At 45.0% G+C, this 57,671-nt stretch carries 63 protein-coding genes and 1 other annotated feature (2 of these 64 only partly in view); of the genes, 47 read left to right on the top strand and 16 right to left on the bottom strand.

Features of this window, described 5'->3' with window-relative positions:
- On the bottom strand, nt 1-89 hold the beginning of the coding sequence (locus BUA78_RS09795; RefSeq protein WP_072913827.1) for a hypothetical protein. The gene continues 457 nt to the left of window position 1, outside the view; 89 of the gene's 546 nt are visible here — the first part of the coding sequence; its start codon is at nt 87-89; its stop codon lies beyond the left edge, outside the window.
- Nucleotides 90-600: 511 nt separating this feature from the next.
- Nucleotides 601-804: a hypothetical protein gene (locus tag BUA78_RS09790; protein ID WP_072913826.1), complete on the bottom strand. Its 204-nt coding sequence runs from the start codon at nt 802-804 to the stop codon at nt 601-603.
- Between the two features lie 127 nt (nt 805-931).
- On the opposite strand from BUA78_RS09790, the gene BUA78_RS09785 reads away from it, so the two are divergent.
- From BUA78_RS09785 to aroH, 12 genes are all read left to right on the top strand, one after another.
- Nucleotides 932-1,810 (top strand): Gmad2 immunoglobulin-like domain-containing protein, encoded by an 879-nt coding sequence (locus BUA78_RS09785; protein ID WP_072913824.1) that lies wholly within the window; start codon nt 932-934, stop codon nt 1,808-1,810.
- Nucleotides 1,811-2,123: 313 nt separating this feature from the next.
- Nucleotides 2,124-2,633, top strand: a complete 510-nt coding sequence (locus BUA78_RS09780) for a DUF2953 domain-containing protein (RefSeq protein ID WP_238456787.1) — start codon at nt 2,124-2,126, stop codon at nt 2,631-2,633.
- 80 nt (nt 2,634-2,713) lie between these two features.
- Complete coding sequence (gene ytfJ / locus BUA78_RS09775) at nt 2,714-3,145, top strand: GerW family sporulation protein (protein WP_072913823.1); 432 nt, start codon at nt 2,714-2,716, stop codon at nt 3,143-3,145.
- A gap of 119 nt (nt 3,146-3,264) precedes the next feature.
- Nucleotides 3,265-4,998 carry an ATP-binding protein gene (locus tag BUA78_RS09770; RefSeq protein WP_072913821.1) on the top strand — a complete coding sequence of 578 codons (1,734 nt, stop codon included), beginning with the start codon at nt 3,265-3,267 and terminating at the stop codon, nt 4,996-4,998.
- A gap of 51 nt (nt 4,999-5,049) precedes the next feature.
- The gene (locus tag BUA78_RS09765) at nt 5,050-5,637 is read left to right on the top strand and encodes a nucleoside recognition domain-containing protein (protein ID WP_072913820.1); all 588 of its coding nucleotides are present in this window, start codon (nt 5,050-5,052) and stop codon (nt 5,635-5,637) included.
- Nucleotides 5,638-5,644: 7 nt separating this feature from the next.
- Entirely contained in the window at nt 5,645-6,175 is a 531-nt protein-coding gene (locus BUA78_RS09760) for a spore maturation protein (RefSeq protein ID WP_072913818.1), read from the top strand.
- Nucleotides 6,176-6,236: 61 nt separating this feature from the next.
- Entirely contained in the window at nt 6,237-7,220 is a 984-nt protein-coding gene (locus tag BUA78_RS09755; protein ID WP_084082369.1) for a pseudouridine synthase, read from the top strand.
- Nucleotides 7,221-7,306: 86 nt separating this feature from the next.
- Nucleotides 7,307-7,546, top strand: a complete 240-nt coding sequence (locus BUA78_RS09750; RefSeq protein WP_072913817.1) for a hypothetical protein — start codon at nt 7,307-7,309, stop codon at nt 7,544-7,546.
- 70 nt (nt 7,547-7,616) lie between these two features.
- Nucleotides 7,617-8,075, top strand: a complete 459-nt coding sequence (locus BUA78_RS09745) for a hypothetical protein (protein ID WP_072913815.1) — start codon at nt 7,617-7,619, stop codon at nt 8,073-8,075.
- Between the two features lie 55 nt (nt 8,076-8,130).
- Nucleotides 8,131-8,589: a hypothetical protein gene (locus BUA78_RS09740; RefSeq protein ID WP_072913814.1), complete on the top strand. Its 459-nt coding sequence runs from the start codon at nt 8,131-8,133 to the stop codon at nt 8,587-8,589.
- A gap of 128 nt (nt 8,590-8,717) precedes the next feature.
- On the top strand, nt 8,718-9,140 hold the full coding sequence (locus BUA78_RS09735; RefSeq protein ID WP_072913811.1) for a HutP family protein: 423 nt from the start codon (nt 8,718-8,720) through the stop codon (nt 9,138-9,140).
- 19 nt (nt 9,141-9,159) lie between these two features.
- Nucleotides 9,160-9,525, top strand: a complete 366-nt coding sequence (gene aroH / locus BUA78_RS09730) for a chorismate mutase (RefSeq protein ID WP_072913809.1) — start codon at nt 9,160-9,162, stop codon at nt 9,523-9,525.
- Nucleotides 9,526-9,614: 89 nt separating this feature from the next.
- On the opposite strand, the gene BUA78_RS09725 is transcribed toward aroH, so the two are convergent.
- The gene (locus tag BUA78_RS09725; RefSeq protein ID WP_072913806.1) at nt 9,615-10,805 is read right to left on the bottom strand and encodes a pyridoxal phosphate-dependent aminotransferase; all 1,191 of its coding nucleotides are present in this window, start codon (nt 10,803-10,805) and stop codon (nt 9,615-9,617) included.
- A gap of 263 nt (nt 10,806-11,068) precedes the next feature.
- Here BUA78_RS09725 and aroF point away from each other — a divergent pair, with 263 nt between their 5' ends.
- From aroF to BUA78_RS09695, 6 genes are all read left to right on the top strand, one after another.
- Nucleotides 11,069-12,085, top strand: coding sequence for a 3-deoxy-7-phosphoheptulonate synthase (gene aroF, locus BUA78_RS09720; RefSeq protein WP_072913804.1), 1,017 nt, complete (start codon nt 11,069-11,071; stop codon nt 12,083-12,085).
- Nucleotides 12,086-12,961, top strand: a complete 876-nt coding sequence (locus BUA78_RS09715; protein ID WP_072913801.1) for a prephenate dehydrogenase — start codon at nt 12,086-12,088, stop codon at nt 12,959-12,961. It abuts the gene before it with no gap.
- Nucleotides 12,962-13,042: 81 nt separating this feature from the next.
- Nucleotides 13,043-14,332: a 3-phosphoshikimate 1-carboxyvinyltransferase gene (gene aroA, locus BUA78_RS09710; RefSeq protein ID WP_072913799.1), complete on the top strand. Its 1,290-nt coding sequence runs from the start codon at nt 13,043-13,045 to the stop codon at nt 14,330-14,332.
- Between the two features lie 112 nt (nt 14,333-14,444).
- A complete protein-coding gene (cmk, locus tag BUA78_RS09705) occupies nt 14,445-15,113 on the top strand; it encodes a (d)CMP kinase (protein ID WP_072913797.1) in 669 nt (222 codons plus the stop codon).
- A gap of 9 nt (nt 15,114-15,122) precedes the next feature.
- Nucleotides 15,123-15,701 (top strand): lysophospholipid acyltransferase family protein, encoded by a 579-nt coding sequence (locus BUA78_RS09700; protein WP_072913795.1) that lies wholly within the window; start codon nt 15,123-15,125, stop codon nt 15,699-15,701.
- 14 nt (nt 15,702-15,715) lie between these two features.
- Entirely contained in the window at nt 15,716-17,737 is a 2,022-nt protein-coding gene (locus BUA78_RS09695; protein ID WP_072913793.1) for a bifunctional 4-hydroxy-3-methylbut-2-enyl diphosphate reductase/30S ribosomal protein S1, read from the top strand.
- A gap of 251 nt (nt 17,738-17,988) precedes the next feature.
- On the opposite strand, the gene BUA78_RS09690 is transcribed toward BUA78_RS09695, so the two are convergent.
- Nucleotides 17,989-18,432 carry a MerR family transcriptional regulator gene (locus BUA78_RS09690; protein WP_139257315.1) on the bottom strand — a complete coding sequence of 148 codons (444 nt, stop codon included), beginning with the start codon at nt 18,430-18,432 and terminating at the stop codon, nt 17,989-17,991.
- 174 nt (nt 18,433-18,606) lie between these two features.
- On the opposite strand from BUA78_RS09690, the gene BUA78_RS09685 reads away from it, so the two are divergent.
- From BUA78_RS09685 to BUA78_RS09625, 12 genes are all read left to right on the top strand, one after another.
- A complete protein-coding gene (locus tag BUA78_RS09685) occupies nt 18,607-19,779 on the top strand; it encodes an iron-containing alcohol dehydrogenase (RefSeq protein WP_072913789.1) in 1,173 nt (390 codons plus the stop codon).
- Nucleotides 19,780-19,799: 20 nt separating this feature from the next.
- A complete protein-coding gene (locus BUA78_RS09680) occupies nt 19,800-20,384 on the top strand; it encodes a sugar O-acetyltransferase (RefSeq protein ID WP_072913787.1) in 585 nt (194 codons plus the stop codon).
- Nucleotides 20,384-20,923, top strand: a complete 540-nt coding sequence (locus BUA78_RS09675) for a flavodoxin family protein (protein ID WP_072913784.1) — start codon at nt 20,384-20,386, stop codon at nt 20,921-20,923. Before BUA78_RS09680 ends, BUA78_RS09675 begins: the two co-directional genes overlap by 1 nt.
- Nucleotides 20,923-21,525, top strand: coding sequence for a cyclophilin-like fold protein (locus tag BUA78_RS20640; protein ID WP_238456786.1), 603 nt, complete (start codon nt 20,923-20,925; stop codon nt 21,523-21,525). The genes BUA78_RS09675 and BUA78_RS20640 overlap by 1 nt, the downstream gene beginning before the upstream one ends.
- A 279-nt stretch (nt 21,526-21,804) precedes the next feature.
- Nucleotides 21,805-22,593 carry a DUF1614 domain-containing protein gene (locus BUA78_RS09660; protein ID WP_072913780.1) on the top strand — a complete coding sequence of 263 codons (789 nt, stop codon included), beginning with the start codon at nt 21,805-21,807 and terminating at the stop codon, nt 22,591-22,593.
- Complete coding sequence (spoIIP, locus tag BUA78_RS09655; RefSeq protein WP_072913777.1) at nt 22,574-23,860, top strand: stage II sporulation protein P; 1,287 nt, start codon at nt 22,574-22,576, stop codon at nt 23,858-23,860. The genes BUA78_RS09660 and spoIIP overlap by 20 nt, the downstream gene beginning before the upstream one ends.
- Nucleotides 23,861-23,937: 77 nt before the next feature.
- Complete coding sequence (locus BUA78_RS09650) at nt 23,938-24,828, top strand: YIEGIA family protein (protein ID WP_072913774.1); 891 nt, start codon at nt 23,938-23,940, stop codon at nt 24,826-24,828.
- A 22-nt stretch (nt 24,829-24,850) separates the two neighbouring features.
- Complete coding sequence (locus BUA78_RS09645) at nt 24,851-25,033, top strand: capping complex subunit for YIEGIA (RefSeq protein ID WP_072913771.1); 183 nt, start codon at nt 24,851-24,853, stop codon at nt 25,031-25,033.
- 62 nt (nt 25,034-25,095) lie between these two features.
- Nucleotides 25,096-26,412, top strand: coding sequence for a DUF512 domain-containing protein (locus BUA78_RS09640; RefSeq protein WP_072913769.1), 1,317 nt, complete (start codon nt 25,096-25,098; stop codon nt 26,410-26,412).
- Between the two features lie 61 nt (nt 26,413-26,473).
- Nucleotides 26,474-27,793: a ribosome biogenesis GTPase Der gene (gene der / locus BUA78_RS09635; protein ID WP_072913767.1), complete on the top strand. Its 1,320-nt coding sequence runs from the start codon at nt 26,474-26,476 to the stop codon at nt 27,791-27,793.
- A 53-nt stretch (nt 27,794-27,846) separates the two neighbouring features.
- Complete coding sequence (gene plsY, locus BUA78_RS09630; protein WP_072913887.1) at nt 27,847-28,437, top strand: glycerol-3-phosphate 1-O-acyltransferase PlsY; 591 nt, start codon at nt 27,847-27,849, stop codon at nt 28,435-28,437.
- Between the two features lie 16 nt (nt 28,438-28,453).
- A complete protein-coding gene (locus BUA78_RS09625) occupies nt 28,454-29,470 on the top strand; it encodes an NAD(P)H-dependent glycerol-3-phosphate dehydrogenase (protein WP_072913766.1) in 1,017 nt (338 codons plus the stop codon).
- A 103-nt stretch (nt 29,471-29,573) separates the two neighbouring features.
- Here the strand turns inward: BUA78_RS09625 and BUA78_RS09620 are convergent, their stop codons facing one another.
- Both BUA78_RS09620 and BUA78_RS09615 read right to left on the bottom strand, forming a co-directional pair.
- Nucleotides 29,574-29,966: a HEPN domain-containing protein gene (locus tag BUA78_RS09620; RefSeq protein ID WP_072913765.1), complete on the bottom strand. Its 393-nt coding sequence runs from the start codon at nt 29,964-29,966 to the stop codon at nt 29,574-29,576.
- The gene (locus BUA78_RS09615; protein ID WP_072913762.1) at nt 29,963-30,295 is read right to left on the bottom strand and encodes a nucleotidyltransferase domain-containing protein; all 333 of its coding nucleotides are present in this window, start codon (nt 30,293-30,295) and stop codon (nt 29,963-29,965) included. Before BUA78_RS09615 ends, BUA78_RS09620 begins: the two co-directional genes overlap by 4 nt.
- Nucleotides 30,296-30,909: 614 nt before the next feature.
- Here BUA78_RS09615 and BUA78_RS09610 point away from each other — a divergent pair.
- The 4 genes from BUA78_RS09610 to BUA78_RS09595 are packed head-to-tail and all read left to right on the top strand — an operon-like array spanning nt 30,910 to nt 36,678.
- Nucleotides 30,910-31,098 (top strand): helix-turn-helix domain-containing protein, encoded by a 189-nt coding sequence (locus BUA78_RS09610; RefSeq protein WP_072913759.1) that lies wholly within the window; start codon nt 30,910-30,912, stop codon nt 31,096-31,098.
- A 33-nt stretch (nt 31,099-31,131) separates the two neighbouring features.
- On the top strand, nt 31,132-33,123 hold the full coding sequence (locus tag BUA78_RS09605; protein ID WP_072913757.1) for a TerB N-terminal domain-containing protein: 1,992 nt from the start codon (nt 31,132-31,134) through the stop codon (nt 33,121-33,123).
- Between the two features lie 13 nt (nt 33,124-33,136).
- Entirely contained in the window at nt 33,137-34,474 is a 1,338-nt protein-coding gene (locus tag BUA78_RS09600; RefSeq protein WP_072913754.1) for an ATP-binding protein, read from the top strand.
- Entirely contained in the window at nt 34,471-36,678 is a 2,208-nt protein-coding gene (locus tag BUA78_RS09595) for a DEAD/DEAH box helicase (protein ID WP_072913751.1), read from the top strand. The genes BUA78_RS09600 and BUA78_RS09595 overlap by 4 nt, the downstream gene beginning before the upstream one ends.
- 250 nt (nt 36,679-36,928) lie before the next feature.
- Here BUA78_RS09595 and BUA78_RS09590 read toward each other — a convergent pair whose 3' ends face one another.
- The 3 genes from BUA78_RS09590 to BUA78_RS09580 are packed head-to-tail and all read right to left on the bottom strand — an operon-like array spanning nt 36,929 to nt 40,098.
- Nucleotides 36,929-38,116, bottom strand: coding sequence for an ABC transporter permease (locus BUA78_RS09590; RefSeq protein ID WP_072913749.1), 1,188 nt, complete (start codon nt 38,114-38,116; stop codon nt 36,929-36,931).
- Nucleotides 38,106-38,825: an ABC transporter ATP-binding protein gene (locus BUA78_RS09585; protein WP_072913746.1), complete on the bottom strand. Its 720-nt coding sequence runs from the start codon at nt 38,823-38,825 to the stop codon at nt 38,106-38,108. The genes BUA78_RS09590 and BUA78_RS09585 overlap by 11 nt, the downstream gene beginning before the upstream one ends.
- Complete coding sequence (locus BUA78_RS09580; protein ID WP_238456785.1) at nt 38,809-40,098, bottom strand: efflux RND transporter periplasmic adaptor subunit; 1,290 nt, start codon at nt 40,096-40,098, stop codon at nt 38,809-38,811. The genes BUA78_RS09585 and BUA78_RS09580 overlap by 17 nt, the downstream gene beginning before the upstream one ends.
- 203 nt (nt 40,099-40,301) lie before the next feature.
- On the opposite strand from BUA78_RS09580, the gene BUA78_RS09575 reads away from it, so the two are divergent.
- Nucleotides 40,302-40,550 (top strand): DUF1540 domain-containing protein, encoded by a 249-nt coding sequence (locus BUA78_RS09575; protein ID WP_072913744.1) that lies wholly within the window; start codon nt 40,302-40,304, stop codon nt 40,548-40,550.
- A 633-nt stretch (nt 40,551-41,183) separates the two neighbouring features.
- Here the strand turns inward: BUA78_RS09575 and BUA78_RS20225 are convergent.
- Entirely contained in the window at nt 41,184-41,357 is a 174-nt protein-coding gene (locus BUA78_RS20225; protein ID WP_175548998.1) for a hypothetical protein, read from the bottom strand.
- Nucleotides 41,358-41,707: 350 nt separating this feature from the next.
- Between BUA78_RS20225 and spoIVA the strand changes: the two genes are divergently transcribed.
- The 5 genes from spoIVA to BUA78_RS09550 all read left to right on the top strand — a co-directional run bounded on the left by spoIVA (nt 41,708) and on the right by BUA78_RS09550 (nt 47,403).
- Nucleotides 41,708-43,186: a stage IV sporulation protein A gene (gene spoIVA, locus BUA78_RS09570; RefSeq protein ID WP_072913741.1), complete on the top strand. Its 1,479-nt coding sequence runs from the start codon at nt 41,708-41,710 to the stop codon at nt 43,184-43,186.
- A gap of 257 nt (nt 43,187-43,443) precedes the next feature.
- Entirely contained in the window at nt 43,444-43,890 is a 447-nt protein-coding gene (locus BUA78_RS09565; protein ID WP_072913740.1) for an ACT domain-containing protein, read from the top strand.
- Between the two features lie 21 nt (nt 43,891-43,911).
- A complete protein-coding gene (locus BUA78_RS09560; protein WP_072913737.1) occupies nt 43,912-45,204 on the top strand; it encodes a homoserine dehydrogenase in 1,293 nt (430 codons plus the stop codon).
- 1 nt (nt 45,205) lies between these two features.
- Entirely contained in the window at nt 45,206-46,111 is a 906-nt protein-coding gene (gene thrB / locus BUA78_RS09555) for a homoserine kinase (protein ID WP_072913735.1), read from the top strand.
- A 53-nt stretch (nt 46,112-46,164) separates the two neighbouring features.
- Nucleotides 46,165-47,403: an aspartate kinase gene (locus tag BUA78_RS09550; RefSeq protein WP_072913732.1), complete on the top strand. Its 1,239-nt coding sequence runs from the start codon at nt 46,165-46,167 to the stop codon at nt 47,401-47,403.
- 43 nt (nt 47,404-47,446) lie between these two features.
- On the opposite strand, the gene BUA78_RS20865 is transcribed toward BUA78_RS09550, so the two are convergent.
- The 4 genes from BUA78_RS20865 to proB all read right to left on the bottom strand — a co-directional run bounded on the left by BUA78_RS20865 (nt 47,447) and on the right by proB (nt 50,943).
- Entirely contained in the window at nt 47,447-47,575 is a 129-nt protein-coding gene (locus BUA78_RS20865; protein WP_274377389.1) for a hypothetical protein, read from the bottom strand.
- Nucleotides 47,576-47,637: 62 nt separating this feature from the next.
- Nucleotides 47,638-48,486 carry a pyrroline-5-carboxylate reductase gene (gene proC, locus BUA78_RS09545; RefSeq protein ID WP_072913730.1) on the bottom strand — a complete coding sequence of 283 codons (849 nt, stop codon included), beginning with the start codon at nt 48,484-48,486 and terminating at the stop codon, nt 47,638-47,640.
- A gap of 121 nt (nt 48,487-48,607) precedes the next feature.
- Nucleotides 48,608-49,855 carry a glutamate-5-semialdehyde dehydrogenase gene (locus tag BUA78_RS09540; protein ID WP_072913728.1) on the bottom strand — a complete coding sequence of 416 codons (1,248 nt, stop codon included), beginning with the start codon at nt 49,853-49,855 and terminating at the stop codon, nt 48,608-48,610.
- Entirely contained in the window at nt 49,846-50,943 is a 1,098-nt protein-coding gene (proB, locus tag BUA78_RS09535) for a glutamate 5-kinase (RefSeq protein ID WP_072913725.1), read from the bottom strand. The genes BUA78_RS09540 and proB overlap by 10 nt, the downstream gene beginning before the upstream one ends.
- 39 nt (nt 50,944-50,982) lie before the next feature.
- Nucleotides 50,983-51,202: a binding site (T-box leader), on the bottom strand.
- 124 nt (nt 51,203-51,326) lie between these two features.
- On the opposite strand from proB, the gene BUA78_RS09530 reads away from it, so the two are divergent.
- The 7 genes from BUA78_RS09530 to BUA78_RS20220 all read left to right on the top strand — a co-directional run bounded on the left by BUA78_RS09530 (nt 51,327) and on the right by BUA78_RS20220 (nt 56,647).
- Nucleotides 51,327-52,418: a GNAT family N-acetyltransferase gene (locus BUA78_RS09530; protein ID WP_072913721.1), complete on the top strand. Its 1,092-nt coding sequence runs from the start codon at nt 51,327-51,329 to the stop codon at nt 52,416-52,418.
- 81 nt (nt 52,419-52,499) lie between these two features.
- Nucleotides 52,500-52,955 (top strand): hypothetical protein, encoded by a 456-nt coding sequence (locus tag BUA78_RS09525; RefSeq protein ID WP_072913715.1) that lies wholly within the window; start codon nt 52,500-52,502, stop codon nt 52,953-52,955.
- Between the two features lie 156 nt (nt 52,956-53,111).
- A complete protein-coding gene (locus BUA78_RS09520) occupies nt 53,112-53,330 on the top strand; it encodes an FmdB family zinc ribbon protein (RefSeq protein ID WP_072913713.1) in 219 nt (72 codons plus the stop codon).
- A 148-nt stretch (nt 53,331-53,478) separates the two neighbouring features.
- Entirely contained in the window at nt 53,479-54,381 is a 903-nt protein-coding gene (locus tag BUA78_RS09515; protein WP_238456784.1) for a potassium channel family protein, read from the top strand.
- A gap of 66 nt (nt 54,382-54,447) precedes the next feature.
- Nucleotides 54,448-56,070: a bacillithiol biosynthesis cysteine-adding enzyme BshC gene (gene bshC, locus BUA78_RS09510; protein WP_072913709.1), complete on the top strand. Its 1,623-nt coding sequence runs from the start codon at nt 54,448-54,450 to the stop codon at nt 56,068-56,070.
- Nucleotides 56,071-56,137: 67 nt separating this feature from the next.
- Nucleotides 56,138-56,356 (top strand): NEDD8-activating enzyme E1 regulatory subunit, encoded by a 219-nt coding sequence (locus BUA78_RS09505; protein ID WP_072913707.1) that lies wholly within the window; start codon nt 56,138-56,140, stop codon nt 56,354-56,356.
- Nucleotides 56,357-56,470: 114 nt separating this feature from the next.
- On the top strand, nt 56,471-56,647 hold the full coding sequence (locus tag BUA78_RS20220; protein WP_175548997.1) for a hypothetical protein: 177 nt from the start codon (nt 56,471-56,473) through the stop codon (nt 56,645-56,647).
- Here BUA78_RS20220 and BUA78_RS09500 read toward each other — a convergent pair.
- Together BUA78_RS09500 and BUA78_RS20860 are read right to left on the bottom strand one after the other, a co-directional pair.
- Entirely contained in the window at nt 56,644-57,213 is a 570-nt protein-coding gene (locus BUA78_RS09500; RefSeq protein ID WP_238456783.1) for an LCP family protein, read from the bottom strand. The genes BUA78_RS20220 and BUA78_RS09500 overlap by 4 nt on opposite strands.
- Nucleotides 57,214-57,441: 228 nt before the next feature.
- Nucleotides 57,442-57,671: the end of a methyl-accepting chemotaxis protein gene (locus tag BUA78_RS20860; RefSeq protein ID WP_072913703.1), read on the bottom strand. Its footprint extends 622 nt past the window's final position; only the last 230 of its 852 coding nucleotides appear in the window; the start codon falls outside the window, past its right edge; it ends in the stop codon at nt 57,442-57,444.

The following is a 57,671-nucleotide window of genomic DNA, read 5'->3' as shown; positions in this document are numbered from 1 at the left end:
CTCGGCGCGGTGCTGTTTGAACAAGCCGCGAGGGTCAACATCCCAAACACCATGACGAGCGTGCGTATTCTTGTTTTCGTGAGTTTCATTTTCAATCCTCTCAACTATATATCCTAAATTTGCACTTAATTAATCCCAAACACCAGAAAGCCTTATGATTACTGGAATTAAGACAAATTAGTCAAAAAGTTGAAATGGAAAAAGGATTTCTGACCTCTGATCACAGATTGGTTTAGTACGCACAAACCCATTAATAACCAGAGGAGGGAATCTTAATATTATGGTATCATTTCCTCGGCTAAATTCAACCTAGTAATATGTCAATTTCAAAGGTTACTTTACAAACGAACCACTTATTGCCTATGGCCGGTTTATCATTATTCAAAATCTTTCGATTTTGAAACAAAATCCCTGTCCCGCAGTTTTGGGAGGTGACCGAATGGATAAGTTATTATTTCATCCCAATCTAGATATCCCTCTTTGGGATTTTTGCCAAGTTTTGATGGTTCAATTATATAAGGAATGCAATTAGTAAAAATTCGCTTGCGCCAACTAAAAAAGAAGTGTTGCAAAATTTTTTTGCGACACTTCTTTTTTAGTTTACTTTTCTTCCACCTTGGCGAGGGGAACCCCGCAGGACGGGCAGCAATACTCCCCAGGCTGGGTAGGAATTTCCAGGGAATGGCCGCACTTTTTACATTGGATAGGGTAGCTGGCAGACATCGACCGGATAGCCAACAGGAGCATAACGAAGGCACCGACTAAACCAAGCAGTAATAGAAAAATGCCAAGGATAGTTATCATAGGCAATCGCAACCTTTGTTAATAGTTTCTATTAATTTTACCACAAGAATAGATAATTTGACGAATAGTGCATATTTCCCCAAAAATTGCTAACAATAGTAACTAAAAACACTTGGAGGGAACTTTTATGCGTAAGTTAACTGGGCTTTTGTGTTTGGGTCTGGCAGTACTACTCTTAGTTTCTTTCGGCTGTACAGCAGCCAAGAAACCGGAGCCGGAACCGAAGCCTCAAACCATTGTGGTACCGGATGTTTCCAGTATAACCTTTGAGACTATCGATTTTGATAAGGCACCGGAAATTGTGCAAAGCTTAGCTAAGACTTTAAAGGACAGTCACTTTGCTACCTGGACTACGGTGGATAATCGTAACTACGTGGTGGTAAGCCAGAGAAATCTACCCGTTGGCAGAGGTATCCAAGTTGCCGAGATTGAACGACGGATACCAGCCAATGATTTTGACTGGGTTAATGTGAAACTACGATATTTGGCGGCGGCAGCTAACCTTCCCACAGAGAAAAAGGTTGATACAGAAAAGCCTTTGGTGGTGGCCTTTACCATTGATCGCCCTGTTAAGGCCCTTGGCTTTGAGATTGAAAAAGAAAAAGCCCCTGCCCCGATCACGGCACCCGTAACCCCTGCAAAACCGGCACCCCCTCAGGGAGGCACTAGCCAACCGGCAGAGAAAGGTTTAAAGCTGGATAGCCCTAAACCGGGTCAGCAGGTAAAAGGGCCGCTACAGGTATCCGGTACCGCCAATGGAATTGAAGGAACAGTAAGGGTTCGCCTAAAGGATGCCACTGGTTCAACCCTAGCGGAGAAACCCGTGTCGATACAAAATGGTAAATTTAACACTACCGTTAGCTTTAGTTCACCAGTAAAAGAGGAAAAGGCCTCTGTTGAAGCTTTTGTTGTTGGTGAAGGCGGCGTAGAAAAGGACATGATTTCGGTACCGGTGACTCTACTACCCAGTTCCAGCACTGAGCCAGAAACTGTCGGAGCACCGTAGGTAACCTTGGGTTGTAGGTTAGGGGTCAAACTATTGGCCTTTGAGCCTTTAGCTCTTTGAGTATTGATGTTGAAGAGGTAGGCCCGATACTTGGGCTAAGGGCCAATGGCTAACCCCTAAGAAGTGCCCCAAGAAAGGAGTTGACCAAAGTCTGTTAACAATTATTACACTGACATCTATCGTGTTGTTACTGGCTTTGGTCTTCTGTTCTTGGCTTAAGATTCATTTTAAATATTTACGTTCTCAGGATGACGACACGATCAGTCTAGAATTTTTTTTCTGGGGATTTATCAATTATAAGATAGAGGTTCCGGTGCTTGTCCTGGAGCAAAAACTTACCCAAATATCACTAACCACTCGAACAGAGTTGGAAACAGGTGGAGATAGTTCCCAAGAATTGATGGGACGTTCGAGTAAATTTAGTATTGATAGTATTCAGGATGCTCTGCGGATGATTGAAGAGTGGTGGCCCTATCTAAAAAGAATTAGAACCCATATAAATAACTTTTTACGGCATTTACGACTGGAACGATTTGTTTGGCGAACTGGCATTGGCACTTCCGATGCAGCAGCTACAGGGCTTTTAACTGGCATCGCCTGGGCATTCATGGGTGGTGCTACCTCGTTTTTTTATCGAAAAATTGCCTCTGGCTGGTCGCCACCGGAACTTAGGGTGGAACCTAACTTTAAAAAAGAAGGCTTTACGACCTATTTAGATTGCATATTTAAAATTCGAGTTGGTCATATTATGGTTACAGGTTTCAAGTTATTGTTAGAAAAACCTGGCTTGCGCCAAGTCTTTAGACGCCAGTGGAAGCTTTAGTTTTTCTTGTACTTTCATCAATAGAAATTTTATAATTGCTGAAAGTGAAAAAAAGGCATTTAGACGGGGGGTGAATTACCTTGGCAGAGCATCCAATAGAAGGTTTAATGAAAACTGCCATGGAGAGTATCAAGGAAATGGTTGATGTAAATACAGTAGTGGGTGATCCCGTAGAAACCCCTGATGGCAGTGTAATTATTCCTATTTCCCGGGTGGCATGTGGTTTTGCTGCCGGCGGTGGGGAGTATGGTATGGGTGGTAGTAAAGATGGTGAGTCCTCTAACGGGCCCTTTGGTGGTGGCAGTGGTGCAGGTGTTTCGGTGCAACCTATGGGCTTTTTAGTAGTTGGCAATGGACAAATACGTCTGCTACCAGTGGATGACAACCATGCTTTGTATGATCGATTGATTGATGCAGCACCTCAGATGTTGAATCAGATCCAAAGCATGTTTAACCGATGTGGTCATAATTCAGCGACTACGGAAACTCCAGGAACACAACCAATTGTGTAGAGGTAAAAAGTGGGGAAACCCACTTTTTTTGTTACCAAAAAAGGGATAACTGGTGTGTTTGTCGAAGCAACTTGAAATTCCAAGTTATGTAAGAATAATTTGGTAATGGAGGTTTTCCCGTGATCGATAGATTAATCTCAATCCCTCGTTTAAACCAACCACTTTTGTTTCATAAGTGGGAAAAATTTGTTAATGGTGAACCCATTAATGAAGATAGCGTTTTTGTAGAAACCATGAGGGGATGGCAACGATCGAAAGAGTATGGTATTGCCCCCCATAAATTGTCATTTAATATACTATCAGAGTCGGAGCTAGCGGGTAGAAGAGCTAGGATTCAGGAGCTATTTACTCTCTATGAGCCTCACTTGGAGACGATTAAAAAGACCGTATGTACTCACAGTTCCTCCTATTACATTTTATTGGCAGACCATGAAGGCTATGTCCTCCATGTAGATAGCGATCAAGACTCTGCTCAAAAGATGCATTTCATACCGGGTACTTGTTTTGCCGAAAGGTTTGTCGGTAATAATGCAATCGGTTCGGTATTAGCCACCGGCGTCCCTCTGACGGTCATTGGTGCGGAACACTATGTACAAGCACTTCAACAATGGACCTCAGTGGGTGCCCCCATATTGGATGGGCAGGGTAATATGCTCGCTGTGATCCAGGTTAGTGTTCCTTGTGGTATGGAAGGTCCCTACACTTTCAGCATCACTGTGGCAGCGGCCAAAGCGGTGGAGGCTAGATATATCCAAAGACAAATGGCCAGTCAACTGCAAGAAATCAGCAATAATTTAAGTCAGCTTATACAGCAACGAGAAATCATTTTTAATGCCATGTCCCAGGGGGTACTTATTATAAATAAAGATTGTGTGGTCACCTTCTTTAATAAAGCAGCTGAAAAAATATGGGATGCCCCGGCCAGTGAGGCAGTAGGTAAGAAATTTCACTGTCTTAGGTCTCCTAAATGTTCCCGTGACGAATCCTTTCTGGTTCGTACTATACGCGAAGAAAGACCCTTCACGAACCTTGAGTGTAACTGTACAAATGGCCATCATGATATCAATCTTTTAGTGAATACCAGCCTTTTTCGGGACGAGAATAATGCTGTAGCAGGAGCTATCGGTATTTATACTGATGTAACCTTAATGCGTCGGCAGGAAGCGCGGATACGAGAACAGGAAAAATTAGCGGTAATTGGCCAGATGGCCGCGGGAGTGGCACACGAAATTCGCAACCCCCTTACCTCGGTACGGGGATTTGCCCAACTAATTCGTGAAAGGATGGATTGCAAAAATAGTTCCTTAAAAGAATATATGGAGATTATGATTCAAGAAATTGATCAAGCAGACAGTTTCATTAACAATTTTCTTCAATTAGCCAGACCAAAACCTCCCCAAATGCAGCAGTGTTCTTTGAATGACTTAGTCATTCAGTTTATCCGCATCTTTGAATCACAGGCATTTTTGCGCGGGGTTAAGATAATCACTAAATTGCAAGAGTTACCGCTCATTGTTATTGATATAGGTCAAATTAAACAAGTGTTATTAAACTTATGCCAAAATGCTCTACAAGCCTCTACGGTTTCCGGTACCATCACCATAGTTACAGAATATCTATACAAAGATAAAGAAGCATGCCTACGTGTAATTGATGATGGTCCAGGCATTTCCCAGGAAGATTTAGATAAACTGGGTACGCCCTTTTATACTACCAAGGACACAGGTACGGGTCTTGGGTTGTCTATCTCCTACGCCATTATTGATCGGCATCACGGTCGCATGGAGGTTAAAAGTCGACTGGGAGAAGGTACCTCCTTTTGCATTTACCTGCCGGTGGACATCCAGTTCTAATTGGCCAACCCCCCTCATAATACTGGAGTAAGAGGACAAGGGGGGGATATTTTGGTAAACTATGTTTGGTTATTTATGATGGTTTTTGGTATACTGGTAGCTGGCGCCCAGGGGAACATCGAAGTAGTGACCAAGGCTGCCTTAGATGGGGCACAGGTGGCTGTAAAAACATCCCTCAGCTTGATTGCCATTATTACCTTTTGGCTTGGCATTATGAAATTGGCAGAGGCCGCCGGATTGGTGCAGGCATTGGCTAAACTGGTAAGGCCGGTTACCGCCTTTTTGTTTCCCAGTGTTCCCAAAGAGCACCCAGCTATGGGAGCTATCGTGATGAATCTTAGTGCCAATATTCTTGGCCTTGGTAATGCAGCCACACCAATGGGTTTGATTGCTATGCAGGAATTACAAAAGTTAAATAAACAATCAGATACAGCTTCTGATGCTATGTGTACTTTTTTGGCTATTAATACCGGCTGTATTACCTTAATACCCACCACCATTATCGGTATCCGTGTGTTGTATGGTAGCCAGAATCCTACCGAAATTGTGGGAACCACCGTATTTGCTACTTGCTGTGGGATGTTGGTAGCTATTTTGGCGGATAGGCTGCTGCGTGGCCTGTACCGGAATAGGTGGTGATGGCACTGTGTATGAATTAATTAACCAGATTTCCCGTTGGGCCATACCGGTGATGCTTTTGGTCATTCCTCTGCTAGCCTTTATAAGAAAGGTACCGGTCTTTGAAACCTTTGTAGAAGGTGCAGAAACCGGTTTTTCTACTGCCATTAAGACCATCCCCTTTCTTACTGCCATGTTGGTGGCAGTCAGCATTTTTCGGGCCTCGGGAGCCATGGAATTGCTGGCTTCCTGGCTGTCCCCGATACTCAGTGTGATTGGTATCCCCGCTGATATTTTACCCCATGCAGTCATGCGACCATTATCCGGCGGAGCTGCCTTAGGGATTGCTACAGAAATAATCAAAACTCACGGGCCAGACAGCTTCATTGGTCGGTTGGCTTCCACCATGCAGGGTAGCAGTGATACTACCTTTTATGTGTTAACGCTTTATTTTGGGTCTGTGGGCATTCGGAAATACCGCTATGCCGTGGCTTCCGGTTTGGCGGCAGATTTTACCACATTAATTGCATCCATAATCATCTGTAATCTCATGTTTTAGTGCCGTTAGGGACGGGAATGATATTGACAGGGACTTGTGACAAATAAGGAGACTTTAATTGATGGAAATAAGGTTACAAAAAGTACTGGCCATGGCTGGTGTAGCTTCTCGGCGACATGCGGAAGAATTAATTAGCGGTGGCAAGGTAAAGGTCAATGGGAAAGTTGTTAAAGAACTGGGAACCAAGGTAGAGGTCTCTCGAGATAAGATAGAGGTGAACGGTAAACCCCTTCCTCCGGTAGAAAGAAAAGTATATTATCTCTTAAATAAGCCTCGCGGTTATGTTACCACCCTGCAAGACGAGCGAGGGCGCAAGACAGTATTGGATTTGCTGGAGGGTGTGCAGGAGAGGGTTTACCCGGTGGGGCGGTTGGATTACGACTCCGAGGGGCTGCTGCTATTAACGAATGATGGCGAGCTTACCCAAGCCCTCACTCACCCCAAGCACAAAGTTAAGAAAACGTATCGTGCCAGGGTGGAGGGGATACCGCAGCCAGGTAAGTTGGAGGAAATGGCCAAAGGATTGCGGCTGGAAGACGGGATGACTGCCCCGGCGGATGTAAAATTGGTGGATATTTTGGATGGTCGGGCTTTGCTGGAAATTTCCATCCATGAAGGGCGCAACCGCCAAGTGAGGCGGATGTGTGAATGTATTGGACAACCCGTACTTAGACTGAGAAGAATCCGCCTTGGCCCGTTGGAATTAGGGGATTTAAAGCCGGGTGATTTTAGACCTCTTAATTTTAATGAATTAACATCCTTAATGGAACTGGTAGGAAGGAAAATAGATCCCGCTGTGGTTCAGGCTACCAGCCGAAGGAAAGGAAATACATTCGCAAAGGTCCCGACAGGTAGAAAGCCCGAAAACGGGAAGTATGAAGGTAGAGGTTTAGAAGGAAGAAAAATCGAAGGAAATAAGGTTGACGGTAAAAAATCAGAGAGTAGGAGTGTCCAGGGGAAAAAGGCCATAGGAAAAAAACCCGAGGCTAGGAAAACGGAAGGTCGAAATAGCAGAAATAAATTTGGCAAAACCAAAACCAGATAATCCAGACAATGTAAAATGATAGGCATAAACATACCTTAGCTATGGCAATATTATAGGGTAAGCCATACAAAAACGGAGGGTATGCTATGCCTTATTGTATTGCCTGTGGCAATGATAGTAGTCTAGCCTGTTCTAAATTTTCACCCAGTGCAGATACGGCTAACGCCACACCCTATGGTTTACTGGGAAATTTTGATGAGCAGGGTACTTTAGTAACCATGGAATGTCAGGGAGCCAGTTTGGATGACGCCCAGGCGGCCTTTGAAGAGCCAGATCAATATTTTGATACCTGTTCTATTTGTGGATCTCAGAAGATACGTTGGTAAGACTTAGCAGGATTTTTCCCTGCCGGAGAGAATTGTTCTAGAGTTAGGCACCGGTAGGGAGGTTTTAGGTTTGAGTATAGTTAACGAAGATATTATGTACCGGCCCTTAAAGGTTAAAGTTCGCATGGACTTTAAAGGAGTCGGCAAAACTGGGCGTTTTTTGTTTGGGGGGAAACCCAGCGACAAAGCTGCCGAAGATCTTAGGGAACAGCAGGTAGCTGTGTTTAGGAATGTTCCCATCCAGGGCATTCAGGTGGAAGATATCGATATGAGCACAGAAGTCTACATGGTGCATGATGAAATTACCGATTCAGAGGTAGCCTATGCCCCGGTGATTCTTCTATTGCGGGCAGAAACCTTAGAGGATGTTGTACGGTTTATTGCTAGAGACGATTTTCGTAAGATTGAGATTATCGATCCGCCCAACATGTCCCTCAGTAGATATGATGTAGAGAGGTTGTTATTTAGAGTGGCAGAGGAAATGAGAGTTTATCGCAGCCTATTGGAACGAAGGATGAATAACCGCTAACAAATGGTATAATTTAACATATCGCCGCATAGCTTTTTGGATAGGAGGCGGTGGTATGAAAAATGGACAATATAGATACAAAAAAATAGCGGAAAAACTGTTGTTAGCAGTTATTATTTCAGCAACAGTATTTCTGTTCTTTTACCAGACCATGTTGGCGGGGTCACCTCTGAGTCAAGTTATTCATAGGGTCGGGTCTGATGCTGAGCAGGTAATAGGTCCTGTTACTGACCAAAGAGAAACCATTATTCTGCAATTAGTTAATTTTTCTACTCTACCGAAGGCTAAAATACTGATAAACGGCCAATGTCAGGGGGATTTTACCCATCCTTATGTCACCCTAGCTGTGTCCGAGGGGGACACCATTGAAGTGGATAGCACATTTTATGAACATCCCATCGTCGTAAAGATATTAGATAGTTCCAAAGCGCTTCAAAAACCTGCCAAGGGAATGGATTTCACCGGTCAAAAAACAATTATTACCATTGGTAAAGTAGAGCTGTCAGAGAATTAAACAGAGGTTGCAGTTGAAAACTACATGTGAGCAGGTAGCCTGGCGTGGACTTTATCAAGCCTTTTGTATGTTTTTTCAAATGATATAATAAAATCTAGTTATTTTTGATCATTTAGGAGGTTTTTTGCTTGGTTCTCCACGGAAGTAGAAAAGTAGCCAGGGTCGCCATTGAGATGGCCATGACTGAAACCAGGGAACAAGAGAAGGAATATAAATCCAAGTTCTTATATGACGGAATTCGTACTGCTGCAGTAGACTATGGTGGAGATTTTATTTCATCAGTGAACCGTATTATCGAAAGGGCAGTTGTGGCTGCTAAAAGGGAAGGCGTTATCAAAGAAGTGCACGCTGATGAAGGGGCTGTGGCTGGTGCCACTCGAGAAGCCCTTTCCATGGTTATGCCCAAGGCAGTAGGTTTAAATGTAGGTGGTAAGATTGGCATAGCCCGGCAGAATGACCACATCAGTGTAGCCGTGTTCTTTGGAGTGGGACTATTGCATTTAGACGAAGTGGCTATTGGTTTAGGACATAGAGCGGTATCCAGTCTGTAGAACGGGAGGTATTTGAGGGATGGCCTTTGTCAGAGGCATTCGGGGAGCCATTACGGTAGAACAGAATGACAGTAAAGAAATTACGGAAGCAACCCAAGAGTTATTGCGGACTATTATAGAACGCAATCAATTAGTGTTAGAGGATGTAGGCAGTGTTTTTTTTACGGCAACCGAGGATTTAAATGCTGAATTTCCGGCGAAGGCGGCACGAGCTATTGGCTGGGACCAGGTCCCGTTGTTTTGTGCGTTGGAATTGCCGGTAAAAGGTGCTTTAGCAAGATGCATCCGGGTATTGGTTCAGGTCAATACAAATAAATCGCAAAAGGAAATAAAACATGTATATTTACGGGAAGCGGTTAGATTAAGACCGGATTTAGTTGGCTAATTTTAGAGGCCGAGGGAAACCTCGGCCTCTTAATTTTCGGTTACCATAACAAAACCAGGCACGATATTTTCGGCCTGGTTTTATCTTACTTATTTTATCATACCCAAATCCTGAGCTAACGCAGTCCAGGCGGGAAGCGATCTTTGGATAATAGCCAGATCAATACAATAGGCAATTCGGAAGTAGCCAGGAGCCCCAAAGCCACCGCCCGGAACCAATAAGATATTGTATTTCAGAGCCCTTTGAATAAACTCCAGGTCATCTGGCAGGGGTGATTTGGGAAATAGGTAAAAGGCCCCGGCGGGTTTAATTAACTCAAAACCGAGGGAAGTTAAATGATTGTACAGCACATCCCGCTTTTCTTGATATTCCGCAATATTTACAGTTTCCTGCTGCAGACCGGCTACTAGGCGCTGCATCAAGGCAGGGGCATTAACAAAGCCCAGGGTACGGTTGCAGAAGATCAGGCCATTGACGAGAGTTTCTACCCCTGCGATACGGGGGTTGACTGCGATATAGCCAATTCGTTCACCAGGCAAAGCTAAATCCTTACTGTGTGAGGTAACCATCAGGGCGTTGGTAATGAATTTAAAAACAGAGGGAACTTCGGCCCCATCATAGACAATTTTGGCGTAGGGCTCGTCCGACAAGACAAAGATAGGACGTCCTAGTTCTCGAGATTTTTTCTCTAATAGTTGTCCAAGTTTTGTTAAGATATCTTCTGAGTAAATGACCCCGGTGGGGTTGTTGGGAGAATTAATGATAATTGCACGGGTTTTAGGATTGATCGCCGCCTCAATGGCAGGAAGATCCGGTAAGAATTGTTCGTCGGTGGGGACAACTTTCAGTACACCACCATGGTTGTCTACATAAAAGCCATACTCCACAAAGTAAGGAGAGAGAGCAATAACCTCATCACCGGGATTTAAAATAGCCTTTAAAACAACATTTAAGCCGCCGCCGGCCCCTACTGTCATTACCACATGATCGGCTGTCAAGGACAGGCCGGATTGTTCCGAGAGCACTTCTGCTACGGCAGTCCGGGTTTCAGGGTAACCGGCATTGCTCATATAGCGATGCATGCCGGGAATAGGGTTTATAGCCAACTGTTTTAATGCTTCTCTGAATTTTTCCGGAGGGTCCACCGAAGGATTGCCAATGGTAAAATCAAATATTTTATCCGCACCGTGAATCCTAGCTAGGCGGTCACCTTCCTCAAACATTTTCCTAATATAGGAACCACTTCCTAAACAGGATGCAACCTTATCAGATAACAGCATAGATACGCTCCTTTCAGATTACTGTTATTTTTATTGTAGCACATTTTTCTCTAATTGCCATTTTGTCCAAGGAATGATAACATATTTTTTGTAGCATGGTTTTTTATTTTTGTAGGATGGTAGTACGGTAGAGGAGGGATATCTATGTCTAATTGGCTAAAATGACACTCGTTTATTGGGTGTTTTTTGTGTTTTGTAAGTGACTTCTTTTAGGGTATATTAGTATGGTAGGGGCCCGAGGCGTGGGCAGAAGGAGGAGTATTATGATTGTGATTATGCAGCCGAGAGCAGATGAAAATAAAATTAAAGCGGTAGTAAACCGATTGGATAAGGCAGGTTTCCAAATCCATCTTTCCCAGGGGGTAGAACAGACCATTATTGGTGCCATTGGAGATAAAACCAGAATGGGAGATTTAGCCCTGGAGGCCATGCAGGGGGTGGAAAGAATTGTTCCCATTCTGCAGCCCTATAAACTTGCCAGCAGAGCCTTTAAAGAGCAGGACACGATTATTCAGATAGATGACATTACCATTGGTGGAGAACAAATTCATATTATGGCTGGCCCTTGTGCGGTAGAGAGCCGCGAGCAATTGTTTGAAGCAGCCGATATTGTTAAAGCCGCAGGCGCCACCTTATTAAGGGGCGGGGCTTTTAAACCACGTACCTCTCCCTATGCCTTTCAAGGTTTGGAAGAGCAAGGACTGAAATATTTGGCTGAAGCCCGGGAAAGAACAGGTCTAAAAATTGTTACGGAAGTGATGGATGCTAATACTTTACCGATGGTGGCTGAATATGCGGATATTCTGCAAATTGGTACTCGCAATATGCAAAATTTCTTCCTGCTGCGAGAAGTGGCCAAGATGGATAAGCCAGTGCTTTTAAAGCGGGGGTCTTCGGCAACCATTGAAGAATGGTTGATGGCCGCTGAATACATTATGGCTGGTGGCAATTACAATGTAATTTTATGTGAACGAGGCATTCGTACCTATGAAAACTACACCCGGAACACTCTGGATTTGTCAGCAATTCCAGTAGTGAAACACCTATCACACCTACCGGTTATCGTCGACCCCAGCCATGCCTTAGGCAAATGGAAATTTGTGCCCCCCATGGCCGCTGCAGCAGTGACCGCCGGGGCTGACGGGTTGTTAATCGAGGTCCATCCCAACCCATCAGAAGCTCTCTGTGATGGCCCCCAATCGCTGACACCGGAGAATTTCCAGGCTCTGATGAAGGACTTAGGGAAAATAGCAGATGCAGTGGGGAGAAGGATGGGGTAAGTGTTCAATAAAATCGTCATTGCCGGTGTTGGACTCATTGGTGGGTCCCTTGGTTTAGCCTTATGTAAACGCAATTTGGCCAATGAAGTGGTTGGAGTGGAAGCTAATAAGGATAATCTTGACCTGGCGATTCGAGTAGGCGCTGTGCATAGCGGAGCAACCCTGGCCGAAGCATTAGTCGGGGCCGAACTACTAATTTTAGCGACCCCCATTGGGGTGGCCTTGGGCGTTCTGGAGATGGCGTTGCCTTATCTAAGTAAGGGCACTATCGTGACAGATGTGGGAAGTGTCAAGGGGCGTTTGGTGGAACGGGCAGAGGCCATGTTACCGGCAGGAATACATTTTGTCGGGGGCCATCCCATGGCAGGATTGGAAGTTGCGGGGGTGGCTGGTGCCCGGGAGGATTTGTTTGAGGGAGCTTCTTATCTCTTAACCCCTACAGAAAGAACTGATAGGGTGGCCTTAACTAGGTTAAAGCAACTTATCGAGGGCTTAGGGGCCAAGCCGATGGAATTGGCCTATCAGGAGCATGACCAGGCAGTGGCGATCATTAGTCATCTGCCCCATCTACTAGCGGCTGCACTGGTTAATACCGTTTCTGCTGATACCAAGGAACAGCTTCTATTGGATCTAGCCGCCGGGGGTTTTCGAGATACTACCAGAATTGCAGCTTCTAATCCCATGATGTGGCGGGATATTCTGTTAACCAACCGCTCCCAAGTACTGGAGGCTATTGAAAAATTTCGCGAGCAACTTAATCTAATAGAGCAGGGTATGCTCCGGTTTGATTCGGAATTGTTGGTGGGTTCCTTGACCCGGGCGCAAAATGTAAGAAGTACTTTGCCGGAAAATAGAAAGTACTGTTTGAGAAAATAAGAAGAAATTGATTAGCCATTAGCCTTGGTTTTTAAGGGCCAATGGCTAATGGTCCTTAGTAACGTGTGGGGTGGGGTGAAAATGAAGCTGATCATTAATCCGATTAAACAACTAAAAGGCCAAATGACCTGCCCTGGTGATAAATCCATCTCTCATCGGGCGGTTATGTTGGGAGCTTTGGCTAAAGGCACCACCGTGGTGGATAATTTTCTAATGGGTGAAGATTGCCTAGCTACGGTGCAATGCTTTAAAGAAATGGGAGTGCATATAGAAGGGCCGGTGGACGGTAAACTAACCATTCATGGGGTAGGCTTAGATGGTCTAAAGGAACCGGCGAGGATACTGGATGCAGGTAACTCTGGTACGACGACCCGTCTGTTGTTGGGGATTTTAGCCGGTCAACCCTTTTGCAGTATACTTACCGGGGATGATTCCCTGATTAAGCGTCCGATGGCCAGAGTCACCACACCTCTGACCCAAATGGGTGCGGTATTTTTAGGACGTCAGGATAACAACCTGCTGCCTCTGGCTGTACGGGGTGGGACACTAAAACCGATTGAATTTATTTCGCCGGTAGCCAGTGCTCAAATGAAATCGGCAGTACTTTTGGCGGGGTTATTTGCAGAAGGGGAAACCTCTGTTCGTGAACCAGCGATCAGTCGTGACCATACCGAGAGAATGCTGAGGCATTTTGGTGCAGAGGTGAAGGTGTCCGACCAAACAGTTACGGTGCAAGGTCGTCCCAGATTGGCTGGTGTTCGATTTACTGTGCCAGGAGATATTTCCTCCGCAGCCTTTTTTATGGTTGCTGCTGCTATTGTTCCTGGATCTGAAGTAACCATTCAGGGGGTGGGAATTAACCCCACTCGGGATGGGATCTTGGAGGTGTTGCAACAAATGGGGGCTCAGCTTCAGATTGGTAACCGGCGTTATCAGGGTGAAGAACCGGTGGCCGATATCAAGATTTGTGGCGGAGAACTGCGAAGTACTCAAATATACGGCACACTGATACCTAGACTAATCGACGAAATACCAATTTTAGCAGTGGCAGCTGCCTACGCCCAGGGGACGACAGTCATCAGAGATGCTGCTGAGCTAAAGGTGAAGGAAAGTAACCGTATTGCTGCGGTGGCGGCGGAACTCCGGAAATTCGGGGTTATGATTGAAGAATTGCCCGATGGCTTGGTGATCCAGGGGGGAACCCCTTTAACCGGAGCCAGCTGCCGCAGCTACGGAGATCATCGCATAGCCATGGCCATGGCGGTGGCCGGTCTGTCTGCCCGGAGCCAAACCATCATTGAAGATGCTGGGTGTGTTGACGTCAGTTTCCCGGGCTTCGGAGATGCATTAAAAAGTTTAACGGTAGAATAATAACCGCTAGAGACTTCTCTAGCGGCTTTTTAATTGCAAAAAAAGGTATTTTTGGTCCAATGTCGAAAGACCTATAAGACATTGTCTAGGTTTACTTATTGGAGGTTATGGTTTGCTGGATAGAAGAAGTATTGCCATTGACGGACCGGCGGGAGCTGGCAAAAGTACGGTGGCTAAGTTAGTGGCACAAAGGTTAAAGCTTATCTACATAGACACAGGTGCCATGTATCGTGCTATTACTTTAAAGGCTTTACGGGAAAAATTAGATCTACAGGATCAGATGAGCCTAACTCAGTTGGCTAAAGAAACAACCATTCAGTTAGTGGCAGGGTTGCAGCAAAGGGTATTGCTGGATGGAGAAGATGTAACCGAAGAAATTCGCTCACCTGAAGTTACCGGGCAGGTATCCACAGTGGCTCAAATTGTCGGTGTTCGGGATGTTATGGTGAAACAGCAAAGACAGATGGCCAAAGAATTTGGCGTAGTGATGGATGGACGAGATATTGGCACAGTGGTATTGCCCGATGCCGGCGCGAAGTTTTTTCTCACAGCTTCTGCAGAGGAGAGAGCCTGCCGACGAGCTAAAGAATTAGTAGATAAAGGTTATACTATTGATATTAAAAAACTGACCAAGGAAATTGAAGAGAGAGATTATATGGATAGCAACCGAGCGGTGTCACCCTTGGTGCCCGCACAGGATGCTATTACCATTGACAGTTCGGGGATGACCGTTGAAGAGGTGGTTACTACCATTATTGCATTGATCGAAAAGGGGAAGTAGGAGGAAACCATGTTTTACACAGTTATCCGTGCGATTATTCGCTGTTTACTGCCTATCTGGCGCAGGTGGGAAGTAATCGGGATTGATCGTTTACCTAATACGGGTGGGGTGGTGGTGGTTAGTAATCACACCAGCAATCTGGACCCAGTGGTAGTAGGTTGTGCGTTAACCAGACGTATTCACTTTATGGCGAAACAAGAATTATTCCAGAATCCTATTCTGGCTTATATCATTAGATTATTGGGTGCCTTTCCAGTAAATCGGGAAAAGTCCGACCGCAATGCGATCCGCAAGGCGTTAGAATTACTTCAGGAGGGTCAGATGATTGGCATCTTCCCGGAAGGAACCCGCAGTAAGAGCGGAGAGTTGCAAAAGCCTCAAATTGGAGCCGCCATGTTGGCTACCAAAGCGAATGCACCTATTCTACCCATGGCACTTAAAGGTACCAGGGGTTTGTTTGGGAAAGTAACTGTCTTGGTGGGAGAACCCATTTACCTACCCGAATTATGGAGCAGTCGTCCTGGAAAAGAGGAGCTGGAGGTTCTCAGCAAGCGGGTAATGGAAGAGATCGCAGAGTTAATGAAGTAGTGGAGGGTGATGTTTTGCAAGTTAAGGTAGCCAATAAGGCAGGTTTTTGCTATGGTGTAAAGCGGGCCCTCGACTTAGCCTTAACGGAGGCTTCAAATAATGCTGGGCCCATCTACACGCTAGGTCCTCTCATCCATAACCCGCAGGTTGTCAGAGACCTGGCTCTGCAGGGTATTCAAGAATTAAGTGATCTTGATCAGGCCGAAGGTGGCACCGTAATTATTCGCTCCCATGGAGTAGGGCCGGAAGTACTGGAAAAATCGGAGCAAAAGAAAATTAAGCTTCTGGATGCAACCTGTCCCTTTGTAGCCAGGGCTCAAAAATATGCCCGTGAAATGACGGAAGAAGGTATTCCTGTATATATTCTTGGTGATCCCGGACATCCTGAGGTTCAAGGGATTTTAGGCTGGACCAAAGGAAAAGGTATCGTGGTAGAAAGTGCTGATGAAATAAGTCGGGTGGAACATCCTCGGGTAGGGGTGGTGGCACAAACAACCCAGCCGCTGACCAACTACCAACGATTGGTGGAAGCCTTTCAGAAACAAGGAGTCGAAGTGGATGCCCGTAACACCATTTGTCATGCCACCGGAGAGCGCCAGCAAGCCGCCTGGGAGTTGGCTCAAGAAGTGGATGTGGTAGTGGTAGTTGGAGGAAAGACAAGTGCCAATACAAAAAAATTAGCCAAACTTTGCGAAGAGACCGGAACTCCCACCTATCATATAGAGTCTGCAGAGGAACTGCGACAGGAGTGGTTTAGGGACTGCCGGAAGGTTGGGCTAACAGCGGGCGCTTCAACACCTGACGCAATTATAGAGGAGGTTAAAAGAAGGATGAGTGAACTGGATCAAATGACTAATGGCGATGAAGCAATGGACCCAGCAATGGAGGTAAAATCCCCTAGAACCGGTGAGCTGGTTAAGGGTGTTGTGGTTCAAGTGAGCAACGATGAAGTGCTGGTGGATATCGGGGCGAAGTCTGAAGGTGTAATACCCCGTAAGGAATTGGCCTTTTATGGTGTAGACAATCCCCATGATTTGGTAAAATTAGGGGATGAAATAGAGTGTGTTGTAATTAAAGCCGAAGATAATGAAGGGAAGATCCTTTTATCCAAGACACGGGCTGATGCTGAAAAAGCCTGGGATAATTTGGAACAGGCAATGGAAAATGGTACTATTATCAAAGGTACTGTTCGTGAAGTAGTAAAAGGTGGCTTACTGGTGGATGTTGGGGTGCGTGCTTTTATGCCTGCTTCCCTGGTGGAACGAGGTTATATTGATGACCTAGCCAAATTTCTGAACCAGGAAGTGGAAGTAAGAATTATTGAAATGGTTAAAGCCCGTAAGAAGGTAGTTGTATCCCGCAAGGTTGTTCTAGAAGAACAAAATGCCCGTAAACGTGAAGAACTGCTGGCTACTCTGCAGGAAGGGCAGGTTGTTAAAGGGACTGTTCGCCGTTTAACTAATTTTGGTGCTTTCGTAGATCTGGGAGGGTTGGATGGCTTACTGCACATCTCTGAAATGAGTTGGCAGCGCATTAACCACCCACAGGAAGTGGTTAAAGTAGGCGATGAACTGGAAGTTGCCGTCCTTAAGGTGGATCGGGAGAACGAAAAAATTTCTCTGGGTCTAAAACAAGTATTACCGAATCCTTGGGATACCATTGAAGAAAAATACCCAGTAGAAAATATATTCCCGGCTAAGGTTGTTCGGTTAGCTCCCTTTGGTGCCTTTGTTCAATTAGAGCCAGGCATTGAAGGATTGGTACACATCTCTCACTTAGCTGATCACCATGTTGAAAAGCCCGAAGATGTGGTTAAAGAAGGTGAAGAAGTAAAGGTTAAGGTACTCAGTATCGATAAAACCGAAAAACGCATTCGCCTATCCATCCGGGAAGTAAATAGTGAAGGACGTCCTGCTCGTGAGGCGCGTCCCCATAAACAGGAAGCACCGGCAGCAGAACCAGTGGCTGAGCAAATTCCTGAAGAAAAAATTACACTGGGTGATATCATTGGTGATCAATTAAAAGATCTTCAATAAATAGCAAATACCTTGTTGTACCATACCCAAACCGATACGGAAGAATTAAAACAACAAGCCCGCATGTCTGCGGGCTTGTTGTTTTAATTCTTCTGTGTTTTGTCAAGGATGTCAAATGTAACACGAATGATTAAATTTGCCGAGTAGTTGTCCACATTTCATTGCGCTACTTCCGTTAAAATCTGTTTACCGTTTAGCGAAAACGAAAACCCGTATGGATTCACTTTGTAGAAAATAAGATGGAAACTAAATCAATCGCATTTATATCTATATTTTCGGATTTCCTCCGGTATTTCTTCCACCGGCATATTTTTCGGTGTTTCCTCAGTACCAGCAGCCAGTGCTGTATCGTAGTACCAACACTTAAACTTGATGGTATTCATCGTTTTCTGCAATTCTTCCATTTGCTTTTCTACAACTTCAAGGCGCTCATAAAACATATCCCGCCGTTTTTGCAGGGAATCATCGCCTTCTTGACACCAATTCAAAAACTGTTTTATGTCTTTAATAGATAGCCCGGAAGTCTTTAAACATTCGATAATCTGAAGGGTTTCGATCTCTGTATCAGAGAACATACGAATGCCGCCATTGCTGCGTTCCATGTTCGGAAACATACCCTCACGGTCATAATAGCGCAAGGTTGAGATGGTAATACCGGTGATGTTCGCCACTTCACCGATAGAATAGGACATAATCTCTTCTCCTTTGCAAAAATAAAATATTTGATATAAGCTCTTGACCTAAACCTAACTTCAGGTTCTAGAATCAATATAAACCTTGCTATTTTATATGTCAACGTCATTCTTGAAAATCATTGAGAAGCATTGGAGACATATTAAATAAAAACGATTCAATTTAGGAGGAAAACGATGAGCTTCAATATGTATGTACCGACACGTTTTGTATTTGGAAATGGCCGCCTGGATGAACTACACCAGCAAAAAATGCCCGGTAAAAAGGCTATTCTTGCAATATCCAATGGCAAGTCCGTTCGTGAGAACGGCGTGCTTGACCGCACATTGGAGCAGCTGAAAAAGGCGGGCGTCCACGCTGCTGTGTTCAGCGGGATTGGGGCAAACCCGACCAAGACGGAGGTTATGGAGGGTGCAAAATTTGCCCGTGACAACGGCTGTGACTTTATCGTGGCTTTGGGCGGCGGCAGTGTGATGGATGCGGCCAAGGCCATTGCCATGATGGCAACCAATAATGGCGATCTATGGGATTATGTAGGAGGCAAAACAGGTAAAGGACAACCCCTTCAGCGCGATCCGCTTCCCATCGTTTGCATTACGACAACTGCCGGAACCGGCAGCGAGGCTGATCAGTGGGGTGTTGTGACCAATGAGGAAACCAATGAAAAAATTGGCGTTGGCGGGTATGATTCCACATTCCCCGTACTGTCCATCATTGACCCTGAACTAATGGTATCAGTGCCGCCAAAGTTTACTGCTTACCAAGGATTTGACGTACTGTTCCACGCTACCGAGAGCTATATTTCCACCTTTGCCAGCGCCATGAGTGATATGTACGCCCTGACAGCGATTGAGAATGTGGGAAAATATCTTGCTCGTGCAGTCAAGGACGGCAACGACATGGAAGCGCGGGAAGGTATGGCCTTTGCCAACACCCTTTCTGGTGTAGTGATGACCGTTAGCGTGACAACAGCAGAACATTCTCTGGAGCATGCCATGTCTGCCTATCATCCTGAACTGCCTCACGGTGCAGGGCTGATTATGATTTCCCAGGCATTCCACGGATTTTTCATCGAAAAGCACGCCTGCGATGATCGCTTTGTCCGCATGGCACAAGCATTAGGCATGAAGGACGCAGAGAAACCGGAGGACTTCCTCACTGCATTGACCAAGTTGCAGGAGGTCTGCGGTGTGGCTGATTTGAAGATGAGCGACTACGGTATTACTCCCGATGAATTTGACAAGCTGGCTGCCAATGCCCGTGAAGCGATGGGCGGACTATTTGCGGCCAACCCCTGTGAAATGACCCATGAGGATTGCGTAGAGGTTTTCAGAAAATCGTATCGTTGATTAACATCGGAGGGAAGCAAATGAATCTGAATGAATTCTTAGACCATCTAAACCGTGGACTTTCGGTTACTGGCGGATCGGAAGCCCATCTCTTTATGCACAAGCTGAGTCAAGAAGCTCTGCAGATTACCGCAGAGTTGAACAACACCTATCACACGCCGGAGGAAATCCGTGCTCTGATGTCTCAGCTGACCGGCAAGTCCGTAGATGAAACCTTTGCCATGTTTCCGCCCTTCTACACCGACTGCGGGAAAAATATCACCATAGGTAAAAATGTATTCATCAATTCCGGCTGTAAGTTTCAGGATCAGGGCGGCATTACCATTGGAGATGGCGCCCTGATTGGTCATAATGTGGTTCTGGCTACCCTTAACCATGATCCTGCACCGGAGAAACGTGGCACTATGCACCCGGCACCCATTATGATTGGTGAGAATGTGTGGATTGGCTCCAATGCGACGATCCTTCCCGGTGTAACCATTGGAGACGGAGCCATTATCGCCGCCGGTGCGGTGGTGACAAAGAATGTTTTAGCAAACACCATTGTGGGCGGTGTCCCGGCAAAATTGATCAAAGAAATTGATCGTCCCAAGGAGGAAAAATAGTGAGTAAAAAAGTTTTGATTATTTCCACCAGCCCCCGCAAGGGCGGCAATTCTGAAACCTTGGCTAAGGAGTTTGCCAAGGGCGCGCAGGAGGCAGGACACAGCGCAGAAATCGTTAGCCTGCATGATAAAACCATTGGTTTTTGCAAAGGCTGTCTGGCCTGTCAAAAGACCAGGCGCTGTGTCATTCATGACGATGCTGATGTCATTGCACAGAAAATGCTGACTGCCGAAGTTATTGCCTTTGCCACACCAATTTACTTTTACGAAATGAGCGGGCAGATGAAAACCATGTTAGATCGCTCCAACCCTCTGTTCCCCTCTAATTATGCTTTCCGTGACATCTATCTGCTGGCCACTGCGGCAGATGGCGAGGAAAGTGCAATGGATGGTGCAATCAAGGGCTTGCAAGGCTGGATTGATTGCTTTGGAAAAACAAGCCTGAAAGGTGCTGTGTGCGGCATCGGTGTAACAGATGTAGGGGACATCGAAGGAAAATCTGCCCTTCGGGAAGCCAACGAGTTAGGAAAGGCACTTTAATGCGGAAAATAATACCTATATTGCTTACCCTTGTGTGTATGATTGCTCTGGTTGGTTGTTCTGCGCCCCCTGTGAGTACCACTGAACCTTCTTCTACTCCGTCAAAAGCGGGCTTACAGGAGCAAGCACAACAACAGACTATTCAGACACCGTCTCCGTCATCTGTTCCTGCTCCGACCCCATCCCCATCGCCTGCTCTTATTCCGAAAGAATCGAAGCCACCAGAAAGAGCAAAAGAAGACACCACCATGCCGACTGTAAATATACAGGTTGGTAATAAAAAATTTACGGTAATCCTATCTGACAATGATTCCACACGGGCATTGTTGGATAAGATACCCCTGACTTTGAACATGGATGAACTGAATGGGAACGAAAAATTCTACTTTTTTTCAGAAAAATTCCCTACCAACAGTGAACGGGTAGGAAATATTAAGACCGGCGATTTGATGCTCTATGGCTCTGACTGTTTGGTGCTGTTCTATGAAAGCTTCCCTACTTCGTACAGCTATACAAAGCTTGGCTATGTTGAAGATGTAACCGGATTGGCGGATGCCCTTGGGAGTGGGAGTGTTCAAGTAACTTTTAGTATTGCTGACTGAATCAATATAAAGGGATAAATCATTAAAAAGTATCAACAAATTTAGCGCAAGCTCCTGGCTTGTGTTTTTTTCTGTCTATGCTGCGCAGGTTACTCTTGTTTTTGGAGGTTTTCGTGTATCCGAAGTAGCTTTTTTTATCCAGAAGGGTTGTCACTTTATTATGATGGCTAACGGTGGAAAGCTGATGGGAGTTTTCTCCCCCTTGCATATTTTGACCATTGGAGGGAAATCTATTTTTTAGATAATAACTTTTTGATCACAAATAAGGGGGGCAAGTTAATGGATCGTTTTCCACTGGGACTTATTGTTTTAATTGTTGTATCCTTACTAATTTTCTTTGGTATCTCCCAGAGGGCTTTGGACCGGATGCGATTAACAGACAAGGGAGCTTTAGCCGTAATACTGGCTATTATTGTTGGTAGTTTTATTGATATTCCGATTCCGGGTGCTAGGGTTCCTTTGGAAATCAATGTTGGTGGGGCTTTAGTACCAGTGGCTTTGGCCATTTACCTGCTGGTCAAAGCGGGCACAGGCAAGGAAGTTACCAGGGCGTTACTAGCCTCTTTAGTAACCTTCGGCGTAATCTGGTTTTTGAGTACTCGTGTCATGACCGGTACCACTGAACCGGCGGGAGGACTTAATTACGTAGATCCTCTTTATGTTTTTCCCATCGTAGCAGCCATTATTGCCTATGTAGCCGGACGTTCCCGGAGAAGTGCTTTTATCGGTGCCACATTAGGAGTTATTTTATGGGATGTCGCTAATTATATTTACTTTCTACAAAATAACGCCACCAATGCTCTTAAAAGCATCGGAGGTGCCGGGGCTTTTGACACTGTGGTTATTTCGGGTATTTTAGCAGTTATCTTGGCTGATTTGATTGGTGAGACCCGTGAGAGATTACAGGGTGGCCCGGCCTCGGAGGGGAAACCCGATGCTTTACTAGCGGGCTTAAGGAAGCCTGAATTTGACCGCAAAAAAGAAGCCACGAAGAGAGACGAAGAGCCAGGAAAGAACACCAGCGAGACAAGGGAGGAGGTTGACCGATTTGAAGATAAAAAGATTTAGGATCATATTTAGCATCTGTCTAATGTTGGTGGGAATTGGTATTATCAATCGGGTAAGCCTTGTCGATGTGGTACTGCCAGCTTGGAATCCAGCTTCTATTTTATCGGGACAGGGTTTGGATCATCAGGTAGGTACTGCTGTTAAGATTGTTGATAATAAAGGAAATGTCATCAGCCAGGCGTGTCAGGGTGTATCCGTGGGTGATGAGATCATAAATTCAGAAGGCAAACACTTTCGAATTACCAAGCTAGAAAAAGATCGGGCTGTTGTCAAGTCGCTGGGTATGGATCAAGAGCTACTGGCCTGGAATGAATACCTCACTGATGAGCGTCTGGCCATGGCGGCTGCCACCAGAAAAAGTGGAGCGGTAGGAATCTATCATACACATACCGATGAGTCTTATGTACCTTCCGATGGAATTGAAAGTAAACCCTTTAAAGGTGGCATTTATGATGTAGGCCAGACTTTTTCAACCCAACTTAAGGAGAAAAGTGGGGGCACTATTTTATATGATAGGACGCCCCATGATCCACATGATAATACAGCTTATCAAAGGTCAAGGCGTACTGCCACTAAGTTAATGAAGGAAAATCCTGTTGCTTTAATTGATGTCCACCGGGATGGTATACCTGATCCAGATTATTATTCAGCTAAAATCGCTGATACTAATGTAACCAAATTAAGGTTGGTAGTGGGCCGTCAAAACCCAAATATGCAAGCAAACTTAACTTTTGCCAAAAAAATGATGGCCTATGCCAACAAGGTTCATCCTGGTATTGTTAAAGAAATCTTTATGGCCAAAGGCAATTATAACCAGGATTTAATGCCTACTGCCTTATTAATCGAAGCTGGTACCCACACTAACACAAAGGGGCAGGCTGAAAGGGGAATTACCCTATTTGCCGATGCCGTACCCACTGTGCTGGGTATTGAAGGAGGGCCCACAGAGGCTCCGGGCACGAACGGTGAAAAAGGTATCACGGGCACAGGCGGCGGAGCCGAAAACAGCGGTGGCTGGAAAGCTGTCGGCTGGATATTGGGTTTAACCTTGCTATTAGGCGGTGGGTTCCTACTTATCAGCACGGGCAGCCTGAAGGGTGTGGGAGATCGTATTAATGCCTTTGGTAAAGAATTTAGCAATTATCTTGGGCCAGTCAAGAAAATGGCTGGTGGCAAGAAAAAGGCCAACAAAGGCACCAAGGGGAGCCCAAAGGATCAGGCCGACCGTGCCGCTATAGACCATAGGGATGATGTGACAGAGGATTAAAAATGGGCTGCCGCCTTCTTTAGGGGAGGCGGCAGTTTCTCAATCTTCACGGTTTGATCATCTTGAGGAGTGATTGCATGGAACCATACCTATTGGTGTCACTGACAGGAATTATTACTGGTTTTATTACACGGTTAGCCCTACTGCGGATAGATTACCGACAGTATCCTGGCTATCCTCACGGGTTTGTCACTCATTTGTCCCTGGGTTTTATAGCGGCAGCCTTAGGCGCCATTGCGGTACCAGCGTTGTTAGAACCTGACTATGCAGCCTTCACCTTCCTGGCTTTGGCGGCTCAACAATTTCGCGATATTCGCAGCATGGAAAGGCAAACCCTGGAGAGTTTGGAAGAAAGTGAATTGGTGCAGCGTGGCAAAGACTATATCGAAGGGATCGCCCGGACTTTTGAGGCGAGAAATTTTCTAGTCATGGGTACAGCCTTTATGACTTCCTTGATTACTCAATTTTTGGGTGGTATGGCAGGGATGGTATCGGGTGTGATCCTTATATTACTGAGTTTACGGTTAAAAACGGGTGACAACATTGGCAATATTTGTGAAGTAATACCCGCCAAACTGGACTTTAAAGACACCATCCTATATGTGAATCATATCAATATTATGTCGGTAGGCCTAAAATCAACCCGAGAAAAAATTTTGGAACAGGGTCTGGGGGTTCTGATAAAACCTAAAAATGATGATGCCCGCGCTACCATTCATGATATTGGTCAGCGATTGGCTATTGCGCACACCTCAGCAACAATTTTAGGTACCAAAAAGGATGTCGATTCACCGGAGTATACCCCCATGCTGAGAAAGGACCCGGATACCGGGGCAGTGGGTTTTTATATAGTTCCTAACGAACCGGACATAGAGGCACTGATTGCAGCGGTAAAGCAGGCACCGGTGTTGGAAAGCGCCGCATCTCGACCCCTTAAATCAAAAATTGGTCGTTATGCGTCGGATTAACTCCTAAGAAGGAGGCTCCATTTTGTCTAAAGGAAGCATTGTTGCAGCAGTAACCCTGAACACAGAGTACATAACAGGTGATCTTCCCATCATTGTAGCTCAGGATGAGGAAGATCGAGATAAATTGTCTCGGCATATTGCTAATATTTTACAAAGCACCATTCATGATCTAGGCAACGGAACCTTTTTGATTGTACAACGGTAGTTCTTGACTAAGATTGGCAGATGGTGGATAATTTATGAAGTACGTCCACGGGGAGATTTTACATGACTGACAACGGATTATTAATAACTGATGTAGAAGAGCAAAGCATTGCAGAGGAGCTGGGTGTTAAACCTGGTGATAGACTGCTAGCTATCAATGAGCAGCCAGTACGAGATATTTTGGATTATCGCTTTCTCTGTGCTGCGGAAGAACTGCTGGTCAAAGTGACGACCCAAGCCGGAGAGGTATGGGAACTGGAGATTGAGAAAGAGTATGAGGAAGGCCTGGGGTTGGACTTTGGGGAGCATTCCTTTGGTGCCACCAGGCTGTGTCACAATCGCTGTCTCTTTTGTTTTGTGGATCAGATGGCTCCCAAGATGCGAGAAACTCTTTATATTAAGGACGATGATTATCGTCTTTCTTTTTGGCAGGGTAATTTTGTTACTCTTACCAATGTAAAAGAGGCAGAATTACAGAGGATTGTTGATCAAAGGATGGGGCCCCTGTTTATTTCCGTACATACTACCAATCCCGAATTGCGTGCCCGTATGTTAAACAATCGTTTTGCCGGCAACATCATGGATCAACTAAGTAAGTTAGCTAAAGCAAGTATTGAGATGCATACCCAGGTGGTATTATGCCCGGATATTAACGATGGTGCAGAGCTAAAAAGGACCATCGAAGACCTGGCAGGTTTGTGGCCCGAGGTTCAGTCTATGGCGGTGGTGCCGGTGGGGGTTACCAAGTACAGACAAGGACTTTATAACCTAAGAACTTTCACCCAGTCAGAGGCTAGCCAAGTCATTGATCTGGTGGAAGGTTACCAACAAGAGTTCTTGGAGCAGTGGGGTGATTCCTTTGTCTATGCTTCAGATGAATTTTATGTAATGGCAGGAAAACCGATTCCACCCACCGAAAATTATGGTAATTTCCCCCAAACCGAAAATGGTGTTGGCCTAGCAAGATTATTTTTAGATGAATGGGATTCAATCAAGGATGATCTGCCCCGGAGAATATCCAGCAACCACAGAGTTACTCTGGTAACAGGGACCTCCGGTGCTGCTATTCTGCAACAGGTAGTAGACGGACTCAACCAAATTAAGGATTTACAGGTTGACCTGGAAGTGGTAAAAAATCAATTCTTCGGCGAGAGCGTAACTGTCACCGGGCTTTTGACCGGAGGGGATATTATTAAGGCTTTAAAAAATAAAAATCTTGGAGATGCAGTAATCTTACCCTCCGTAATGCTGCGTGACGGGGAAGAAGTGTTCCTGGATGATGTAACCGTTTCAGATGTGGCGGATAAGATTCAGACCCCAGTGGAAGTGGTGGATGGCCCCGAGAATTTGGTGGAAGTGCTACTGGGGACTAAAGCTTAAAGAAACTGGTGAAACTTTGTAGTATTATAGTAACTAAGACAGAGAGAAGGGGGAAAACCCTTTGCCGAAACCGATTATTGCTATTGTGGGTCGTCCCAATGTGGGAAAATCAAGCTTGTTTAACCGGATTGCAGGTGGCCGTATTGCCATCGTTGAAGATATGCCTGGTGTTACCCGGGATCGCCTGTATCAAGATGCCGAATGGCAAGGACGTGAATTTACTCTGGTGGATACCGGTGGCTTGGATTTTGCCGAAGACATTATTACTTCGCAAATTAGAAAACAGGCTGAAATGGCTATTGCCGAAGCTGATGCTATTTTGTTTGTGGTGGATGCCCGACAGGGAATCACCATCATTGATGAAGAGGTAGCCAAAACCCTGCGCAGAGCAGATAAACCGGTATTACTCGTAGCTAATAAAGTGGAGCACTTTGATAAAATTCCCTACTACGAATTTTATCAATTAGGTTTAGGGGAACCCATTCCGGTCTCCGCAGCCGAAGGCTTAAATACCGGTGACTTGTTAGATACCTTGGTAAGTATTTTGCCACAACCAGAGGAAGATCCCTATCCGCCGGATACCATTCGCATTGCTGTGATTGGCCGCCCCAACGTAGGTAAATCTTCTATGGTAAATGCCATTTTAGGTGAAGAGAGAGTTATTGTCAGCAATATTCCTGGCACTACCAGGGATGCCATTGATTCTCCCTTTGAGCAAAACGGTAAAAGTTATGTCATTGTGGACACGGCCGGTATGAGAAGACGCAACCGCATTGATGTACCCGCTGAAAGATATAGTGTGGTGCGGGCGTTGCGTGCGGTGGACCGCTCCGATGTAGTTTTGATGGTTTTTGATGCCACCGAGGACATTGCCGAACAGGATAAAAAAATTGTTGGTTATGCCCACGATAAAGGGAAAGCCATTATTTTAGTTATGAACAAATGGGATCTTATTGAAAAAGACGATAAGACCATGAACAAATTTGAAAAGAAGCTTAAAGCGGAGTTGGCCTTTTTACCCTACGCGCCGACAATTTTTGTTTCTGCTTTGACAAAACAACGTTTACCAAAAATTTTAGAGTTGGTGGATTTTGTAGCGGAGGAAGCCAGCAAAAGAGTTGCTACGGCAGATCTAAATAATCTTATACGTGATGCTGTGCAAGCTACCCCACCGCCTGCAGATAAGCACCGGCGGTTGAAGATATTTTATGCCACCCAGGGTGGGGTAAAGCCCCCTACCTTTATTCTCTTTGTTAATGATCCTGAATTAATGCATTTTTCCTATCAGAGATACCTGGAAAATAAAATTCGTCAAACCTATGGTTTTGAAGGTACACCCATTAGAATTTTCCTGCGACAGAGGGAAGCCAGAGATGAATAAACCGGAGTTTCCTATTTCTCTGTAGATTCGGGGGAGTAAGCTTGTTGATTGCAATGAATGTATTGATTATCGTAAGTGGTTATTTAATCGGTTCAATTCCCTTTGGTTTTTTGCTGGCACGTTTCTGGAAAGGTATTGACATACGCAAACATGGCAGTGGAAACATTGGTGCTACCAATGTTTGGCGGACACTAGGCAAAGGACCGGGCATCGTTGTTTTACTGCTAGATGCTTTAAAGGGCGTAACAGCTGTTATGCTGGCTAAACAGCTAGGAACTAATGATTTAGTTGTATTAGGAGCCGCCTTAGCCGTTATGGCGGGACATAGCTTTCCTCTGTGGCTGGGGTTTAAAGGTGGCAAGATTATTGCCACTGGTGCCGGGGCGGTGCTGGCCATTACGCCGGTCCCCCTGCTACTAGCTTTACTGGTCTGGGCTACGACGGTGGCTCTTAGTCGTTATGTTTCCTTAGGCTCTATCTTAGCGGCTATTTCTCTGCCCATTTGGGTGGCTCTTTTTGATCGTCAGCCTTCAATCCTTGTTTTTTCCTTACTGGCAGCAGGCTTTGCTGTTTGGAAACACGCCTCTAACATTAAACGCTTACTAAACGGTACAGAGTTTAGAATTGGTCAAAAGAAATCATAACATAGGGGGAATAGGAATGGCCAAAGTTGCAATTGTGGGAGCGGGCAGTTGGGCAACCGCTCTAGCCCAGGTATTGGCACAAAATGACCATTCTGTGGTTCTCTGGTCCCGCAGAAAAGAATTAGCTCATCTCATCAATGAAGGAGAGAACAGTAGGTACTTGCCGGGGATCAAACTTCACTCTGGCATAGCTGCCGATACAGATTTAGAAAAGGTTCTTCAGGGCGCTGTAGCCGTGGTCTTTAGTGTGCCTTCTCACAGTTTTCGAGAATTGCTTAAGAGTTCGCTGCCTTATTTAAAGGATGATACAGTCGTAATTAATGTGGCCAAAGGTTTAGAAGAAAGCTCCTTACTAAGACTCTCCGAAGTTTTTGCCGAAGAAGCTGGGTCAGTAGCCCTTGGACGCTATACCGTTCTTTCGGGACCTAGCCACGCTGAAGAAGTAGGGCGCAATATTCCTACTGCCTTGGTGGCGGCTTCCCAGGAAATGGCCACTGCTGAGTATGTTCAGGATTTATTTATGTCTCAGGATTTTCGGGTTTATACAAACCCCGATATCATTGGGGTAGAATTAGGTGGGGCTTTAAAAAATATTATTGCACTGGGCACCGGCATCGCCGATGGACTGGAGTTTGGAGACAATACCAAAGCCGCCATGATGACCCGGGGTCTGGCAGAAATAACTCGACTGGGATATAGTATGGGCGCCAACCTGCTGACCTTTGCGGGCTTAGCCGGGGTAGGAGACTTAATCGTGACCTGCACCAGTATGCATAGCCGTAATCGACGCTGCGGTATCGAGATCGGACGTGGTAAAACCCTCCAGCAAGCTGTGGAGAGTGTGCAAATGGTGGTAGAGGGAGTCAGAACCACCAAAGTGGCGTACCAGTTGGCCAAGAGACAGGGCGTGGAAATGCCTATCACTGATCAAACGTATAAGGTCTTGTTTGAAAACCTCTCCCCCCGGGAGGCTGTATTGAATTTAATGGGACGGGGCAAGAAGCTAGAGGTAGAAGAGATTATGCATGGTTAAACTCTGAACAGTCTATGAACCGGAAATAAAATTTACTACGAAGAAGAGCAAGAAACTACTACACTGTTTAACGAAGTAGTTTCTTGCTCTTCTATATTAATCACTATTTAAACCATTCCTTACTGATATAAGCAGCAATTTCATCCAGGAGATCCCGGACATTTTGTCGCACGGCAAGCACTTCTTGCTTTTCAAACAGAATATAGTCCTCATAATCAGCGGTAGAACGTAAATCAAAGACTTTCGTTATCGTCTTGGAAGCTTTTTTACTAAATAGGTTTGTTTTGACAAACTCTCGATTAAACAAAGAAATCACGCCACTATGTTTTGGTGAATCCAGCTCTTTGGTTGCCAACAAGGCTCTAATAGCATAAAAGGCAGCATAATAATAACGGTTGATAGCACTAGCAAAGGAATCCCTTTCCAACAACAGGTCTGCGTCCTGAAAAGTTCTCTCTGCTTTTTCAATCCGCCAAAGTACCAAGTCTTTTATCATAGCATGATTCCTTCTTCTTGCAGATTACGGAAAAAAAGACTTTGGCGAAAGGCCGGGTAACTAAATTCAATTTGGCTTTTGAGAATGATGGAAATAAACACATCATATTTTAGGTTGATGTCAACCTGTGTTTCTAAAATGAGTTCTTTTACTAGTTCACTTTTATTTTTTAAAACAATTAGTACATCAATATCTGAATCAGTAACGGCGAGGCCTTTGGCCATTGAGCCAAAAAGACGAATTTCCACAATGTCGTTTGGCAGCTTTTGGCGTAGTTCCTGGCAAAAATCATCCAGAGCTTGTGAGATGTCAACAGGTAATTGGTTCATCGAAATCCCCCCTGCCTCTTTCTATCATATTACCATTTTTTATTCTTTTAGTCACTGCAGCTTTATTGATGATAAAGAAAGATGAAAAATGTAGGTGTTTTATTAAGGAAAATATAAATTATCATTAGCTTTGCATAAAAATCCCCTCAAAATGTCAACACCCATAAAACTTGGAAAATTACCGGTTTACCATAAATATTCTTCAAAAATACAAAATCACCTTATAATTTAGATATAACAGGTAGTCCTATCCATAATCTCAAAAATAAAGGACAATTCCAAAGGGCGACGCCGTGTAGATTATGAAAGAATCTTTAAGGCAGTTAAACAGTACGAGAATGGGCAAATATCTCATCTGGATGACTTAAACGTGACCCTGTAATAGCATAGAAAGTACATTATTTGTAGATCTGTGGATAAGGATTACTTTTTATCTAGTTGTTCCTTTAGCACATAGAAGAAAAATCTAATTGGTGTATACACTCAAAATATTACATTTAATACCTAGTTTTATATTTTGTTTTTATTGCATTTTGGCCTGGGTGTGGAACGCTAGTAGAATAATCCGAAAAAATGTTATAAAATGGGGATAATTTAATTTAGAGGTGCAACGTATGGTTGTCAGTTATAAAAAGCTATGGAAATTGCTAATTGATTGGGAAATGAAAAAGAAAGATCTGTGTAGTTTGGCCGGAATCAGCGCCTCATCGCTTGCGAAGCTTGGAAAAAACGAAAATGTTAATACCGATATTCTTGTGAAAATGTGCGCGGCCTTGCAATGTGATTTTTCTGACATCATGTAAATCATACTGATGAAAGCAAAGGAGGGGCAATGAATGAAGAATACAGCGAAAAAACTGCCCGGAAAAGGCATGAGAATTTTATCCTTTATTCCGGCATTCAATTGGATTGCCTTGCTTTATATTGGCATTGTCAACTCTAATACAATGAATATTATCTGCGGTATTATATATGGTGCAGCGACATTCGCAGTGCCTTCAACATCACTCCTGTTTTGGATTGCGGGCATTGCTCATTATTCCATTGCATACAACGGAGTCAAACGGCAGATGGGTGATTTACCGCAACATCATCCACCACAACTGGAAAATCAGCCAAAATACAATAATACACCGAGCAAGCAAGGATTTTCAGATGTGACACTCTCTGGAGAAGCAGAACGCAGGCAAGCAATTTCCGCAAGACCTGCGCCCAAAGTTGATATATTCCAAATATCTTTTTCAGGAGATAGCGCACAAAGCAAATTCTTTCTTGACATGCAAAAGTACATAGGCGAAGAGGGTGCACCCGCCGCATTCGAGCCGTTTATGACCTATTGGCCGACTTACGACAGCATGAACCGGCAGCAGCAGGCGTGGTATTTCTATTGGCGATCTCAGGTTCGCAGCGGCAATTATCCTGATACAGACCTCTCCTATGTTTTTGTGCATATCTATGAGCTTCTCAGTGGGATTGGATGGCAAACGCCGCAAGATGGCTACCAGCAGTTGCTTGCGCTGTGGTCGGCCTATCAAGAGAGGTTCCCTAAGTTAAGTTATTATTTATATGATTGGACCTTTGATTTTGCACAATTGCATGATGTAGAACACACCGCATCTCTTAGCGGCCATTATCTTCAGCCTGGATCGTCACCTATGACAGATATTCTGGTTGCACAGCACGCAGATGAAATACCTTTGAAACTTCCCTTTGCTCTTATTGATGCACTGTGCGACTATTCATTGGTAAGCAGCAAATTCTATAAGAACGGACACCAGGCTCTGATGCAGGAGGCGATTCCCAGAGTGGTTGCGCTGGCAGATGCGGCTCTGCGCAAAAAGAAACAAAAGGGCATCTTGGCGACATATGGCCCTAATCGCCCTAAAAAGCAAGAATACTATGCGTTCCGCAGTGCCGTTTGCCCGGATGCCAACAAGAAAATTTCCGTCTCAGTGAAGGCCTATTCCTCCAATACACGGCTAAGAGGATACATAAACGAGTTGGTGCGATATGGTGAAAATACCTTGAGAGCGCTGTATGACTGCCGTGGACGGTTGCGTGGCGTTCAACTGGATGAAGAGACCGCAAATCTGGTTGAGATATTCTTGAAAAAAGAATATAGCAAGTCAGCAGTGGCGGCAAGTATGCCGGCGAAAAAGACGGAAGTCACACTGGATTTTGAAAGCATCCATATTCTGCGTGAACAGTCTGATGCCGTCCGCACTGCTTTACAAGTGGAAGAAACCGTAACTTCTGTCCAAAAGGAGCTGTTAACTGATCTTCAGGAGGTTACCTCCATCTATGCAGCCCTTTCATCTGAGGCACGACAACTATTAGATCGCTTGCACGCTTCCGGTTGGGTATGTGAGCAGACCGCAGCAGAAGAGCCCCTGATAGCGGAAATTAACCGCTTGGCAGAGTACTATCTGAGTTGTGCGCTGCTTGCAAAGGAAAATGATACGGTTATGGCAGAGGATGATTATCGTGATGAGCTGGAATACATCTACAAAAATCGGCCCCAGCTTTCTGTAGCGGACAGCGACACGGGCAAATTTAATATGTCGGTACTATCACCGGAACTCAAGGAATTTGTGGAAAATCTTGTGCCTGAGCAGAAGAAAGCGCTTTATGTTGTTCTGACACAAGAGCATCCGCAAAACGAGCTGGAGCAAATCGCAGAAGAAGCCATGACCATGTCCCAAATGCTTCTGGATGAGATCAATGAAACGGCGCTGCGGGTTTTGGGTGATATTGTCGTTGATGCTATGGACACGGAGCCTCGTGTTTTGGATGAGTATGTGACTCTGCTCAAAGAGTCTGTTGCATAGGAGAGAGAAGAAAATGCCGCCTGTAATAATTAACCGCCGGGAGTCCGGCGCATTGATTAATTCACTGACCGCGGGCGTGGTGCCGAGAATTGGCCTACGTCACATAGCCGTAGGCAGACAAAACGAAGTGAACGCCTTTCTGCATGATCTTGCCACCATCGAGGATGGAGGGGCATCCTTCCGTTTGGTATCCGGGCAGTATGGAAGCGGTAAGAGTTTTTTACTGCAAATGATCCGCAACAATGCTATGGAGCGGAATTTCGTAGTAGCTGATGCGGACTTGTCCCCAGAGCGTCGCTTGACCGGAACCAAAGGGCAGGGGTTGGCAACCTACCGGGAATTGATGCAACATATTTCCACTCTTACCAGACCGGAGGGTGGTGCACTGGAAGCCATTTTACAAAAGTGGATCGGCGCATTGCAAGCCACGGTGGCAAAGGAACATAGTCTGCGTCCTGGTGCGCCTGAAATCGTCGAAGCTGTTAGTGAGCGGATTGCCGATGTACTGACGGAGTTGTCAGAAATGGTCTATGGATTTGCCTTTGCATCGGTCATAGACTCCTACTGGCGGGGTATGAAGACTGGGGAGGAAGCATTAAAGCAATCTACTCTGCGCTGGCTGCGTGGTGAGTTTTCCACCAAAACAGAGGCTAAGCAGAGCCTTTCAGTCGATTGCATTATTGATGACCAAAGCTGGTATGAATTTTTAAAACTCTTTGCAGTGTTTGTCTCCAAGGCAGGCTACAAGGGCCTGCTTGTCTTTCTGGATGAAGGGGTAAACCTCTATAAAATTTCTCATAAGCAGGCCAGAGACAGCAATTACGAAAAAATCCTCACTATTTTCAATGACACCATGCAGGGGAAAGCTCAGCATATCGGCGTTTTTCTAAGCGGAACACCACAGTTTATCTACGATGAACGCCGCGGACTTTTCAACTATGAGGCTTTACGCTCCCGCCTTTCTGATAACCGTTTTGGAGCACAGGGATTTGTGGATTATACGAGCCCGGTTATCAAATTAAATCAACTATCCCCTGAAGAAATCTATCTCCTGATGGAACGTCTGTGTGAGCTTCACAGCACACACTATTCCTATACCTGTTCCTTGGATGCTCAGGAGTTGACCGCGTTTCTGAATACGGTAGTTTCCCGGTTAGGCGCTGTTCATCTGCTCACACCCCGTGAGATTACAAGGGATTTCCTTGGACTGCTCAATATTCTATTGCAAAACCCAGATATCAGCTTTGATGCCCTGATTACGGAGCAAGGCTTTGCTGTCAAAAGTGCGGAGCAAGACCCCGAACAGGTCAGTGAAGATCATGATGACCTATTTGCTGAGTTTGACATATGAGCCAGACCGCCTTTGAGCGCTATGCGCCATTTATTAGGGAATATATTTACCGGAAACAGTGGACGTATTTGCATGAGGTTCAGGTTGAGTCATGTGAGGCTATTTTAGATACCGACCATCATGTGATTATTGCATCCGGTACGGCCTCCGGCAAGACTGAAGCCGCATTTTTTCCTATTCTGACAACTCTTTATCAAAAGCCATCCGATTCCATGGGTGTGATGTATATCGGGCCGCTCAAAGCCCTGATCAACGATCAGTTTGAACGGCTGAGCGGTCTGTTGGAGGAAAGCTATATCCCTGTTTGGCCATGGCATGGAGATGTATCGCAATCGGTCAAAAAACATGCTCTGAAAGAAGCCCAAGGGGTTTTACAAATTACACCGGAATCTCTGGAGGCGCTACTGATGCAGCGTCCGGGAGATGCTGTGCGTCTGTTTTCTGATTTACGGTTTGTTATCATTGACGAAATTCATGCGCTGATGGGAATTGACCGTGGTTTGCAGGTCATCTGTCTGCTGTCTAGGTTAGAGAAGATTGCTGGCTGTTCTCCAAGGCGTATGGGACTATCTGCGACTTTAAACGATTATCAGCCTGCCATGGACTTTTTAGCAGCCGGAAGCGATCGAAAAACAGTAGCGGTTGGAGTGCAGACGCACAAAAGAACCATTTCGCTGTGCGCGGAGAGTTTTGTGCTGCCGGGTGACTCCGCGCAGGCTGAAGCTGTTATGCGTCAATACAATGATTTCCTTTATGAGAATTGCCACGACAAAAAGTGTCTGATTTTTACCAACAGCAGAGGCGGAGCAGAAAAAGTCATCGCAGACATGAAGGAGCTTGCACAGAAAAAGCGGGATCAGGATGTGTTTTATGTCCACCATGGGAGCGTATCCGCCTCGCTTCGCCATGAGGCAGAAGCTGCATTGCGGAACAAAACCGGCCCTACGGTTGCGGCGGCAACGCTTACCTTGGAACTCGGTATTGATATTGGTGACTTGGACTCCACTATTCAGGTAGGTGCACCTTATTCATGCGCAAGCTTTGTGCAACGCTTAGGGCGTTCTGGCAGACGAACTGGGAAATCACAGATGCTGTTCGTAGATCTTCACGATGACTCCAATCGCAATCCATTTGACAGTTTGCCGTGGGGATTGCTTCGTGCGATTGCCGTCATCCAGCTTTATCTGGAAGAACGGTGGGTAGAGCCGTTTAATCTCAAACCAAAACCCTTCAGCTTACTGGCACATCAGACACTTAGTACACTGATGACCTATGGAGAGCTTTCTCCCAAAAAGTTAGCAAAAAATGTGCTATTGCTGCCTGCTTTTCGAAATTCCATCAGTCAGGACGAATATCGCCAACTGCTGCATTATTTGCTTGAAAATGACTACTTACAGCGCATGGAGTCTGGTGGCATAATTGTTGGCCTGAAGGGAGAGCGTCTGACCAATCATTATTCCTACTATGCGGTGTTTCAGGATGAACAAGTATATCATGTCCACAGCAAGGAGGGAGAAATTGGCACTCTCGACAATTGTCCGGCGGTGGACGAGGTGTTTGTTTTAGCCGGACGGACCTGGCAAGTACAGTCCGTAGACGAAGATCGAAAGATTATTTACGTCCATCCGGTAAAAAACAACAGAATTCCAAGCTGGAGCGGTTCTGGAGGAAATATTCACACAAAAATTGTACTGCGTATGCGTCAGATTCTGCAAGAGGAGGCCTTGTATGCCTATCTGCGTCCAAAAGCTGTAGAATTGTTGGAACAAGCTCGCTGTTTTGTAAAGGAAACCAGCCTGCTGCAAAACAGTGTTATACCATATGCGGAGCGCTCCTTTTTCCTTTGCCCCTGGGTGGGAACAAAAGAAATGCAGACTATCAAGAGCTTGCTTGCCTGTGGATTGAAGGACATACTTCAAATCTACTCTATTTCAGGAGGAAGGCATTATCTTCAAGTTACAAGCGACCTGCCTGCACAGCAGTTTGTTGAGAAAGTAAAGAGGCTTGAGATTGATATAGAGAATCCGGATTTCGTTCTTCCTAACGGACAATTTCCTAAAATTGATAAATACGATATGATGGTTCCGGACGCTCTGCTTCGCAAAGCATTTTTATACAATGAATTGGATGTGCCCGGTACGATTGAAGTGCTTAAGGGATTGGAGATCAACGCGCAATCGTTCACGATGAACACACGCCAATAAGGTCGTTGTTCTAAAAGTCAGCGCTCATTGGAGTCTCTCTGTGTCGTGTTTGTTGGTTTTCTCAACAACAAGCGTGGTTTACATCACATTGAATTCAGCTCTATGCTGTTGCCACAGTGTTATTGAAGTTAAAGCTGGGGAACCAGTTAGCACCAAAAATTGGGGGCAGTGCCATTTGACACTGCCCCCAATTTTCCCCTATTCAGTTTGCCCTTGGGTAGGGTCATGATTTTTTACCTGGGATTGTCTGCTACTCCCGTCGTAATGCCACAATGGGGTCCAATTTAGACGCTTTGTTGGCGGGATACAGGCCAAAAAACACGCCGATAAAAGCCGAGAAAAGGAATGCTAACAGCACTACCCACCAGGAAACTAGCGGTGGCAGCTTTAGTACCAAGGCGACAATCAAGGCCCCACCGTAACCTAACAGAATACCAATTAGGCCACCAACGGCGCATAATACAATGGCTTCAATCAGAAATTGAATTAGGATATCCTTTCTTTGGGCACCTAAAGCCATGCGTATACCAATTTCCCGTGTTCTTTCGGTGACAGAAACCAGCATGATGTTCATGACACCGATGCCGCCCACCAGTAGTGAAATGCCTGCAATGCAACTGATGATTAAGCCAATAATCCCGGTAACCTTACTAACCGTTTGCATCTCCTGTTCCATGCTATACACAGCATAATGATCGACTGCATTGTGCCGTCGCTCAAGAATTACTTTAACCCGTTCCATGGCTTGATAGACCTCTTCCTTGCTGGCTGCACTGCCAAAAAGTGAGCCAACATTTTCCCAGCGGGAACCTCCGGGCATTGAAGATATGGGCAGGTAGGCATAGTTATCCGGGGTCATACCAGGAATCGCCGACTCGGTTTTTTTGATGACACCGATTACCACTGCGGCACTCCCTTGCAGGATCACTCGCTCTCCCACAGGGTTTTCCACATTAAAGAGATCATTGGCGAGCATTTCGTCTAAAACGACCACTTTTTTACCTACGGCATCATCCTCTTCGCTAAAGAATCTGCCATATAAAATCTCGACGTTGCGGATGTGTTTGTAATCTGCAGTGGTACCGATGATGCGGGTGTTCTTTTTACCGATTGTACTCCTTACCTCACCCTGGTCATACTTCATCGGTGCCAAGTACTTAACTTCCGGTGCGATTTTTTTTATCACTGCTACATCTTGTTTGGTAAAATTAACGGGTCTATAAGGCTCCCCTTCTCTGTAGTTAGGGTATACCTGAAAGAGATTGGTACCAAAGCTCTCCATCTCACTCATAATCATGGCTTTACCGGCCTCACCAATGGCAATTACTGAAATTACGGCAGCGATGCCAACCACAATGCCCAGAGTGGTTAAAAAGGCCCGTAGTTTGTTATTACGAAGCCCCTCCAGGCCAACAAAAATAAATTCCTTAAAGTTCATGGTTCACCTCTTCTTCAGAGGAAATCGTGCGGTTTGTTACCTCTTCATCACGGATTAAAAGCCCATCTTTAAACCGTAGTATTCGTTTAGCATGCTTTGCGATGTCCGGCTCGTGGGTAACCAGCACAATGGTTGTTCCTTCTCTATGAAGTTCCTCGAAAATCTCCATAATCTCCTCACCGGTCTTGGTATCAAGGGCACCGGTTGGTTCATCCGCCATAATCACCGAAGGGCGATTGACAATGGCCCGAGCAATGGCCACCCGCTGGTTTTGTCCCCCGGATAGTTCATTAGGCCGGTGTTGGAGACGTTCCCCTAGACCAACTTTTTCTAGGGCCAGCAGGGCCCTTTGACGCCGTTCTTGGGGCTTTACACCAGCATAGAGCATGGGTAGTTCTACATTTTTCAAGGCTGTCAGGGCTGGTATCAAATTGAAGGCTTGAAAGACAAAGCCCAATTTTTGATTGCGCAGACTGGCTAATTCATTTTTATTTAAGGAGGAGACTTCGCGCTCTTCCAACCAGTAATTTCCTGAGGTAGGAGTATCCAATAATCCTAACAGGTTCATAAAGGTTGATTTACCCGAGCCGGATGGTCCCATGACCGCCACAAATTCACCCTTATGCATGGTTAAGGTCACACCTTTAAGGGCTTCCACCGCAACAGAGCCGGTGCTGTAGACTTTTCTTAAATTACTTACCTTTATCATTTTTTACTCCTGTCGTAACTCTTTGACCATCCTTTAATGACGGAGCAGGGCTGAGAATAATTTCTTCGCCCTCTTTGAGGCCGCTGATAACGACGTCGAATAGTTCATTGCCTTTTTCTGTTTTAACTCTTTGCTTTTTGACAATGCCGTTTTTGACCACAAAGACATATTTTTCTCCGTTTTGGCTAATCAATGCCTCAAAGGGTAAAGCCAGAAGTTTCTTTGCTTCCATTGTGACAATACTAACATCTACGGTATATCCCGGTTTAAGACCGGCGGCATCCCCTTTTAATTGTACGGTTACAGGCACAGTGGTATTGCCGCTGCCATTGGCATTACTCTCCTGTATCGCCACACTGGCTACTCGCGTAACCTCGCCCGTAAATTCCTTTTCTGGCAGAGAGTTACAAGTGATGGTCGCAGGTTGTCCCACTTTGAGAGTACCGGCATCAATTTCATTGACATTAGCAGTAACTTCTAGGTTACTATCACTGCCAATCTCTAATAAACGAGTGCCTTCGAGAACACGGTTGCCCTTTTCTTTTCCGACAAAAAGCACTACGCCGTCCTCTTGAGCGATAAAGTTAGCTAAATCTAATCGTTCCTTGGCCTGGGCAACTTCTTGCTGGCCTAATGATACCTGCGCTTGCAGTGAAGAGATTTCCTTGGCAGTGGCTCCTTGCTGGACCCTCATGGAGGTTTCTTGATAATCTGTCTCAGCCTTGGCAAAGGCCACTTTGACTTGTTCCAGTTCGGTTATAGCCACTGCCCCTTCATTATGTAAATGGGTGATGCGGTCTAGGTCATTTTTAGCTTTATCATAGGCCACTTTATAATAGGCTAGGTTTAATTGGTCACTGCTAGCGGTAGCTTTGGCAAGTTGCGCTTCCAACCCTGCCAGTTTAGCTAAGGACTGTTGGTAAAGCCGCCCGAGCTCTTGGGTATCAAGTCTCCCTAAAACATCTCCTTTTTTAACTTTGTCGCCAACTTTAACAGAAAGTTCCATTAACGTACTGTCCACGGGCGTAAAAAACTCCTGTTTGTCCGCGGACTCCAGTTTGCCTGCTGCTACTACACTCTGTTCAATACTTTTCATTTCTAGCTTGGCTGTTTGTACCAGTAAGCCGTTATTACTACGGCCATTCAATGCCAACATGAGTATGCCAGAAAGCAAAATTATTCCTAGCAACCATTTGAGCCAACGGGGACATCCCTTAATACGTAATTTCATTTTTTGCAATCTACTGAGCTCACCTGAATTGACAGCTTCCAATGATCGTACCTCCAAAAAGTATTGTTACCATCTATGACGTTACTAATTGACTAATTATTACACATAAAACCGTTTTTTTATAAAAAATTATAAAATTGTTACTGGTTTATCTAAAAACAGGGATTCTTTATTAAGGTATACATAATTAATGAAGGTTTCGTTCAACATAGTAAAAACGTATTAATGAAAAAGGAGGTACCATCTTGAATCAGCATATTCATTGCATTGTTAGTAACTGCCATTACTGGAGCCAAGGGAATAAGTGTGAAGCCAATGAGATATTGGTAGCTACAGATAAATTTGGTGCATCTCAACCTGACCAAATAGATGCTACAACGGCTACCCAGTTGACTTCAGAGTCGGCAGGGACCTGTATGGAAACTTGCTGTAAATCTTATGTTTCTAAAGGTTCCCAGAAAGTTAGTGCCGACCGTATTACCAAAATGTCATAGCCTATAAATCGTTCGAAAATTCATTGGTGCAGGTTATTATACCTGCACTTTTTAAATGTGTTAGAAAGTATACTTTCCTATGTGCAGCAGATTCCTTAAAAAAATACCGCCCATGGGCGGTAAGAAATTAGGAATATCTTTTCTCTGCAATTTTTTCTAACGAGTTTACCATTTTTTTCATGTAACTCAAAAACGGGATTGTCATAGCTATTGAGGCTAAGGTTAAAAGCAAAAATCCAGCGCCATGATGTCGATGATGGTCATGATGAAACATAAATAAACACCTCCTCGTCCTTATTGTTAGCTTTTTTATAAAATAAACCCGAAGAAGATCATGGTATACAAACCAATTTTAAAGGTAGTTACGGTGATTTTTCCTAATAAAAAATGACCCATAAGGATCATTTTTTAACAACCAAAGGCAAAAGAGCATGCCTGGGAATTTATCCGGCATGCTCTTTCATTGATAATGTCGCGAACGATTTGTGTAGCGTCGGTAATGATACTTGGCGAATGGAAGACGAAATGGGACTGACGTGCACAGACGTGCGTGCCAGCCGAATCAAACAGGACATACCCATACTAACCTAACAGTTATTATCAGGATAGAAAAACTAAAGCTGCTCTGTAGTACTATTTTTTATTTCCGGTAAAAAACTTCATGATATCTGCTATAGAAGAAAACGGGGGACGGTAGACTTTTTCTTCGACAGCAACCGGCTTTTCTACAGGGGGTGTAGCTTCGACTGGTTTTTTTGTCAGCTTTTTACTAGGATGCCCTATGCGAGGGCCTATTCCGAAACCCATTGTAATGTGCCTCCTTTTATCCTATTTAATAGTTAATATATGGAAGAAGGTTACTATATGTTCCCAAGAGTCATAAATGGACAAATCATAAATATCTTTTAACAATAGAATTAAAAAAAAAACATCTTGTACATATCAGTAATAATTTTCCGTCATAAAATAATTTTCTAGTCATATATATATAATGTTAATATCTGTCATTGGAAAAAAATTCAGGATGAAGGGACTACCTTCTTCCTACCAAGATCAAAATTTCCGTTCTCTACGGTCCATTATCGCGGAGGAGGGATGCAGTATTTCAATTTAATAATCCCTATACGATTGAACTTTTGAAGGAGGGAATAAATGCTATGGAAAAGATGGATATCTTCCGCGATATAGCGGAGCGGACCGGGGGAGACATCTACCTCGGTGTGGTAGGAGGAGTGAGGACGGGTAAGTCCACCTTCATTAAAAGATTTATGGAACTGGCAGTGATACCTAACATCAAGAATGTGTACGATAAAGAACGGGCTAAGGATGAACTTCCACAAAGTGGTGCCGGTAGGACGATTATGACTACTGAACCCAAATTTGTGCCCAACGAGGCTATTGAAATTGCCGTTAATCAAAACCTGAAAGTAAAGATGCGATTAGTTGACTGCGTGGGTTATCGGGTACTAGGGGCACTGGGCTATGAAGAAGAAGAAGGACCGCGTATGGTCACTACCCCTTGGTACGAAGAACCTATTCCCTTTCAGGAAGCAGCTGAAATCGGTACCCGTAAAGTAATCTCTGAACATTCCACCATTGGTGTGGTTATTTCCACAGATGGCAGTATTACCGACATTCCTAGGGAGAATTATGTGGATTCAGAAGAGAGAGTGGTGGAAGAATTAAAGGATATTAACAAGCCATTCATTATTCTTTTGAACTCTTTGAAACCCCAAGCCAGTGAAACTATGGAACTGGCGGCTGAAATGGAAGAGAAGTATGATGTGCCGGTATTACCTATTGACTGTGCTGAATTAAAACAGCAAGATATCTTGAAAATCCTGGAGCAGGTTCTTTATGAATTCCCAGTTAACGAAGTAAATATCAGTCTGCCGCTTTGGATTGAGGAATTAGAAAGTAAGCATTGGCTAAGACAAAGTTTTGAAGATGCCGTACGGGATACTGTGCGCCATGTGCGCCGCCTGAGAGATATTGAAAGTGCTGTTACCAGTCTGGATGGTTATGATTTTGTGCACCAAGTTAACCTAAAACAAATGGACATGGGAACCGGCTCAGCCTCCATTGATATGGTAGCGAAAGCAGATTTGTTCTATCGGGTGATGACCGAGGAAACTGGCTTTAAGATTGAGGGAGATCATCATTTGTTCCGCTTAATGAAAGACCTGGCAGTGGCCAAACGGGAATATGATAAGGTTTCCACAGCTCTTTTAGAAGTACGGGAAACCGGCTATGGTGTGGTAACACCCAGACTGGATGAAATGAATCTGGAAGAACCGGAATTAATCCGTCAGGGAAACCGTTTTGGTGTGAAACTAAAGGCCAGTGCACCTTCGCTCCACGTTATTAGAGCTGATATTACCACTGAAATTACACCCATCATTGGGACCGAAAAACAATGTGAAGAACTGGTACAGTACATGTTGGCCGGTTTTGATGAGAATCCGCAAAAGATCTGGGAATCCGAAATTTTCGGAAAATCGCTGCACGATCTGGTGCGCGAGGGAATTCAAAATAAACTGCACCGGATGCCAGAAAATGCCCAGGTTAAACTGCAGGAAACACTACAGAGAATTGTTAATGAAGGCAGCGGCGGTCTCATTTGTATCATCATATAATGAAAGAACCCCACAGACCAGAAATGTGAACGGTCTGTGGGGTTTCTATTTTTGGTAATAGCCTTGGTATAGTCATAGTAAAAGGAAAATTTATTTCATAAGCGTTCATGCGTAAAACATTGATAAATGGTATTTTTCTTTTGAGAGAACAAATAATAAAGGTTATTAGGGCTTGAAGGCTTACTTGGGGAATGCTATAATGTCTACTGTAGAAGGATAATCATCCACTGAAAACGGACAATTGCGAGGTATCAAATGTGACCAAAAAAGAGCCTAAATACTATCTGGTACAAGAGGATATTTTACCGGAAGCAATTTTAAAAACAGTATTGGCCAAGGAGTTACTGTTAAGAGGGGCAGCCAATACTGTTAATGAAGCGGTGGAAAAGGTGGATTTGAGTCGCAGCGCCTTTTACAAGTATAAAGATAAAGTTTTTCCCTTTCACCAGTGGAGCAAAGGGAAAATTGTTACTCTGGAATTACTAATGCAACATCAACCGGGTGTACTTTCTACAGTATTAAATATCATCGCCTCTGTCAAGGGAAGTATTCTTACGATCAACCAAAACTTGCCATTGCAGGGGTTGGCCAATGCCACTCTTTCCATAGAAACAGCGGAGATGAACCAAGATCTGGAGGAGTTATTAAAGATTATCCATGAGATAGCTGGTGTTCAGGAGGTCCGCTTGCTGGGCCAGAATTAGTAACGGGAAAGGAAGATTAGCATGGAGCGGGTTATTAAAATCGGCCTCTTAGGTTTAGGCACCGTAGGCCGCGGCGTATATCGCATACTGCAGGAAAATCAAGAAAGCATTGAAAAACGCGCTGGGGTTAAATTGGAAGTTAAAAAAATCCTGGTCAAGAGCTTGGGTAAAGATAGAGGAATCGTCATTCCCGAAGGAGTTTTAACCACAGATCTGGCAGATATTACCTCAGACCCGGAAATTAATATTGTGGTAGAGGTTTTAGGAGGAATTCATCCTACGCTGGATTATGTACTGGAAGCATTAAATCAGGGCAAGAGTGTAGTTACTGCCAACAAGGATATGGTAGCGGAACATGGGCAGAGATTATTTGCGGCTGCTCAGAAAAATAACTGTGATTTGTTATTTGAGGCCAGTGTAGCAGGCGGTATTCCCATCATTCGGACACTGAAACAGAGCCTGGCGGGTAACCACATTGAAGAAGTATTTGGTATTATTAATGGAACAACTAACTATATGCTAACGAAAATGACCCAGGATGGCTCGGACTTTCAGGAAGTGTTGCAAGAGGCTCAGGCGAAGGGGTATGCTGAAGCTGATCCTACGGCTGATGTTGGAGGTCATGATGCGGCTCGTAAAATTGCGATTCTGGCATCCATTGCCTTTAATAGCAGGATTCCCTTACATCAAGTATATACTGAGGGAATTACAAAAATTACGGCTGATGATATTGCCTATGCCAACGAATTAGGGTATGTTATTAAATTATTAGGAATCGCCAAAGAGCGGCAGGAGGGTGTTGAGGTACGGGTTCACCCCACCTTTATACCGAAAAACCACCCCTTGGCTGCCGTGGGAGATGTGTTTAATGCCGTCTTTGTGCGGGGTAATGCTGTTGGGGATACTATGTTTTATGGTAAGGGTGCCGGGGAATTACCCACTGCCAGTGCTGTGGTGGCAGATATCATGGATGCAGCTCGGGACATCATCAGAGATGTACCCGGGATTATTGGTTGCACCTGTTTTGAAGAAAAACCTGTCTTGGACATTGGGGAAACTCATAGCAAGTATTATATTCGGTTGCAAGTGGCCGATAAGCCCGGCGTGTTAGCTTCCATTGCGCTGGTTTTTGGTAACAAGGAAGTTAGCCTTAAATCGGTTATTCAGAAAGAAGCAACGGGCAAAACCGCGGAAGTTGTATTGGTGACTCATCGGGTATTGGAGCAAAATGTCACGGATGCTTTAATGGATATTAAGCAGCTTTCCTCTGTACTGGAAATTGCCAATGTTATAAGGGTAGAAGGAGAAGAATAACGTGCAGAGTAATCAACAAGTAATTGTCAGTGTACCTGCTACCACGGCCAACCTGGGACCCGGTTTTGATTGTTTGGGTATGGCTCTAGACCTTTATAATCAGATTTATATGTCCTTTGCACCCTCCACCACCATTGAAGTGGAGGGGCAAGGGGCCAATGAAATAAAGCGGGATGAAGAAAACATTGTATGGCAGGCAGCCCGACGGGTATTTACGGAATTGGGCCAGCCGATGCCGGGTATAGCGATTAAATTGGTCAACCAAATTCCCACCTCCCGAGGTTTGGGCAGCAGTGCTGCCGCCATTGTCGGTGGGTTGGTAGCGGCCAACAACCTGGCAGGGAATAAATTGTCCCAGGATACATTGCTGGCGTTGGCCACGGAAATGGAAGGACACCCCGACAATGTAGCCCCTGCTTTGTTAGGCGGAATTGTTATTTCCGTGGTATCCGAAGGGAAAGTGCACTACCTAAGAATTGACCCACCAGAAGAATTAAGCACTGTGGTTGCCATTCCGGATTTCGAATTATCCACCCAGGCGGCCAGGGAGGTTTTACCCCGCCAGGTTAGTCTGCAAGATGCAATTTTTAATCTAAGTCGATCCGCACTAATGGTAGGGGCTCTCTGTCAAAAAAGACTGGATTTATTAACGGTGGCAGCCCAGGATGTGTTGCATCAACCTCATCGGGCCCCGTTGGTACCTGGTTTGGTGCAAGTTATTGAGAACGCCAATCGGGCCGGGGCCTTAAGTGTTATGCTTAGTGGTGCAGGTCCCACAGTCATTGCCTTCACCCATAATTTCCAGAAGGAAGTAGCTGGGGTGATGGAGAAGACTTTTCTTGAGGCCGGGGTAATTTGTCAGACCAAGAACTTAAAACCCATAGTTGATGGAGCAGTAATTTTGTGATTTAATATTTTATATAGATAAAGAACTACAGAATTAGAGAGGCAGGATGCAGAATGCTGGTAGTGAAAAAATTTGGTGGCAGCTCGGTGGGTGACCCCGAACGTATCAAGCGGGTGGCCAGACGAGTGGTAGAGGAACATCAAAAAGGCAATCAAGTGGTGGTTGCCGTTTCGGCCATGGGTGATACTACCGATGACCTAATTTCCCTGGCCAAGCAGGTTACAAACAACCCATCAGAACGGGAGATGGATATGCTCCTTTCTACGGGAGAACAAATCTCCATTGCTCTTTTGTCAATGGCCATTCGCGACCTAGGCTCTGATGTTATCTCCCTTACCGGGGCCCAGGTAGGTATTTATACTGATGAAGTACATACCAAGGCGAAGATTTTAAAAATAGAAACCGAACGAGTGCAGGCAGAGCTTAATGAGAACCGAGTAGTTGTCGTGGCTGGTTTTCAGGGGATTAATCCCAATAATGATATCACCACCTTGGGCCGGGGTGGTTCCGATACCACTGCAGTGGCCTTAGCAGCAGCGCTTAAGGCGGATGTCTGTGAAATCTTCACCGATGTAGACGGTGTTTATACTGCCGATCCTAGGGTGGTGTCGGAAGCCAGTAAGCTTTCACATATCTCCTATGATGAAATGCTGGAATTGGCCAGCCTGGGTGCTCAAGTATTACACCCCCGCTCTGTGGAACTGGCTAAGCAATATGGCATACCCTTGCATGTTCGTACTAGTTTTAATCATAATGAAGGAACTATTGTTGAGGAGGCTCCGAATATGGAAAATGCACCAGTGGTCAGTGGAGTTGCCCATGATTATAATGTAGCTAAAATTGGTTTGTTTGATGTTCCGGACGAACCAGGTGTTGCCAAGAAAATCTTTAAGGCTTTGTCCTCCCAGAGAATTAACGTGGATATGATTATCCAAAGTGCCATGCGCAACAATATGAATGATATCGGTTTTACCATAACCCAGGACGATCTGAGAAAAGCCCTCCAAACGATCGAGGATATTCAGGCGGAAGTCGGTTTTAAAGGATACACTCACGATGAAGATGTAGCCAAGGTCTCCATTGTAGGTGCCGGTATGATTTCTCACCCAGGCGTGGCAGCGGATATGTTCGAAGCCCTGGCAGACGAGGGGATTAACCTGGAAATGATTACCACTTCGGAAATCAAGGTTTCCTGTGTAATTAAGAGAGCTGATACCGAAAAGGCTGTCAAGGCATTGCATAACAAATTTAGACTGGACGATCTAGAAGCAGCAAAACACTATTACCTATAAAAAAACAAATCCCCGCAATTGCGGGGATTTTTGGTTGTTAGGGTCAGCCATTGGAACCTTTAGGAACATAGACACCGCCTTCGCCGTAGTCTGTGGGAGCTTTAATTTCTTCTTGGCGTTTATAAATAACCTGTCTGAGCTCCTTCAGTTCCTTGGTTGTTTTATCTTCCATCTAGCTCACCCCCTTGCTATAGGGTGTGAAGGAGATGAAGTCTTTAAACCATAACTTTCTTGTTAATTACTGGTGACTACTTGCCGCTCGACAATGACTTTGCCCAGTTCTTTAGAGCGTTGGGTGGCCCTTAAAATAGCTTTGCGGATAACCGGTTGGAAATTCCCTTTATTCAGTTCATTAATTCCGGCCATGGTGGTGCCGTTGGGTGAGGTTACCTGCTGGCGCAGTACTTCCGGCTGTTCGCCGGTCTCAAGGAGCATTTTGGTGGCGCCCAGCAAGGTTTTTAATACCAGGGGACGGGCTAGCTCTCTGGGGATACCTGCAGCTTCGCCGGCTTTTTCCATGGCCTCTACCAGATAGTAGATATAGGCTGGGCCGCTGCCAGAAAGACCGGTTACCGCATCCAGCAAATTTTCTTCCAGCACCACCACTTCGCCCATCAGACGGAAGATTTCCTCAGCCATGGCTAACTTATCTGGGGTGGCATACCGCCCTCCGCTGATACCGGTGGCCGATTCCAATACCGCACAGGAGGTATTGGGCATGGCTCGCACTACGGCAGCTTCACAGGATAAACCTTCCTCAATGAGAGCAGTGGGAACGCCCGCTAACACGGAGATAATCAGTTGATTTTTGCCAATACTGCCGGTCAACTCTGACAAAGCGGTAAAAACATCCTGGGGCTTCATGGCAAATATGATTACATCAGACTGAGAGGCAACAGCTTTTTTATCTTGCACCGGCACAATGCCGTAATAATTCCTTAAAAAAGTTAAACGATCTTGGTTACTGCGGTTGGCCACCCGGACTTCACCGGGGCGAACAATGCCGGCGGAAAGCAGTCCCTTAATCATGGATTCGCAGATATTACCGGCACCGATGAAGAAAAAGGTTTTACCATCTAACATTTTTTACCCTCCTTATTTATACTATTTTTAATTTTAAAATGCGGACAAATATTTGTCCGCGACAGAGGAAAATAGTATCTACTAATCCGCTTTATGGGAACTAATTAAATGCGGATTAGTATTAAGAACGTACCTGGCCGGTTCCTCTGACCACATACTTATAACTGGTCAATTCTCTTAACCCCATGGGTCCTCTGGCATGTAATTTCTGAGTGCTAATGCCAATCTCGGCACCAAAGCCATACTGAAAACCATCTGTAAAGCGGGTGGAGGCGTTATGGTAAACAGCCGCTGCATCCACCTGGCGCAGGAATTTTTCAGCAGCCTCCTGATCCTCGGTAATAATACTTTCCGAATGACCCGTTCCGTAGGTCTGTATATGAGATAGTGCTTCCTGCAGATTTTCTACAACTTTAATAGAAAGAACCGGAGCTAGAAATTCTGTAGCCCAATCTTCTTCAGAAGCAGGTTTTAAACCAGGAATCAGCTTTAGCACGGCCGGACAACCACGAATTTCCACACCCCGAGCCTGTAGTTCTGAGACGGCGGTGGGTAACCAGCCAGAGGCGACGGACCGGTGCACCAGCAGTGATTCGGCAGCATTGCAGACACCGTAACGTTGGCATTTGGCATTTAACAATATCTCTAAAGCCATCGAGGTATCGGCGGCTTGATCTACAAAGAGGTGACAGTTGCCCACGCCGGTTTCAATAACCGGCACAGTGGCGGTTTCCACCACCCGACGGATCAGTCCTGCTCCCCCACGGGGGATGACCAAATCAAGGAGACCGTTAAGACGGAGCATGGCATCCACGTCTTTTCGATCTTCGCTATCCACAAACTGCACCACCTCAGTGGGTACGACAGTTGCCGAAAGCCCTTTTTTAATGGAAGCTACCAACGCTCGGTTACTGTTGAGGGCGTTGGCGCTGCCCCGCAGGAGTACAGCACTACCTGCCTTAAGGCAGAGGGCAAAGGTATCTACGGTGACGTTTGGTCGGGCTTCGTAAACCATGCCCACTACGCCCATGGGAACCCTAACCTTATCAATTTGTAAACCATTGGATCTCGTCCAGGATTCCATTACCTCGCCCACCGGATCTGGCAGTTCTGCCACTTGGCGAAGCCCCTCTACCATATCTTGAATCCGATTTTCATGTAAAGCCAGACGGTCCAATAGAGAGGAGCTAAGACCGGCCTCTTTACCATTTTGTAAATCCAGCTCATTTGCTTGTAAAATGCTGACCTGGTCTGTCAATAACTGTTTTGCCACTGCTTCTAAGGCGTTATTTTTAGCAGTCGTGTCCAGACCGGCTAAAATTCTCGAAGCACCCTTGGCCTTGCTGGCCAGTTCCTTCACTACTGACATGTGAGCCAACTCCTTTCACAGACCAACCAATCTCGATTAATAACTTCTAATCCCCGGCGGGGTTTATCTATAATCAGACGTAAATCGGCTGCTGATAAACTGGTGATTCCTTTGGCTAATTCAGTGCCCTTTTCGTCCACTACAGACACTACGCTGCCGGTGGGGAAATTCCCCTTTACTTGTTTGACACCCACCGCCAGCAGGCTTTTATTATCTGTGGTGATGGCTTGAACAGCCCCTTGATCAATCAACAAAGTACCCCGGGCAATACTGTTAAAGGCAATCCATTGCTTCCGACTCTTAAGAACCTTTGCCGAGGGTTCAAAACTGGTACCTACTTGCTCTCCAGCTGCAATGGTTTGAATGATAGAGGGGTCTTGGCCGCTGGCCACCACGGTTCGTAATCCGCTGCGGGCGGCAATGCGGGCTGCCGCTAATTTAGTGCGCATACCGCCGGTGCCTACGGGGCTGCCGCTGCCACCTGCTGTTTGTAAAATTGATTCATCAATTTGCTGCACCACGGGTATAAGCTCCGCCGTAGGGTCTTTTCGGGGGTCCCCACTGTAAAGACCGTCTATATCCGTCAGAATAATCAAGAGTTCGGCATCTACCAAACCTGCCACCAGAGCACTTAAGGTATCATTATCCCCAAAACGAATTTCTGCAAAGGCTACCGTATCATTTTCGTTGACGATAGGTAGGATTTCCCGATCTAACAATACATTTAAAGTATTGCGGGCATTAAGGTAACGCTTGCGATCTGCTAAATCCTCCTTGGTCAAGAGAATTTGACCCACGTGAAGGTGTTGTTTACTAAAAAGTTCATTGTATTTTTCCATCAGCAATCCCTGCCCCACGGAGGCGGCTGCTTGCCTTTCCGGCATGGTTAGGTGTGCCCGGCTCCACCCCAGATGCCCTAACCCGGCTGCCACCGCTCCAGAGGAAACCAATATTGGCTGCCAACCTTCCTGAACTAGTTTTGCTATGGCTTTGGTTAAAGCTGACATGCGCGATTCATCCAATAGACCTTGCCGATCTGTCAGGCTACTGCTGCCTATCTTGATGACCATTCTTTTGTAATTTTCCATGACTGCAGCCTCCTTATGAAAAAACAAAACCCTTTCGTCCCAAAGGACGAAAGGGTAGCTTTCGTGGTACCACCTTTATTAATGCATTCCCAAAAAATGCATTCACTTGCTGCCCGGTATCGGGGGCTGCCGGTTCGGTTCAAATCCCGAACAGCTCCGGAGTGGGTTTCAAAATCCATTACCCGAGGGATCTCCCAGCCGACGAATCCCACTCTCTGTCAGGTTAATTGGTTTTTACTTGCTCCATCATAGCCTCTATTCCATTAGCACAATTATATCCACCTTCTAGTAGTACTGTCAAGTCAACCAGGCATAATTTCAATGAGCACCCTTAGGTTCCTTCAAACATAATATAGGGAACAAATTATGTGGAGGGGTTTACTTTGGTAGAAATTGTTAAGGTATCGAAGCCCAAAGAGTGGCGTCTTTTTCTTGATCTGCCACAGCAAATTTATCGTCGTGATCCGTTGTGGACACCCTTGCCAGGGAAAGGGCAGCAGTTGTTTCAAATGCAGACCAATCCGATTTTGCGACATGTTCGTTATGAATGTTTTCTTGCCCTGGAAAAGGGCGTACCTGTAGGCAGGATTGCAGCCATCACCGATGATCTGCTGCCCGATCAGCGGGTGGGCCTATTTGGTTGCTTTGAAGCAGTGAATCGTTCTCAGGTGGTCCAAGAATTACTCCGAGCGGCGGCCTCTGATTTAAAAAACAAAGGAAAAAAACAAATGCAGGGTCCTGTAACCATGAATACCTCCCAGCAGGTGGGACTTTTGGTAGAGGGTTTTCAGATCCCACCCCAGGCCTATATGCCCTACAACCCACCCTATTATGGAGAACTACTGGAGGCTAATGGTTGTTCTCCCTTACTCGATCTATATTCCTATCTGTGGGACGGTCAAATCAAAAGAGCGGCAACATTAAAGGCCGTTGCCAGGAGAGCGGCCAGAATTCCTGGTATCAGATGGCGAACCATTAATCTTAATGATCCCTGGAGGGAGGGACAGCGATTTGCCGAACTGCATAATAAAACAATGACCAATCAATGGGGATTTGTGCCTATGAACCAAGAAGAAGCGGCTGCCTTTTTGTCGGGTCTAAGGACTTATGCCGACCCTGAATTGTTGTTTTATTGTGAAGTAAATGGTGAAGCAGTGGGCGTGTGCCTCATGATGCCTGATACAGGTCCTCAACTGCGGGCGACCCGTAGGTCCGATTTTTTCCCCCTGTTCCAAGTTCCTAGGAGCAGAAATCTACGGGTGGGGGTACTGGGGGTTATTCCTGAATATCGACGTCGGGGTATAGTGGCTTTATTAATAGACCGAGCCGTGCAACTGGCTTATAAGAAGGGTTACCGCCGAGCAGAGCTGTCCTTAATTATGGCTGGTAATAAAGAGATGAATAGCATTATTACCAGTGCTGTGGGAAATTCTGAGAAAAAAGTGTTTAGGATTTATCAAAAAGCAGTGGATTGATCATTTTCATGGTAAAATCTGTGACGCATTAGTGTTTATTTACGTATGATGGAAAAAAGACCTTCTGAAAGGAGTAAAGATATGTTTAGACTTCCGCCGATTGATGATCCCAGAATGGCTCTATTTGGTCTAACGATGCTAAGCCAAAAGAACCCTGCTATGGAACAACATCTAGAGATGGTAGCCGGCATTTTAGAGGCAACCCGTAATTCTCTTTCTGTTATCCGGGGAGAAATGCGTAATTTTCAAGCCTCCATGTATTCTTTAGCTGCTGGGACCCCTCCCGAATTTAGCACCCAGCCGGTGCATGCCACGGAGGAACAATATACTACAGATATTCCCCTGAATTATAGCAATCCTAATTATTCCAATCCCAATCCTAACTATCCACTGCCAACTACCCAAGAAGAGTTTCCACCGGTGATGGAAACCATGCATGTCAAGGATAAATTGGAGCGAGTGATCAAAGCAAACCCGGAAAACATGAAGGATTTTTTGGATGATCTGGAACGGCTCATTAGAAAATACCGTAAGTAAAAGGAGCAATCCACAGCGTTTTTAGACACGGCTGTGGATTTTTTATGCCCAGCTTTTGGCAATACTAGCTAGTGGCTTTGGCAATTTTGGCAGGATTTTAAATTAATATGTCGAATAACATAAACTTCGTTAACGACATTTATGTGAGGTGATAATATGCCTATCTATGAATTTGCCTGTAAAGCCTGTGGCAAGGTATTTGAAAAATTGCAACTTGCCGGCAGGGAAAACCAAGTAAAGTGCCCGGTATGTGCCAGTGAGCAGGTAGAGAAAAAAATCTCTGCTCCCTTCCTGCCCAGTTCCGTGGGTAAACCTGCCGATAGTGCTTCTTGTGCCGCCTCTGCCAAGCCAGAAGGCTGTGCTTCCGGCGGTTGAGGAAGATAAGAAAAAGAATTGCGGTCGCAATAAATGGAAACTAACAAGGGAGTGTTGCTACTTTTTGGCGATACTCCCGTTTGCTTTTTAAATTCTAACTTGTCCTCCTTAGAATATGATAAAGAAAAGGGCTCAAGGAGGAAGGTATGTGTATCTGCCAGAGATGATCAATAGCTTGGGAATCTTATTTGTTCTCCTGGGAACGTTGTTACTTTTTATTCATTCCTTAGGTCCTATCCAGGTTAAAAATCGCTTGAGGCCAAAAATGTCTTTGCCTAGGATAGGATTTCTGGAGTACCTTTTCCGGTTATTAAAGTACCCCTTGTTTTCCATTACCCAAATGCCAGTATTTTTGCTGGTATTTTTATTGGGCTATGGCTTAATTTTGTCCTTTTATTATTGGTATCAAAAAATTCAGTTGGGGTTATCTGGTCTGGTGGGGTTAAGCATCTTGACCACGATAGGTTCTCTGATTTGTGTTTCCATCATGATGTCACCGGTTTTATATATTACTCAAAAATATCTCTTCGACTATGTATTGGAATCAAGAATTTTTCGTATTGTCATTTACTCCGTTTTAGTACCTGTCTTATATATTTTTTTCATACATGATTATACCCCGGGATCATTGGTGCAAGGAATTATGCTGTCGGGGTTGATTTTAAGTTTTTACCAGATCTTCCGTGGAATTATTCTCTGCCTAAGGACACCCGGAACTGTCTTTAATTATTTGGATAGCCGATTTCTGCCAATTCTTATGATCATATCTTGGTTATTAATCATCCTGTTTAACTTATTTACCATGGTACTTCTGGTTTCGGGAACCGACCCGTATTCCTTTGTAGATGGTATTGGTCCGGTAACGGAACCCTTAAGACTTTTATATTTCACGGTGATTACCTTTACCAGTGTGGGATATGGGGATATCACTCCCCGGGGAAGCTTTGCTGTGTTTATCACTATTGTGGTATCGGTGACAGGTTTTCTCTATTCTGCCTTGTTTATTGGTGGAATTATGGCTGTCTTTACCAATCGGGGTGGCAGACACTAGGGACGCAGGATTACTATGCCGGAACAGAGAATAAGAATGTAAAAATGCAAGCTTGGAGGAGTTTTTTTGCGTATTGCAACCTTGGCACCTAATTACCCTCAACCATTGGCGAATGCCTATCTCAATGATTTTTCGAGGGTAAGCCGTTTTTTTACCTATCATCCTCAACAGCAAAAGGATTTTGAGGAGCGTTTTCATTATTTGCTAGAGCAAAGATGTGCCATTGCACCATCCTTGGCAGCTCATCTGCAAGAATTTAATCGGCAACTAGGCTGTGGCCATAAGACCTTGGAAAATATTGAGCTTTTAGCATCCGGCGGTGCAGTGGCGGTAGTAACCGGCCAACAGGCAGGTATCCTGACCGGTCCCTTATACACCGTTTATAAGGCTATGGGGACAATCCGTTTGGCTACGGAGCTTTCCCAGCGGCACAAGCGTCCCGTAGTGCCGGTTTTTTGGATTGGCTCAGACGATCATGACTTTGCAGAAATCAACCATATTTTTGTCCCCACCGCTAAGGGGCCGCAAAAAATTGGGGTTCAGGACAAACCGGAAGGTCGGTACTCTGTCGGCCACTTGCCGGTACCAAAGGATATTACAAGTTTCTTTGAACAATTGGCGGCATTAACACCTCCCATGGGATGGCAACAGGAAGGACTTTCTTTACTAAAGGAAACTGCCATGGCATCGGAAAACTTGGCTGAGTGGTTTGGTCGCTTAATGACCTTTTTATTTAAGGCATGGGGCTTGGTCTTGATAAATCCTGTGGAGCCGCAGGTGCGAAAATTATCAGGACAAATTTTTAAACAGGCTGTGGAGACAGCCCCCAAAACTGCCGAGCTATTGGACGTAGCCAGTGCAGAGGTGAAGGGGGCTGGTTTTGCTCCCCAGATACAGGGAGAAAAGGATAAGCTGCACTTGTTTTATTATCGTAATCAACAAAGGACTACACTGTATCAAAGACAGGGGGTTATCACAGATCGTCAGGGGAGTATTATCGGGGATAAAGAACAACTTGTTGAACTGGCTAGGACCAGCCCGGAATCCTTTAGCCCAGATGTGGTACTGCGACCGCTGGTGCAAGAAATATTGTTGCCGGTGTTAGTCTATGTGGCAGGGCCCGGAGAGATAAGTTATTATGCCATGTTAGGGCGGATTTTTACATTATTTAACCTGCGTATGCCGATTATTTATCCACGGCCAAACATTACCCTGGTGGAGCCTCTGGTGCAAAAGCTAATAGAGAGATATCAAGTGCCGTTAGAGCTAGTTACTACGGGTGTGGCGGATTATGCGGAGAGTTATCTAAAAGAAATGGACGGGGTTGGGGTAGAAAGTATATTTAAGAACTTTCGGCAGATGGTAAGTCAAAATCACAACATTGTTGTGAATGAAGTCACAAAAATAGATCCCGAGTTATCGGCTTTGGGTAAGGAGCATTTAAAACGGCTGCTCAAGCTGGTGGATTCCTTTGAAGATAAAGTGCAGCAGCGTCACCGTAAGAAGCATCAAACAGCTTTGGGACAATTTCAGAAGCTGAATCAGATGCTGCATCCCCAGGGTGAGTGGCAGGAGAGAATGTACAATATTTTTCCCTACCTCTTGAAATACGGGCCATCCCTGGTGCCAGCTATGATGGAGAAGATAGACCCCTTTGATTGGAGAAAAAAAGTACTATTTTTTGATTGAGAAAGTATTCACATTATGGCGGCAATCGACTAAAATAAAACAAAGGGAAAAAAGGAGGTGAACAGGGATGAAGTACCAAATCAACCTGATAGAAGCCATCAAGAGATTCCGTGAAATAAATTTATCAGTATCTCCAGTACCAGGTACCAGTAAATATTGTATTGCTTTTCCGGAAGGGCACTCCACCCTGTTAAATGAAAAGATGCTCCTGGAAATGGCCTGTAATTTAAGAAGCGATCAAGCAGCAAAGGAGATTTATGAGCGTCTGCAAGCCTCCGCTAGGTAAGATCAATTGAATAAGCCAATAAAAATCTTCACCAAGGCATAACCAGGTGAAGATTTTTTGATTTTGAGATATAATGTAAATCTGAAAGCGCAATGAAAAAGTAAGGGGTATGTTATGCTTGCAGTGAGTTTTTTCTTTGTTGTATCCGGCGTTAGTTTACTATTGATAGGTATTCTAGGTTTATTTCTGAAACAACTACAGGCGGTTAAAACGGATCGGAAGAAATGGTTACTTTTATCGGGTGGCGGTTTTATGAGTCTTTTACTAGGAATGTTAATAGCCATGACCTAAGCACTTAATTCACTCATGATGTTTTTCCAGGTGATTGGTTCCACATAACGGTAGCGGTAGCCATCGCGATAATAGTCTTTGCCTCGTAAGGCCTTTTTGGTTAAGATCGTGGGTCCCTCATGGCTAATAGCCCGGTAGATACCGAGCATTAGATCGGGGCGGATGTCTGTATTCACTTCGGAAGTAAATATCCATAACAACCGGGGTATTTTTTTAATTCCTGATGGAGAAACAATCGTAGCGGCCATGGTTCGCAAGATATCTTGGTCATTTTTACGTTTCTCCAACCGAGTGTCTTCAAAGGCCTGTAAGATGGTGATCTGAGTTCCTTCAAGCTCAATAGCACCTATCAAATTACTGGCCCTTTCTATGACGGGTTGGTCAAAAGAAATATGGCCATCAATCCTGGTTCGTAAGGCACTTTCCAAGCGTTTGGTTAAGCCGGTTCTTCCTTCCCTGTTCCAGACAAGTTCCACGGTTGCCTGCTGTGGGCCGACTCCTTCCAAATGGGCAAAAATAGGCACACTTAAAATACCAATTTTCCCTGTAGCAGAATCAATACTCATAATCGTGACTGCCTTTAGATTGTCTCTGTCTGTCCAAATACACAAAATATTGGTTTTGTTCTGCTCTAAGTTTGCCGTTTCCCCAGGGAGAGGGAAGAGCAACAGGAGCAATAGAAAAAGTGCTAGGGTGAGAGTATTAGATACCTTTTTCATAAAAGGTAGTATATCTAATCATACAGGTTTTATCCAAAAAAGCACCTTGATGTCAGTTCAAGGTGCTCCATGTATCTAATTGCCGAAATTTGCCAACTTTCCTGCAAACTCCTTCATTTCATCAGCCATCTGGCCGAGTTGGTTAACGGCTGTACCGACCTGTTCTGTGGTATTGGTTTGCATTTGGGCAATGCTGGAGGTCTCTTCAACCCCTTCAATAATAGTTTTCATGGATTCTTCAATATTAGCAAGAATAGTGCTGATCTTTTTAGCTGAAACAACACTGTCCTCTGCTAATTTGCGTA

This window comes from Desulforamulus aeronauticus DSM 10349 (assembly GCF_900142375.1).
In the GTDB taxonomy this organism is placed as follows: Bacteria; Bacillota; Desulfotomaculia; order Desulfotomaculales; family Desulfotomaculaceae; genus Desulfotomaculum; species Desulfotomaculum aeronauticum.
Note: the sequence above shows the minus strand (reverse complement) of the source record. Positions and strands in the feature narration are given on the sequence as shown.

Excerpts from the sequence above, each read along its gene's own strand:
- BUA78_RS09585 (WP_072913746.1), bottom strand. The coding sequence starts at position 38,825 with ATGATAAAGGTAAGTAATTTAAGAAAAGTCTACAGCACCGGCTCTGTT.
- BUA78_RS09610 (WP_072913759.1), top strand. The coding sequence starts at position 30,910 with ATGGTTGTCAGTTATAAAAAGCTATGGAAATTGCTAATTGATTGGGAA.
- BUA78_RS09605 (WP_072913757.1), top strand. The coding sequence starts at position 31,132 with ATGAAGAATACAGCGAAAAAACTGCCCGGAAAAGGCATGAGAATTTTA.
- BUA78_RS09540 (WP_072913728.1), bottom strand. The coding sequence starts at position 49,855 with ATGTCAGTAGTGAAGGAACTGGCCAGCAAGGCCAAGGGTGCTTCGAGA.
- BUA78_RS09680 (WP_072913787.1), top strand. The coding sequence starts at position 19,800 with ATGAATCTGAATGAATTCTTAGACCATCTAAACCGTGGACTTTCGGTT.
- BUA78_RS09550 (WP_072913732.1), top strand. The coding sequence starts at position 46,165 with ATGCTGGTAGTGAAAAAATTTGGTGGCAGCTCGGTGGGTGACCCCGAA.
- BUA78_RS09600 (WP_072913754.1), top strand. The coding sequence starts at position 33,137 with ATGCCGCCTGTAATAATTAACCGCCGGGAGTCCGGCGCATTGATTAAT.
- BUA78_RS09750 (WP_072913817.1), top strand. The coding sequence starts at position 7,307 with ATGCCTTATTGTATTGCCTGTGGCAATGATAGTAGTCTAGCCTGTTCT.
- proC (WP_072913730.1), bottom strand. The coding sequence starts at position 48,486 with ATGTTAGATGGTAAAACCTTTTTCTTCATCGGTGCCGGTAATATCTGC.
- BUA78_RS09740 (WP_072913814.1), top strand. The coding sequence starts at position 8,131 with ATGAAAAATGGACAATATAGATACAAAAAAATAGCGGAAAAACTGTTG.
- BUA78_RS20225 (WP_175548998.1), bottom strand. The coding sequence starts at position 41,357 with ATGGGTTTCGGAATAGGCCCTCGCATAGGGCATCCTAGTAAAAAGCTG.
- aroA (WP_072913799.1), top strand. The coding sequence starts at position 13,043 with ATGAAGCTGATCATTAATCCGATTAAACAACTAAAAGGCCAAATGACC.
- BUA78_RS09560 (WP_072913737.1), top strand. The coding sequence starts at position 43,912 with ATGGAGCGGGTTATTAAAATCGGCCTCTTAGGTTTAGGCACCGTAGGC.
- BUA78_RS09640 (WP_072913769.1), top strand. The coding sequence starts at position 25,096 with ATGACTGACAACGGATTATTAATAACTGATGTAGAAGAGCAAAGCATT.
- aroH (WP_072913809.1), top strand. The coding sequence starts at position 9,160 with ATGGCCTTTGTCAGAGGCATTCGGGGAGCCATTACGGTAGAACAGAAT.
- BUA78_RS09590 (WP_072913749.1), bottom strand. The coding sequence starts at position 38,116 with ATGAACTTTAAGGAATTTATTTTTGTTGGCCTGGAGGGGCTTCGTAAT.
- proB (WP_072913725.1), bottom strand. The coding sequence starts at position 50,943 with ATGGAAAATTACAAAAGAATGGTCATCAAGATAGGCAGCAGTAGCCTG.
- BUA78_RS09615 (WP_072913762.1), bottom strand. The coding sequence starts at position 30,295 with ATGAACCAATTACCTGTTGACATCTCACAAGCTCTGGATGATTTTTGC.
- aroF (WP_072913804.1), top strand. The coding sequence starts at position 11,069 with ATGATTGTGATTATGCAGCCGAGAGCAGATGAAAATAAAATTAAAGCG.
- BUA78_RS09755 (WP_084082369.1), top strand. The coding sequence starts at position 6,237 with ATGGAAATAAGGTTACAAAAAGTACTGGCCATGGCTGGTGTAGCTTCT.
- plsY (WP_072913887.1), top strand. The coding sequence starts at position 27,847 with ATGAATGTATTGATTATCGTAAGTGGTTATTTAATCGGTTCAATTCCC.
- BUA78_RS20220 (WP_175548997.1), top strand. The coding sequence starts at position 56,471 with ATGCTTGCAGTGAGTTTTTTCTTTGTTGTATCCGGCGTTAGTTTACTA.
- BUA78_RS09520 (WP_072913713.1), top strand. The coding sequence starts at position 53,112 with ATGCCTATCTATGAATTTGCCTGTAAAGCCTGTGGCAAGGTATTTGAA.
- BUA78_RS09625 (WP_072913766.1), top strand. The coding sequence starts at position 28,454 with ATGGCCAAAGTTGCAATTGTGGGAGCGGGCAGTTGGGCAACCGCTCTA.
- BUA78_RS09500 (WP_238456783.1), bottom strand. The coding sequence starts at position 57,213 with ATGAGTATTGATTCTGCTACAGGGAAAATTGGTATTTTAAGTGTGCCT.
- BUA78_RS09620 (WP_072913765.1), bottom strand. The coding sequence starts at position 29,966 with ATGATAAAAGACTTGGTACTTTGGCGGATTGAAAAAGCAGAGAGAACT.
- spoIVA (WP_072913741.1), top strand. The coding sequence starts at position 41,708 with ATGGAAAAGATGGATATCTTCCGCGATATAGCGGAGCGGACCGGGGGA.
- BUA78_RS09650 (WP_072913774.1), top strand. The coding sequence starts at position 23,938 with ATGGAACCATACCTATTGGTGTCACTGACAGGAATTATTACTGGTTTT.
- BUA78_RS09685 (WP_072913789.1), top strand. The coding sequence starts at position 18,607 with ATGAGCTTCAATATGTATGTACCGACACGTTTTGTATTTGGAAATGGC.
- BUA78_RS09725 (WP_072913806.1), bottom strand. The coding sequence starts at position 10,805 with ATGCTGTTATCTGATAAGGTTGCATCCTGTTTAGGAAGTGGTTCCTAT.
- BUA78_RS09660 (WP_072913780.1), top strand. The coding sequence starts at position 21,805 with ATGGATCGTTTTCCACTGGGACTTATTGTTTTAATTGTTGTATCCTTA.
- BUA78_RS09700 (WP_072913795.1), top strand. The coding sequence starts at position 15,123 with ATGTTTTACACAGTTATCCGTGCGATTATTCGCTGTTTACTGCCTATC.
- BUA78_RS09595 (WP_072913751.1), top strand. The coding sequence starts at position 34,471 with ATGAGCCAGACCGCCTTTGAGCGCTATGCGCCATTTATTAGGGAATAT.
- BUA78_RS09505 (WP_072913707.1), top strand. The coding sequence starts at position 56,138 with ATGAAGTACCAAATCAACCTGATAGAAGCCATCAAGAGATTCCGTGAA.
- BUA78_RS20865 (WP_274377389.1), bottom strand. The coding sequence starts at position 47,575 with ATGGAAGATAAAACAACCAAGGAACTGAAGGAGCTCAGACAGGTTATT.
- BUA78_RS09790 (WP_072913826.1), bottom strand. The coding sequence starts at position 804 with ATGATAACTATCCTTGGCATTTTTCTATTACTGCTTGGTTTAGTCGGT.
- BUA78_RS20640 (WP_238456786.1), top strand. The coding sequence starts at position 20,923 with ATGCGGAAAATAATACCTATATTGCTTACCCTTGTGTGTATGATTGCT.
- BUA78_RS09525 (WP_072913715.1), top strand. The coding sequence starts at position 52,500 with ATGTTTAGACTTCCGCCGATTGATGATCCCAGAATGGCTCTATTTGGT.
- BUA78_RS09785 (WP_072913824.1), top strand. The coding sequence starts at position 932 with ATGCGTAAGTTAACTGGGCTTTTGTGTTTGGGTCTGGCAGTACTACTC.